The organism is Nocardia sp. SYP-A9097, from assembly GCF_009649815.1.
Lineage (GTDB): Bacteria > Actinomycetota > Actinomycetes > Mycobacteriales > Mycobacteriaceae > Nocardia.
Window position 1 is genome coordinate 113,276 of sequence record NZ_WJIC01000012.1, and the last position, 56,286, is coordinate 169,561.

The window sequence follows — 56,286 nt, forward strand, 5'->3', positions numbered from 1 at the left end:
CCCCACCTCACCGAGCACCACCATGCCCGGGCGCAGCGCGTGATCCTGGCTCGCACTCGCAATGGCAAGGGCGACAGCCAGATCCGCTGCGGGCTCTGTGAGCCGCATTCCGCCTACGGTGGCCGCGTAGACGTCCTGCTTACCCACATAGACCCCGCAGCGGCTCTGCAGGACAGCCAGGACCATGGAAACGCGGTTGTAGTCCAGCCCGCTCACCGCGCGACGCGGGGCGGGCACCTGGGTGTCGACGGTGAGGCCCTGCACCTCGCCGAGCATGGGCCGCTTCCCGTCCATGGCCACCGTGACCGCGGTACCCGGCACCGCCGTACCCCGGTGATGCAGGAACAGCCCGGAAGGATCATCCACACAGGCGATTCCGGACTCACGCATTTCGAAGCAGCCCACCTCGTCGGTGCTGCCGAAACGATTCTTGATCCCACGCACCATGCGCAGCGTCGAATGCTTGTCCCCCTCGAACTGCAGCACCACATCCACCAGATGCTCGAGCGTGCGCGGCCCCGCCACCGAACCGTCCTTGGTGACATGCCCGACCAGCAGCACCGCGATACCCGTGGCCTTGGCCAGCGAGGTGAGCGCCGCCGTCACCGAGCGCACCTGGGTGACACCGCCGATCACACCGTCCACATCGGCGGCCAGCATGGTCTGCACCGAATCGACCACCAGCAGCGAGGGCCGCACCTGTTCGACATGCCCGAGAATCGTCGCCAGATCGGATTCGGCCGCGAGATAGACCTTCTCGTGCACCGCCCCCGTGCGGTCCGCCCGCAACCGCACCTGCCCCGCCGACTCCTCCGCGGTCACGTACAGCGCGATCTCATCGCGCGCCCGCGCCCACCGATGCGACACCTCGAGCAGCAGCGTCGACTTCCCGACCCCCGGCTCCCCCGACAACAGCACCACCGACCCGGGCACGATGCCCCCGCCCAGCACCCGATCCAACTCCGACACACCGGTGGTGCGCGCGAAAGTCGTCTTCGAATCGATACTCGAAATAGGCGTGGCCGCCGTACTCGGCAGCATGGCCCGCCGCCCCACCGCCACCGTGGCCGACGACGCCACCACCTCCTCGACCGTGCCCCACGCCTCGCACGCCGGACACCGCCCCACCCATTTGGCGACCTCATTCGCGCAATCAGCGCACCGATACAGCGATTTCACCTTGGCCACGCGCGCAGCCTAATTACCGCCCCCGACAGAAACTCGCGCCGCACTCGGCGATTCCACCGCCACGCACTCCGACACGCCCGGCAAACACCGTGCCGAATATTTTCTGTCGAAAACGACCGCACCCGCCTCGGTAATCCGAAGCGGGTGCGGTAGAAGCGAATTCGAGCCGAGCGCATTGCCCGGAACGATTTCAGGCTCAGTGGCCGGACTTGGTTTCTTCCTTGGCCGGTTCCGGGCGCGGGTTGTTCGATCCGGCGTCGACCGGAACGTTCACCACGACGGTGCCCGCTTCCTTGAAGATGAAGGTGACCGGGTAGGTCAGTCCGGGGGTGACGTCCTTGGTCAGCCCGGTGACCTCGACCAGCAGCGGCTTCTCGTTCGGGTCGCTGACCTTGTCGGAAGCGGGCTCGGTCGCGTGCTGGTCGTGCGTGGGAGCCGCGCCGTGCTCTTCCTTATCGGCCGTCGACAGATCCGACACCAGGACGGTCTGCGGCTTGATCTCGGCCTTGCCGTTGATCTTCACCTGGCCCAGCTCGGTGGTGATGCCGACGAGTTCGTCGTTCTTCGCCTCGCCGAGGTTGGCGGCGCTGAACGCCAGCACGGCCTTACCGCCCTTGGCGTTGTCGTACTCCTCGGTCTGCGGCAGCAGGAAGCGCACGTCCCGCAGCGCGACCTTGCCGACGTTCGCGGAATTGCCGTTCACGGCCGCGACCTGGTGCGCGGTCTGCGAGATCTGACCGGCGCCGCAACCCGTCAACGCGAGCACCGCGCCCGCAGCGAGTGCAGCAACCGTCATGGCACGCCGGCGCGTCTTGGACGCGGTGGTGGCTTTCAGGGCAGTCACGGGTTGTTCCTCCATGTCGACCGGTCTCACTCCACTATGCAGAGTAGTAGTCAAGAAGAGTAATGCGTGTGTTCCCACGCCTCTCGCGGGGGCGGCTATACGGAATGTCGTGTATGCCTGGAGGGCTCGCGCATATGTCTTCGAACGCAACTGAGCGGTATCCCGTTATGCCACAACAAGATGCACACACTTCGGCGGTTGTCAACCCCCACCGCTGGCTCGTTGTGGCCCTGACCTGCACCGTTGATCGCGCCGTTACCGAGTCGCATGTTAAACTGTGAACATCGAAAGGGGCACGGGACACATGATTTTTAAGGTCGGAGACACCGTCGTTTACCCCCACCACGGAGCGGCGCTGATCGAAGCAATCGAAACCCGCACCATCAAGGGTGTACAAAAGGAGTATCTGGTCCTGAAGGTCGCTCAAGGCGACCTGACCGTTCGGGTTCCCGCAGAGAACGCAGAGTATGTCGGCGTCCGCGACGTCGTCGGCCAGGAGGGCCTGGACAAGGTCTTCCAGGTGCTCCGCGCACCGCACACCGAAGAGCCCACCAACTGGTCTCGCCGTTACAAGGCCAACCTCGAGAAGCTCGCCTCCGGCGATGTGAACAAGGTGGCCGAGGTCGTTCGCGACCTGTGGCGTCGGGAGCAGGACCGCGGCCTGTCCGCCGGTGAGAAGCGCATGCTGGCCAAGGCCCGGCAGATTCTCGTCGGTGAACTCGCACTCGCGGAGGGCACCGATGATGTTCGTGCCGAGACCCTGCTCGACGAGGTTCTCGCCGCGGCTTCCTGATCGTGAACGCATTACACGGTGAAAGCCGTGTCGTAGCGCTGGTCCCTGCCGCCGGTATGGGCGTGCGCCTGGGTGAGAACAAGCCCAAGGCGTTCGTTCCAGTCGGCGGCAGTCCCATGCTCGCACTGGCAGTGGCCGGCCTGATCGCCTCCGGGTCCGTCGATGAAGTTGTGGTTATGGTGCCCGCCGAACTCCTCGACCAGACCCGCGCACTGCTGCCCGTGAGCTCCACCCCCGTGCACGTGGTGCCCGGGGGCAGTGAGCGCACCGATTCCGTCCGGGCCGGGCTCGACGCCGCCCCCGACGCCACTTTCGTACTCGTGCACGATGCCGCCCGCGCCCTCACACCGCCCGCGCTGATCGCCCGCGTGGTGGCCGAGCTGCGCGCGGGCGCACAGGCCGTGATTCCGGCGCTGCCCGTCACCGACACCATCAAATCCGTGGATGCCACGGGTGCGGTGACCGGGACGCCGGATCGTGCCGGATTGCGTGCCATTCAAACTCCGCAGGGCTTCGAGGCGCGGCTGCTGCGCGCGGCCTATGCCACCGGTACCCAGGCGACCGATGACGCGGGCCTGGTCGAGTTGCTCGGCGCGACCGTGCGCACGGTGCCCGGCGATGTCCTGGCCTTCAAGATCACTACGCCGCTCGACCTGGTACTCGCCAATACACTGGTGGCACAGGGCAGTTCGAATGGCACGCGGGAGGCGGTGACAACGCGATGATCGACCCCACCTCCATGCGTGTGGGCATCGGCAGCGATGTGCACCCGATCCAGCCCGGCCGGGACTGCTGGATGGCCGGCCTGCTCTTCGACAGTGACAGCGGCTGCGAAGGCCACTCCGACGGGGATGTCGCCGCGCACGCACTCTGCGACGCGCTGCTCTCCGCCGCAGGTCTCGGCGATGTCGGCGCGATCTTCGGCACCGGCCGTCCCGAATGGGAGGGCGTATCCGGCGCGGCCATGTTGAAGGAAGTGCGGCGGCTGCTGGATGAGTCCGGCTTCACAATTGTCAATGCGGCTGTACAAGTAATTGGTAATCGTCCCAAGATCGGTCCGCGCCGCGCCGAAGCACAAAAGGTACTCGGCGAAATTCTGGGCGCACCGGTTTCGGTCTCCGGCACCACTACCGACGGGCTGGGACTCACCGGTCGCGGCGAAGGCGTGGCATCGGTGGCCACCGCACTGCTGTGTTGTCGGTCCTCCTGTGTTGTCGGCACTGAATAGCCGCAATCGGTTCGGCCTCGAACCCCCTGATTCGGAAATCCCCGGTCGCGGCGAACCTCGAGCCGTATCCGCCCGTATTCCGCCATATCTCACCAACTAGGATGCTCTGTCGTGACTCTGCGCCTTTTCGACACCGAGACGCGGACCCTGCGTGAATTCACGCCGCTGGTCCCCGGCCACGCTTCGGTGTACCTGTGTGGCGCGACCGTGCAGGGTGAACCCCACATCGGACATGTGCGCAGTGGCGTCGCCTTCGACGTGCTGCGACGGTGGTTGTCCGCCAATGGTTTCGATGTAGCCTTCATCCGCAATGTCACCGATATCGACGACAAGATTCTGAACAAGGCGGCCGAGCACGGGCGGCCGTGGTGGGAGTGGGCGGCCACGCACGAGCGGGCCTTCGACCGCGCCTACGAGACGCTCGGGGTGCTGCCGCCCTCGGCCGAGCCGCGCGCCACCGGGCACATCACGCAGATGGTGCAGATGATGGAGCGGCTCATCGAGCGTGGGCACGCGTACCCGTCCGAGGGCAATGTCTACTTCGATGTGCTGAGTTTTCCCGACTACGGCAAGCTCTCCGGGCACAAGCTCGACGACGTGCATCAGGGTGAGAGCCTGGGAACCGGCAAGAAGGACACGCGCGACTTCACGCTCTGGAAGGCCGCCAAACCCGGTGAGCCGAGCTGGCCTTCGCCGTGGGGTCCGGGACGACCCGGCTGGCATTTGGAATGCTCCGCGATGGCCGAGTTCTATCTCGGAGCGGAATTCGATATTCATTGCGGCGGAATGGATTTGATTTTCCCGCACCACGAGAACGAAATCGCGCAGTCGCAGGCCGCCGGGGACGGGTTCGCCCGCTACTGGCTGCACAACGGCTGGGTGACGCTCTCGGGCGAGAAGATGTCGAAATCGCTCGGCAATACGCTCTCCATTCCGGCGGTGCTGGAGCGGGTCGGTGTGCGCGCGGTCGAATTGCGGTTCTATCTGGGCAGTGCGGGCTACCGGTCCATGCTGGAGTACTCCGATCAGGCGCTGTCCGAGGCCGCGGCCTCCTATCAGCGCATCGAGGCGTTCGTGCAGCGGGTGGTCGAGCGAGCGGGGGCGGTTCCGGTCGGAGCCTGGACCCCGGGCTTCGCCGACGCGCTGAACGACGATCTCGGAGTTCCCAAGGCGCTGGCCGAGATTCACGGTGCCGTGAACGAGGGCAATAAGGCGCTGGACGCCAACGACCTCGATGCCGCGCGCGGGATCGCCGGTCAGGTGCGGGCAATGCTGGGCGTCCTCGGCGTGGATCCCCTCGATCCGCACTGGGCAGCGCCCGCCGATAATTCTTCCGCTATCGCCGCCCTCGATGTGCTCATCGGGGCGGAATTGGAACGGCGGCAGCAGGCCCGCGCCGATAAGGACTGGCCCGCCGCCGACGCGGTGCGTGATCGGCTCAAGAAAGCGGGGGTGGAGGTCACCGACACTCCCCGCGGGCCGGAATGGGCATTGACCAAGGAAGAACGCTGAATTCGGCCGGGTTTCCCGGCTGGAAAGGTCTCGGGCAACCTCGAGGCGAGACGCGACGCGGCGCACGGCCGCGTTGGAATATTGGGGCGCAGCCGTTCGCTGCGCCGACCGGATGCAGGTATCCCGCATGATCGACGTGGCGCGGGTTCTCCCGTGACCGGCCGACCGCGGGATTCCCGCGTAATACGGAAGGCGAAGTAATGGCAGGCAATTCAGCGCGCCGCGGTGCGATTCGGAAGACCGGCACCAAGAAGGGGCAGGTCGTCGGCTCCGGCGGTAAGCGCCGCCGGGGACTCGAGGGCAAGGGCGCGACCCCGCCCGCCGTGGAGCGCACCAAGCATCCCGCCGCCAAGCGTGCCAAGGCCGCGTCCAAGGCGCAGACGGCGGCCGCGAACGCGCGCACCCGCAATGCGGGCCGGCCGATCGCCGGGCGTAAGGACAACGAGGGTCCGGAGCTCGTGCTCGGCCGCAACCCGGTGGTGGAGTGCCTGCGCGCCGGCGTGCCCGCGACCGCGCTGTACGTCGCGGTCGGCACCGAGAACGACGACCGGCTCACCGAGGCCGTGAAGATCGCCGCCGATACCGGCATCTCGATCCTGGAACTGCCGCGCACCGACCTCGACAAGATGAGCCATAACGCGATGCACCAGGGCCTGGCCCTGCAGGTGCCGCCGTACCGGTACGCGCATCCGGACGATCTGGTGGAGCGGGTGCGCGCCTCGGGCGAACCGGCGATGCTGGTGGCCCTGGACAATATCTCCGATCCGCGCAACCTCGGCGCGGTCATCCGTTCGGTGGCGGCGTTCGGCGGTCACGGCGTGGTGATTCCGCAGCGCCGCAGTGCCAGTGTCACCGCCGTCGCCTGGCGCACCAGTGCGGGCGCGGCGGCCCGGCTGCCCGTCGCCCGGGCCACCAATCTCACTCGCACGCTGAAGGATTGGGCCAGCCAGGGCTACCAGATCGTCGGCCTGGACGCGGGCGGCGATACCGAACTGGACAGCTTCGACGGCACCGCGCCGACGGTCATCGTGGTCGGGTCCGAGGGCAAGGGCCTGTCCCGCCTGGTTCGCGAGACCTGCGACGCCATCATCAGCATTCCGATGGCCGGTCCGGTGGAGTCCCTCAATGCCTCCGTCGCGGCGGGTGTGGTGCTCGCGGATGTGGCACGACAGCGCCGGATCTAGCCGGTAACCACCGCGGCGACCCGAAACCCGCTGCGGGAAAATAGTATTCGCGAAACGCCCCGCTCCCGTCCGGAGCGGGGCGTTCGCGTCGTCCTGACCTGCGACGGGTGAAGTGGCGCGGGGCAAGACCGCGCGTCAGCATGCCGTGGAACGGGTGCGGAACGTAAAATCACGCTGTGGTGATCCCTCAGCAGCCCATCGGCGCGCCTACCGAGCACGAGAACGCGACGGCGGTGTTGCTATTGGGAGCGCTCAGCGTGTTCTGCTGTGGCGCACTGGGACCGCTCGCCTGGGCCATGGGGCGGCGGGCCCTCAATGACATCGAGGCGTCCGGCGGCGCGTACGGCGGACGCATCCAGGTGATGGTCGGCTACGTGCTGGGGATTGTCGGCACCATCCTGATGGTGGTCATCGGGATCATCTTCTTCATGATGGCCATCAGCGGAAAGGCTTGAGCCGCAAGCTCAGTCGAGACCCGGGCGGGGTTCGCCACCGGTCACCGCGTCCCAGGCGGGCCATTCAGCGCTGACGCTGCCGGTCCACTTGGGCGGACGCCGGTCCTTGAGCGCGGCTACACCCTCACCGCCGTCGGCACTCTGGGCCACATAGTCGTTGAGCTCGGTCTCCAAGCGCCCCACCGTCTCCGGGGTCATGGTGGGGGCCTCCCACAGCAGCCGCTTGGACAGCGCGACGGGCAGCGGGGCCGAGCCGTGCGCGATATCGTGCGCCACCGCCAGCGCGGTCGGCAGTACCTCGGTGGCCGGGAGACAGGAGTTGGCGACGCCGAGCGCACGCGCCTCGTCACCGTCGAAGGTGCGACCGGTGAGCAGCAGATCGGCGGCATTGGCGCTGCCGACCAACCGGGGCAGCGTCCAATGCGCGTACCCGTCCGCGAGCGCGCCGCGCCGAACCTGGTTGAGCCCGTACACCGCATCGCGTGCCACATAGCGCAGATCGCACTGCAGCGCGATCTCCAGGCCGATGCCGACCGCGTGCCCGTTCACCGCCGCGATGACGGGCTTGCGAATCCGGAACGGCGGCGGATCGATGAGCCCGTTCACCTCACCGACCTTCAACGACAGATCCGCGCCCGCGCAGAAGGCGGGCGGGGTGCCGGTGATCACGACCGCGCCGATGGCGTCCTCGGTATCGCAGCGCCGCAGCGCCACGCCCAGCGCCGACGCCATCGCGGGGGTGAGCGCGTTCTGCTGAGAGGGGCGATTGAGCGTGAGCACAGCGACCCCGTCGGACACGTCCACATGCAGTTCCGAACTCATGCAGTGCAGTCTAAAGGCGAGCCGATTCAACCACGCAGGATCTGACGGCCGATCGCGTACTTGTGCACCTCGGTGGGGCCGTCGTACAGGCGGAACGCGCGCATATCGCGGAAGATCATCTCCACCACCGTCTCATCGCTGATGCCGATGCCGCCGAGCACCTGCACGCAGCGGTCGGTGACCTTGAAGAGTTCCTCGGAGACATAGGACTTCGCGATGGAGCTCTCATGGCGCGCCTTCTCGCCCTGATCCATCAGCCAGCAGGCGTGCCAGATGGTGAGCCGGCACTGGTGCAGCGCGATCTCGTTGTCCGCCAACATGAATGACACACCCTCATGCTCACCGATGGTCTTGCCGAAGGCGGTGCGGGTCTTGGCGTAGTCGATCGCGATGGACTGTGCGCGCTCGGCCGCGCCCAGCCAGCGCATGCAGTGTGTGAGCCGTGCGGGCGCGAGCCGCAACTGGGCGTAGCGCAGCGCCTGACCGGTCTCGCCGAGCACGGATTCCCTGGGCAGCACCAGGTTCTCGAAGTTCACCACCGCGTGGCCGCCGACGTAATTGCGGTCCATGGTGTTCATGATGCGTTCGATGACAATGCCGGGTGAGTCGCCGTCGCAGAGGAACAGGGTCGGGCCCGCGGGCAGGTGCGGGTTATCGGCCAAGCGCGCCATGATGATCCAGGTCTTCGCGCCGTCGGCTCCGGTGATCAACCATTTGCGGCCGTTGACGGTGAAGTTCTCGCCGTCGAAGACGGCCTCGGTGGTCAGCTGGTTCGGATCCGAGCCCGCGCCGTTCGGTTCGGTCATGGCGAAGACCGAGCGCTGGTGCCCGTCGATGACCGGCCGCAGAAAGCGTTCTGTCTGTTCGGGATTCGCGACTTTGGCAAGCAGGAACATATTGCCCTCGTCGGGGGCCGCGCAGTTCATGGCGACCGGGCCGAGGGTAGACCAACCGGCCGCCTCGTAGATGACGGCCTGCTCGATATGGCTGAGCCCGCGCCCGCCGAGCGCGACGGGGGCCTGCACGGTGAGCAGCTTCTCCGCGCGCGCCAATTCGACCAATTCCTGGCGTAATTCGTCATTGGGGCCGTGCGCGGTCAGCCTCGGGTCACGCTCGTAGGGGACGATCTTGTCGATGACGAACTGCCGCACCCGATCGCGTTCGGCGGCGAGTTCGGCGGGAATCGTGAAATCGATCATCGTTGGTCACCATTCATTCCGGGTTGCGTCGGAGCCGAGCATACGACGCAGTCACCGGCAGACTGAAGGCACCCGCCATCAAACCAGGACGCGGCGCAGGAAATCCTCGACTTCGGCCCGGTAGGCGGCGGGTTGATCATCGTGCACGAGATGCCCCGCGTCGGCGATCACCACATGCCGGGCAGCGGGATGCACCGCCGCCATCTCACCCATCTGCCCGGGCGGGGTGATGGTGTACTCGCCCTCGATGAGCAGGGTCGGGACGGTGATCGATTTCCACTGACTCCAGAAATCGCGGGTCCCCCACTCCTCGGAGATATCGCGGAAGGTTTCGACCGCACCGTGCAGCCGGTACCCGTCCGGACCGGGCGTGAACGAGTCCAGGAAGTACTGTCCGGCAACCGGACCGAAGAACTCCAGCACCGCCCGCTCGGTCGGGAAAGGCACCGGCCAGGCGCCGACCATGGCCGCCCAATCCGCGGCGGTCCGGCCCTGGAAATCCGGGGCCATATCCTCCACCACCAGCGCGCGCACCCGCTCCGGATACGCCGCGGTGAACATCCAGCCGTGCAGGCCGCCCATCGAATGCCCGATCACCACCATCGGTTCGGCGATCCCCGCGGTGGCGGCGGCGAGATCCGCCACGAACGCCTCGGTGCTGAGCTCCGCCGGTACGGGCCGCCCGTGCCCCGCCGCGTCGAAGGTGTAGACATGCCCGAAGCCGCGCAGCCACGCCAACTGCCGGTTCCAGGTGCGCGCACTGCCCATCAGGCCGTGCAGCAACAGGATTGGGGCCCCGCTCCCGCCCGCGTCGCGCAGCGGGCCGTCTTCGTCAACCAACACGCCACCAATCTAGGACGCGCGCACCATTCGGTGGTGCGCTGCCCCATCGGGCGGCGGGCGTAGCCTCGGATCCATGGCAGTCGTCAAGATCAACGCTATCGAGGTCCCCGAGGGTTCCGGCCCCGAGTTGGAGAAGCGCTTCGCCCATCGCGCGCACGCCGTCGAGGGCTCCCCCGGTTTCCTGGGCTTCCAGCTGCTCCGCCCAGTCTCCGGGGACAACCGGTATTTCGTTGTCACGCACTGGGATTCGAACGACTCGTTCGAGGCGTGGCGGGACGGCCCGGCGCGCGAGGCGCACGCGGGCGGCGAGAACCGTAAGCCCGTCTCCACCGGCGCCTCGCTGCTGGAGTTCGAGGTCGTGCTGGACGTGCCCGCCAAGAACGCCTGAGGGCCACCTGAGAATGCCTGCTCAGCCCGTGTGTTGACGCAGGGCCGACGGGGATGTCACAGTTCGGGGTGAAGTAAAGCGACGGTGACGCGTAACCCGGTGGGAATCCGGGGCGGTCGCGCCACTGTATCCAAGCATCGACTCGGGGTCCTCGGATCGCGGACAGGTGCCGGGAGAGCCAGACACCGGCACCGTCGCACCCAACTCGCGGGGACGCGAAATCCCCTAGGAGGACTCGATGGCAATAATCCATACCCCGGCTCGATCCGGCGACGCGCTCACCGCGTTGCTCATCTCGGCCGGTGTCGTTCTACTGGCATTGCTCACGCTGTACCTGGTCGGCTTCGATCAGGGTGCGATCTCGCGCAGCGGCATGTACATGCACGAGCTCATGCACGATGGACGGCACCTGCTGGGTGTTCCGTGCCACTGAACGAATCCCAGGCTCTGACTGGTTCGCTCAAAACGCTGTTGCTCCGCGGTCTGCTGGCCGGCCTCATCGCAGGTCTGCTGGCAGCCTCCGTGGGTTTCTTCATCGGAGAACCCAAGGTGGACGCGGCAATCGCCATCGAGGAATCACACTCTCAGACTGTTGAAACGCATTCGCATGACGCCACTCCCGCCGAGCAGGTGAACGGGCACGCGCACGGCGACGAGGCGGAACCCCTCGTGAGCCGCACCGGTCAGAAGGCCGGACAATTCCTGGCGCTGGGCCTGTTCGGTCTGGCCGTGGGCGCACTGCTCGCGGTGGTCGCCAATGTGGCGCGCCGGTACACCACGATCGCCGGACCGCGCCTCGTACTGCTGCTCGCGGGTGGCGGCTGGCTCGCCATTGTCGCGGTGCCGTTCTTCAAATACCCGGCCAATCCCCCGGCCGTCGGCGAACCGGACACCATCGATCAGCGCACCTGGTTGTGGGTGGCCGTGGTGCTGCTCGGTTTCGCGGCCGTCGGCGGGGCCGTCTACGTATTCAAGGCGCTGCGAAACCAGTTGGGCACGGTGCGATTGATCGGTTCGGTGCTGACATTCATCGCGGTGACCGCGATCGGATACATCGTGCTGCCGGGTATCAACGAGGTGAAATCCGATTTCCCGGCGACGCTGCTGTGGCAGTTCCGCGCGGCCTCGCTGGCGGAGACCGGCACGCTGTGGCTGACGCTCGGACTCGGCTTCGCGGCGCTGACCGAATTCGCGAGCCGTAAGACAAGCGAGATCGGCGCGGCGGCACGGTAATTCCGGGCCGAAGAACGAACGAAACGGGCAGTGCCATTGCGGCACTGCCCGTTTTGTATTTCGAAGCTCAGGATTCGAAGGTCGCGTCCAGCTCGATCTCGTCCACGCCCGCGAGCGCCTTGGAGACGGGGCAGCCCGCCTTGGCGGCAGCGGCGGCGGCCAGGAAGCCGTCGGCGTCGATGCCGGAGGCGCGGCCGACCACGGTCAGCTTGATCTTGGAGATGCGGAAACCACCGGCCGGGTCCGGGCTCAGGGTGACATCGGCGGTCACATCCAGGCTCTCCGGAGTGCCACCGGCGGCGGCGATCTGACCCGACAGGGCCATGGAGTAGCAGGAGGAGTGCGCGGCGGCGATCAGCTCTTCCGGGCTGGTGGTGCCGTCGGCATTGTCGGCCGCGCGCTTGGGGAAGCTGACGTCGTACTTGCCGACGCCGGAACTGACCAGTTCGACCTGGCCGGAGCCTTCTTGCAGACTGCCGGTCCAGGCGGTGCGAGCGGAACGTGTAGGCATCGCTGTCCTTTCGAGAGGGGAGGGGAAACTCGGGGATCTCAGGGGCGGCGCCCCCGAACCCCCCGCAAAGTCTTTCGCGTCCGAACCTACCCCGCCGGTTTCAGCTGACCGCGAGGGTTCGCTGATCCCACCGATCCAGGACTTGCGGCCAGGACTTCTCGTGCCGGTCGCGGGCGGCGGCGCTGGGGAATCCGGCGTGCGTGAGCAGCAGCGCGCTACCCGCGCCGAGCGCCGAGAGTTCCAGGGTGAGAACGGTTTCCGCGCCCTCGGTGCCACCGGGACCGGTCACCCAGGTCAATTCGACCAGGCGGTCCGGGATCAGGCGCAGGAAACGCCCGTAGTGCGGGTGCCCGCCGCCCGCGGTGAAGAAGAACGGTTCGTTCACCGCGGGGCGCATGCGCACCGAACCCGGGTCGGCGAACCAGAGACCCAATTGCCGAGTGGCCATGCGATACAGCTCATCGGGCGAAGCGGACATAATGTGTTCCACGGCAAGGGAGAAGGGGCGCGCGGAGAGGTCGGGAGGCCGGATCGGCGCAGCGTCCATGGCCGAGCACGATACCGGCCGGCGCGCGGTTCACTCGGGATTGGTCACCCGTGCCAGCACTATGCCGCCGATGATCAACGAAAGCGCCAGCACCCGGCCCACACTCAGTGGATCGCGCTGCACGATCACACCCAGGCCGATGGCTCCGACCGCGCCGATTCCGGTGAAGATCGCATACGCGGTACCGACCGGCAGGGTCTGCATGGCATAGGAGAGCAGGTACACCGCGATCGCCATGAGCACGAAGCAGATCAGGGTGGCCAGCGGTTTCGTGAAATTCTGTGTCGGCTTGATGGATTGGGACCAGGCGATCTCCACCAGACCGGCGATGCCCAGCACGAGCCAGTTCATCTCAGTACTCCTTGCCGAGTCGGCGGGCGGCCGCCAGCGCCGCGGCGTAGGACGCGTCATGCGTTTCCCGCAGGTGCGCCAGCAGCGGGTCCTGCCGGGAATTGACCAGCTCCGCATTGACGAAAACGGTGTCCTGGACGGCGAAATGGCCCGCGAAGAAGTCCCGCAGGAACCGCTCCTGATAGTCGTACGCGGCCTTGGGCGCACCCGGTGAGTACATGCCGCCGCGCGCGGTGGTGACCACGAAACGGGTGGGGGCCAAGGACATTCGCGGGAAGGTGATCTGATCCAGCCAGGCTTTGAGACTCGCGGGAATCGAGTAGTTGTACATGGGGGTGCCGATCAGCACCACATCGGCGGCACGCACCTCGGCGAGCAGGGGTTCCACGATCGCCCAGGCGGCGGTGGTGGCGGGGGTGTCCGCGAGTTCGGCCAGGCGGTCCAGATCGGTACTCCCGGCGGCGAGGACGCGATCGCAGAGTTCGGTCCAGCCCGCGCCGATGAACGGGATCGGATCGGCCGCGAGATCGCGGTACACGTAGGCGCCGCCGGGGTGTTCGGCACGCCAGGCAGCGGCGAAGACGCCGCCGAGTTCGCGGCTGAGGGAGTCGCGGCGGGCGCTGGAATCCAGGTGCAGCAGGCTGGTCATGCTCTTCATCTCCTCAAGTGGACAGTGTGTCCGTTTGCTTTATTCGAACAGTAACCACCAAATGGACATGTTGTCCACTTAAACTTTCGGGATTACAGTGACCGCATGGACCCGATCGCGTTACCGCTGCTCAACGACGAATCACCACCACCCGAGCGGGCGGACGCGGCACGCAATCGGGTCAAAATCCTTGACGCCGCGGCGAACCTCTTCACCGAGCGGAATCCGCGCACGGTCACCATGGACGACATCGCCAAGGCCGCCGGAGTCGGGCGCGGGACGCTGTACCGCCGCTATCCGGATGTCGGTTCCATCGCCGTCGCGCTGCTCGATCAGCACGAGCGCGAACTCCAGGAGCGGCTGCTGCGCGGGGAACCGCCACTGGGCCCCGGAGCGCCGCCTGCCCAACGGCTCGGAGCGTTCTACACGGCCATGCTCGAACTACTCGAAACGCACGCCAATCTGGTGCTCGGTGCGGAGACCGGGGGCGCGCGCTTCCGGACCGGCGCGTACCAGTTCTGGCGGGTGCACGTGCGCGCGCTGCTCACCGAATCCGGTGTGGCGTACCCGGAACCACTGGTGGACGCGCTGCTGGCACCGCTCGCGGCCGAGGTCTATCAATATCAGCGCGAACGCGGGCTCACCCCGGCACAGATCAACGCCGCCCTCCAACATCTGGCGGGCGGCGTGATCGATTGTGCCGCAGATTCTTCCAGCTGATCAGATCATGTCCCGGCGGCGGATCAGCCAGATCGTGCCCGCCGCGAAGAGAGCGACGTAGGCGGACAGGACGATCAGCGATTCACCTCGGGTGAGGATATCCAGCACACCCGGGGTGGCGGGGCCGGTGGTGGTGCGCAGCGAACCCGCCAGCGAACCGGCGGCCGTACCCGGCAGGTGATCGGTGAGAGCCCTTATGGGAGAGAGGATTCCGGCAACCCCGCGCAGCAGGTTCTCCACCACCAGCACCCACACCAGGCCCAGGCCCACCGCCAGCGACGGACCCCGGGCGACAGCTCCGATCAGCGCTCCGGCGAGCGTCCACATGCCCAGAATCGCCGCGCCCGAGCCGATTCCGAGCAGTATCCGGCTCGCCGAGGGCAGCGCCAGGGATTGGCCCTGTGTCGAGGCGATGACCGCGGCCACACCGGTATCGATCACAAACGCGACCAGTACCAGCGCGACCACCGTCACCGCCAGACCGACCACCACGCCACCGATCGCCGCCGCCCGCGAAGGGCCTTGGGTGAGAACGGTTTTCCACGTCCCCCAGCCGTAACCGCTGCCCACCGCGAGGGCGCCCAGCACCAGCATGAGCGCGCCGCCGAACATGGCCATGCCCTGCGTGAAGACCTCCGGAACGGCCGCCGGGAGCATCTGCTCGAGCAGGACCTCACGCGGCTGGCCATTGGACATCCGGCTGGAGTCGCCGGTCGTATAGGCCAGGTAGTTGAACAGGTAGGCGAAGGTGAGATTCAACAGAATCCACGTCCCGAGCACGATCCAGAAGGCCGGCCACTTGCGCAGGCGCAGCAGTTCGGCCCGGGTGCTTGCCGTCAGGGCTCTCATTTCACAGTCTCCGTCATCTCGAAAAATACTTCTTCCAAAGACTTTTCGTCACTGCGCAATTCGAGGAGGTCCGCGCCCGCCTCGATCACCGCACGGGCCACCGCGGACGCCTTTGCCACACCGGCATCGACTCTGATGCCGTTCGCGGTGAGTAGTGCCGAGCGCTCCCCGACCACCCGGCGCACCGCCGGGAAGGCCAGCTCCAGGGGTTCGGCGCGCAGGAAAAGCGATGCCGCGCCGCGTAATTCGCGCACCGTCGATTCGGTGAGCAGCCGGCCGCCGGAGATGACGCCGACGCGATCACAGATCTCCTGCACTTCGGCGAGCAGGTGACTGGAGAGCACGACGGTGTGCCCGTCGGCGGCGAGTCCGGTGATGAGCTCCCGCATCTCGGCCATTCCGGCCGGATCCAAGCCATTGGTGGGCTCATCGAGAATCAGCAGGTCGGGGCGGCCGAGCAGGGCCGCGGCCACTCCCAGGCGCTGCTTCATACCGAGTGAGTAGGTACGGAACTTGTCATTGCCGCGAGCGGCGAGGGCGACCCGGTCGAGCACCTGCTCCACCTCGTCCCGATCCACGCCGCGATATCGGGCCAGTACGCGCAGGTTGTCCCGACCGGACAGGTACGGATAGAAACCCGGGCCCTCGATGAGAACACCTGTGCGACGCATGGTTTCGGGATCACCCGGATGCCGGCCGAGCACCGTCGCGGTGCCGCCGGTGGGCCGGATGAGCCCCACCAGCATGCGCAGCGTGGTGGTCTTGCCGGCCCCGTTCGGGCCCAGGAAACCGTAGATCTCACCGCTGTGGACGCTCATGCTCACGGCATCCACGGCGGTGTGGGAGCCGTAGCGTTTGGTCAACCGATCGGTGCTGACAATCGCTTCGTTCATGCCTCCAAGAATCCGCCGGGACCTGCGCGGGAACATCCGCCGCACAGCGCGATCCGGCGTACGTATCTCGACGTATTCCGCCCGTTGCCGGTGCCGAACCGGCGCGCACGGCACTACCGTGCAGCTATGGAGACGAGTGCGGCACGACGGTGGGATGTGCTGCTCGCAGTGGTGGTCGGGGCTGTCCAGCTCGGCGCGGGCACCCTGGCCAACGAGCATCAGACGGGTATGCGCGCGCTCGACCTGCTCGGATACGCGTTATTGGCGGCCGGGCCGCTGCTACTCGTGGTGCGCCGGCGGTATCCGGATCCGGTGTTCTACGCGGTGCTGGCGATCACCAGCGCCTACCTGTTGATCGGATACGGGTACGGGCCGGTGTTCCTGGCGCTCGTGGTGGCCTTCCTCACCGCCGGGGTGCGCGGGTCACGCTGGCGCACATACTCTTTCGTACCGCTCGGCTATCTGCTCATGGTGTGGCCGGTGCCGTCCTGGCGCGGTTACGACACCAATACCTGGCAGGAGTTCGGGCTGCTGGCCTGGCTGGTCGTGCTGGTGGCCATTGCCGAGGGGCTGCGCCAGCGCATGTCCGCGGTGGCGGCGCGGCACGGGCGAGCCGAGGAGGCGCGGCGCAATGAGCAGGCGCAGCGCGAACGCGAGGCCGCCGAACGCGCGCGCGAGGCGGCGGAACGGGAGCAGCGGGTCAGCGAGGAGCGGCTCACCATCGCCCGTGAGCTGCACGATGTGCTCGCGCACAGCCTCTCGCTCATAAATGTGCAGTCCTCGGTGGCCCTGGAACTCATCGACCGCCGGCCCGAACAGGCCGCGACCGCGCTGGCCGCCATCAAGACCGCCAGCAAGGACGCGCTCGGGGAGGTGCACGCGCTGCTGCGCTCGATTCGCGGCGGCACCGGTACCGTGCCCGCGCCCATCTCCCCCACGGTCGGGATCGGCGATCTGGAGAGTCTGCTGCAACCGGCCCGCGCCGCCGGACTCGAGGTGCGCGCGATTGTGACCGGGGTGCCCAAACGGCTGCCGTCGGTGGTCGATGTGGCCGCCGCGCGCATTGTGCAGGAGTCGCTGACCAATGCGATCCGGCACGCACCCGGCGCGAGTGTCCTTCTCACCGTGCGCTATTCGGCGGATCGACTGCACCTGGCCGTGGACAACACCCGCCCCACCCGCGGTCCCGCCACCGTCTCGACCGGCGGGCACGGCATCACCGGTATGACCGAACGCGCCAAGGCCCTGGGCGGGCGACTGCTCGCCGAACCCAAGCCGGACGGCGGCTTCCGCGTGGAGGCCCGCCTACCCGTCCACCTGGGACACCCCGAACCCGCCAGCTAGGGTCACCGTGTCCGATTGCGCAAGAGGAGGTTTCGTGAGCATCCGGGTTGTGATCGCCGACGATCAGGCGCTGGTCCGCGCCGGATTCGTGGCACTGTTGGACGCGCAGGACGATATCGAGGTGGTCGGCGAGGCCGACAATGGTGCGCAGGCGGTGCGGCTGGCCCGCGAACTCACCCCCGATGTGGTGCTCATGGATATCCGCATGCCGATCCTGGACGGCCTGGCCGCCACCCGCGAAATCGCCTCCGCACCAGAGCTTTCCGACGTGAAGGTGGTCGTACTGACCACCTTCGAACTGGACGAATACGTCTTCGAGGCCATGCGGGCAGGTGCGACCGGCTTCCTGGTCAAACACACCGAACCCGCCGACCTGGTCAAAGCCGTCCACGTGGTGGCGGGCGGCGATGCCCTGCTCTCCCCCAGCGTCACCAAACGCCTGGTCGCGGAATTCGCCACGCACGCCAAACCCGCACCGGCCCAGCAATTCTCCGAACTCACCGACCGCGAACGCGAGGTGATGGCCCTGGTCGCCGAGGGCCTCACCAATGCCGAGATCGCCGAACGGCTCTTCATGAGCCCCGCCACCGCCCGCACCCACGTCAGCCGAATCCTGTTGAAACTCAATGCCCGCGACCGGACTCAACTCGTGGTCATGGCGTACGAATCCGGAATGGTCCGGCCCGGCTGGCAGTAGGTGGTTAGCCGAATTCGGCTACCACGGGGATGATTTCACGGCCGATGACCTCCAGCGGAGCCACCTCGTCGACGCCCTCCACCCGGCCGATGACCATATCGATGCCATTGTCCGCCAGCATCTTCAACGCGCCCAGCAGCTGATCGACCTTCTCACCGCGCTGCCCGACATCGAAGACGAAGACGCAGGTCTTGCGGATCTCGGCCGGATCGCGGCCGATATCCGCGCAGAGCCGGTGCAGCAGTTCGATCTTGCGCGGCAGCTCGGGTCCGGGCCGCAGGCTGCACACGTCCGCATACCGGGCCACCAGCGGCAGGGTGCGCTTCTCACCGTCACCGCCGATGAGGATGGGCGGATGCGGTCGCCGCACGCTCTGCGGGGCATTGAGCGGCCGATTCACTCGGAAGTGCTTGCCCGCGAACGGGTCTTCCGTCTCCCCCCACATGCGCAGGCAGACCTCCAGGGCCTCCTCCAGCATCTCGAACCGCTCCCCCAGTGGCGGGAAAGGCAGTCCGTACCCTTCGACATCACCGGTGGAGGTGCCCGCGCCGATACCCAGCCAGGCTCGCCCACCGGAGAGCACATCCACGGTGGTGACCAGCTTGGCCAGCATGGCCGGATGCCGATAGTGCACACCCGAGACAATCGCCGTCAGTGCGACTTTCGACGTGTGCGCGGCAATGAACGACAGCGTGCTGTACGCCTCCAGCACATTCTGCTCGACCCGTCCCAGCCACGGGCTCTGCCACAGATGATCCCCGACCGCGATGGCCGCGAACCCACTGTCCTCGGCCGTGCGCACCACCTCGGCCAACCCGGGCCCGATCCGATCCGCGGGGGCGTTCATCGCGTAATTGGTGAGATGCAATCCAAGTTCCATGCGATAAGCCTCCGCCGCGAAATCGCGCCGATCATCCGTCTCCCGACGGCATCTCAGCTACGCACCGAGACGTACCCGATCTACTCGACCGCCACCGCCGAGTGCCCGAGGCCGAGCCGGATCGCCTGCTCCACAGGCGAATACACACCGTCCAGGCGGTCGAGCACGCAGGGTTCGCGGAGCTCCAGGGGCGGTTGGGCGAGGAACCGGGGAGTACGGCCCCGATGCGGCTGGGCGGCATGCACCAGGAACGGGTGGCAGAGGTAGACATCGCCCGCGCGGCCGATGGCCAAAGCCTGGGGTAGGTCGGCGGTCGCCGCGTAGGTTTCCAGCAGACCGGGCATGGCGACCCCGGATTCCCCGAACGGGGACAACGCTTTCGGGAGACGCAGATGGGAGCCGACCCGGATACGGGTGGGCGCGTCCTCGGCGGTGATATCGGAGAACAGGAAGAGCATCAGCAGCGCTCTCCCCTTGGAATGGATATTGATTCGCCAGTTGAAGTAGTCGGTGGGGTCGTCCCCAGGGAAGCTGGCATCGATATGCCAGCCGTCGTCACCGGGCGATTCGCTGCTGGGGAACCGAATGGGGAAGGTACCCAGCCCCTTTCGCGGCACCCAGCGGTCCTGGCCGACCAGCTGGTCGAACGCCTCGTGCAGTGCGGGGGCGCCGGCGGCCGCCCGGAAGGGCTCATCGCCGTAACCGTTCAGTCGAATCACCGGCTGTGTCCAGGTGGCGGGATCCTCCGGATCGCAACCGGTTTCGCGCCACAGGAAGGCTCGGCCCGCATCGGCCACCTCGCGTGGGAAGGCCTGCTCGACCTTGACGAAACCATCGGTGATGAACGCGTCGACCTGACTGTCGGTGAGCATGCCGTCCCTTCGATATGCGAAAGCCCCCTCCCACCATTGGTGAGAGGGGGCTTTCGGATCAAACGGTTTTTCTACTCGCCGACTGCGGCGGCTTCACCGGCGACAACCACCGGCTCCCCCGCGGGCGCATCCTTCTTGGTGAGCTTCGCCCTGGACACGAAGGTGAACTTCGCCTTGTCGCCCTGGCCTTCGCCGTCCCAGTCTTCGACATCCACGGCAACGATCTGACCGGCGCCCAGCTCGCCGAAGAGGATCTTCTCCGACAGCTGGTCCTCGATCTCACGCTGGATGGTGCGACGCAGCGGACGGGCACCGAGCACCGGATCGAAGCCGCGCTTGGCGAGCAGGCTCTTGGCCTGTTCGGAGAGCTCGATCTCCATATCCTTGTTCTTGAGCTGCTTGGCGACGCGGCCGATCATCAGGTCCACCATCTGGATGATCTGATCCTGGGTCAGCTGGTGGAAGACGATGACATCGTCGATACGGTTCAGGAACTCGGGGCGGAAGTGCTTCTTCAGCTCGTCGTTGACCTTGAGCTTCATCCGCTCGTAGTTCGAGCCCTCGACATTGCTCTGGGCGAAGCCGAGGCCGACCGCCTTCGAGATATCGGAGGTACCGAGGTTCGAGGTGAAGATCAGGACGGTGTTCTTGAAGTCCACCGTGCGACCCTGACCGTCGGTCAGGCGACCATCCTCGAGGACCTGCAACAGGGTGTTGTAGATCTCCTGGTGGGCCTTCTCGATCTCGTCGAACAGCACCACCGAGAACGGCTTGCGCCGCACCTTCTCGGTCAGCTGGCCGCCCTCTTCGTAGCCGACGTAGCCCGGAGGGGCACCGAAGAGCCGCGAAGCGGTGAAGCGGTCGTGGAACTCGCCCATATCGATCTGGATGAGCGCGTCGTCATCGCCGAACAGGAAGTTCGCCAGCGACTTGGCCAGCTCGGTCTTACCGACACCGGACGGACCGGCGAAGATGAACGAGCCCGACGGGCGCTTCGGGTCCTTCAGGCCGGCGCGAGTGCGGCGAATCGCCTTCGACACGGCCCGGACCGCATCTTCTTGTCCGATGATCCGCTTGTGCAGCTCGTCCTCCATACGGAGCAGACGGGTGGTCTCCTCCTCGGTGAGCTTGAAGACGGGGATACCGGTCCAGTTGGCCAGCACCTCCGCGATCTGCTCATCGTCGACCTCGGCCACGACATCCAAATCGCCCGAGCGCCACTGCTTTTCGCGCTCGGCCCGCTTGGCGACGAGCTGCTTCTCCTTGTCACGCAGGCGCGCTGCCTTCTCGAAGTCCTGCGCGTCGATGGCGCTTTCCTTCTCGCGGCGGGCGTCGGCGATCTTGTCGTCGAATTCGCGCAGGTCCGGCGGTGCGGTCATCCGGCGGATGCGCATGCGCGCGCCCGCCTCGTCGATGAGGTCGATCGCCTTGTCCGGCAGGAACCGATCGTTGATGTAGCGATCCGCGAGCGTCGCGGCTGCGACGAGAGCGCCATCGGTGATCGAAACCCGGTGGTGCGCCTCGTAGCGGTCCCGCAGACCCTTGAGGATATTGATGGTGTGCTCGACCGTCGGCTCGCCGACCTGCACCGGCTGGAAACGACGCTCCAGCGCGGCATCCTTCTCGATGTACTTGCGGTACTCGTCGAGGGTGGTCGCACCGATGGTCTGCAGCTCACCGCGGGCCAGCTTGGGCTTGAGGATCGAGGCCGCGTCGATAGCGCCCTCGGCCGCGCCCGCACCCACCAGGGTGTGCAGCTCGTCGATGAACAGAATGATGTCGCCGCGGGTATTGATCTCCTTGAGCACCTTCTTCAGGCGCTCCTCGAAATCACCGCGGTAGCGGCTGCCCGCGACCAGGGAACCCAGGTCGAGGGTGTACAGCTGCTTGTCCTTGAGTGTCTCCGGCACCTCGCCATTGACGATGGCCTGAGCCAGGCCCTCGACCACGGCGGTCTTACCGACACCGGGCTCGCCGATCAGCACCGGGTTGTTCTTGGTGCGGCGAGACAGCACCTGCATGACCCGCTCGATCTCCTTCGAGCGGCCGATGACCGGGTCGAGCTTGCCTTCGAGCGCGGCCTGGGTCAGGTTGCGGCCGAACTGATCGAGCACCAGCGAAGTGGACGGCGTACCCGACTCACTGCGCGCACCCGAACCCTCGACCGGCTCCTTGCCCTGGTAGCCCGAGAGCAGCTGAATGACCTGCTGGCGCACCCGATTCAGATCCGCGCCCAGCTTGACCAGCACCTGCGCCGCAACGCCCTCACCCTCGCGGATGAGGCCGAGCAGAATGTGCTCGGTGCCGATGTAGTTGTGGCCGAGCTGCAACGCTTCGCGCAGTGACAGCTCGAGAACCTTCTTGGCACGCGGGGTGAAGGGGATGTGACCGGACGGCGCCTGCTGGCCCTGCCCGATGATCTCCTCGACCTGCGAACGCACACCCTCCAGCGAAATGCCCAGCGACTCCAGCGACTTCGCTGCGACGCCCTCACCCTCGTGGATCAGGCCCAGCAGGATGTGCTCGGTGCCGATGTAGTTGTGGTTGAGCATCCGGGCCTCTTCTTGGGCCAGGACAACGACCCGCCGCGCGCGGTCGGTGAACCTCTCGAACATCGCTCCCTCACTTCCTGCTCCGCTTACTACGGCATCCGGCGCTTCAGACCCTGTGCTGCCCTTCTGGTCGCCAGCCTGCCATGAAGCCCTGGGGTTGCATCCCCCGCCTCCACTCTAGTTGGCAGGGGTCACGCACGTCGTCCGTCCACCCTATTGCGAACCGGCGACAGTACGACTCATTCCCTCATAACGGGGCTGTAGCCGGGAACGTTTCCGTCCCGGCTACGCCCACAGCGAACAGCTGTATTTTTTGCCCTCCGCTTCGCTGCGGGCAAGTTCGCGGCCCTGGGAGTCCCACTTCTTCCCTCCCTCCGCTCCCCCGCTTCGCTCCTCCGCTCCACTCAGTCCAGAAGTGAGACGGGCCGCGAACTTGCAGGTTGTGGTTACCCGGTGAAGGGCGGGATGAACTCGCATGAGACGGTGCGCGGATGTGCGGGGTCCAGGGCATTCAGGGCCCACATGGCCACGCGATGACTGCCCGCGATGGCCAGGTGATCGGAGAAATCGGTCGAGCAACCGTCCTGCACCAGAATGTTCGTCGCGTTCGGCGCGGGCACCAGGCCGATCGAGACCGGAACGATCAACTCGTCGTAAATCGTGTCGATATTGGTGTACGAGACGGTCGGGTCGTAGACGCCGTCGGAGTTCAGCGCGGCGATGAAGGCGCTGCCGCCCACCATTTCCGAACAGGCCGGGCAGATGCCCGTACCGACCGCCAGCGCATCGACATCACCGGCACCGAGCTCCTTCGCGAACCTGCGGATGATGTTCATCTGATCGCCGTAGGTGCCCAGCCAGGGTGCGGAGATGGCGACGAACTTGTTCACCTGGCCAGAGCCGCCCGCGCGCTTGATGTAGTAGTTGCCGACGATAGTGCCCTGCGAATGCGCGATCAGGTCGACCATGGCGGCCCCGGTGGCGGCCCGCACCCGGGTCACGAAGTTCGCCAGTTCGGCGCCCTCTGCCTCGATCGTCTTCATACCGCCCATGGCCGAGAGCGGCCACGGCACGTCGAGCTGACCGTAGGTGAGGGTGTAGACGCAGTAGCCCGCATTGGCGAGCATCGGGATGTACGCACCCCAATTGGTCTGTGCGCCACCGGCGGTGCCGTGGACGAGCACCACGGGGTCCGGATGCTCCCGGGTGGGCTTGCAGGACCAGTCGTTGGAACCGGGCATGTCGCCGCCCGGATTGGCGAGCTCGAACGGGATGCCCGCGAAGAAGTTGAAGTTCTCGGGGTATTCGGCGTGGGCGGTGCCGCTCACCCCCAGTGTCAGTACCGCCAGAACCGCCGTAACCAGCAGTGATCTCGGTGAACGGCGCAAGCGCGGAACACGCATGTTCCCTCCCAAACTAGAACGTGTTTCGACAACCTAATCGAGAAACAAGCACCGGAGATGGGAAATGGGCGAGAAAATTATGAAACCTGTTCCATTCTCTCACGCAGAAAAACCGGGACCCCTGCGGATCCCGGTTTTCCTGCGGATTCTGCGACCGGCGCTCACCACTGGCGAGGCGCGAAACCCGGCTGCGGGGCCGGAGCGAACCGCTGCGGCTGCTGGATCGCCACCGGAGCGACAAAGCCACCGCGCCCCTGCTGAACCGCCGGACCACTCGCCACCGCGGTATTCGCCGGAGCCGCAACCGCATTCGCCTTGCTGTGCTGCACACCGGCCATGAACAGCGCGCCCATCAGCGCCACGAAGGCCAGGGTGTGCAGGATGGCGCGAACGATATTCCAACGCACCCAGGAGGTTTCGAACTGCGCCCGCACCGCCGCCAGATCACCGATCTGTGCCGGATCACCCGCGGCGGCCAACTGGTTGTTGAGCGGGACGTTCAGCCCCGAGGTCACCGCGAAGGCAATCACATTGAGCACCACGGCGATTCCGATCCACAGCAGCGTGGTGCGCGCATCCTTGCCCAGGTGCAGCGCCGCCGCCAGCACCGTGAAACCGACGGTGCCCATGAAGAGCAGCATGAACAGCGGATTGACGATGATGACATTGATGCGCTGCATAACGTCGATCATGGTGCGATCGTCGGTCTGGCCCAGGGCGGGCATCACCGAGTTCACATAGCCGTAAAAGAGACCGGCGATCAGGCCGGTCGACAGGGTCGCCGCCGCCAGCGCGGTCATACGAAGAGCGAACATCGGAGTCTCCTGACTGGGTCGTTTCCCGGAATTCCCGGGCTTTCCAACGACTTCCAGTCAACCGGCTGACGACTCGCCGCAACATCGTTCAGAAGCTCGCGGACATCAGCGCGAGTCTCACAGATCGCGTTCGGAAACCACACCGCTCTGCATGGCCAGATTCGCGAGCTTTACCCGCTTCTGATTCTGCGGCAGATCCTCCACACCGAACTTGGCGAAGAGCGCGCGCAGATGCGTCTTGATGGCATCCACACTCAGGAACAGCTCGGCGGCGATCTGCTGATTCGACGACGGCGAGGCGAAACCGTCATTGCCGCGCAGCGGACGGCACAGCGCGATGAGTACGGCCCGCTGGGTTTCGGTGAGCGAGCGCAGCGTCGGCAGCCCACCGGTGGAGGTCTGCGTGACATCGCCTGCGGCACCGGAGAAATCGTGGAAGGTGACCCGCGAGGTGCCCATCCGGATCACATCGCCCGGCTGCAGCCGATGCCGCCCGACCAGGCGATCCCCATTCACGAAAGTGCCGTTACGGGAGAGCCCGTCATCCACGATGGTCCAGTGCGCGCCCAGATATTCGGCGGTCGCGTGCAGGCGGGACACCTCGACGTCCCAGAAGAGTGAGAGATCGGCCTGGGGTGAGCGGCCGATGGTGATACGCGGCTGATCCGGGGTCAGCATCAGCTCGTGCTGACGACCCTCTTGATCCTTGACCCGCAGGAATGAACCGTTGAATGCGGTCACTGCGCCGATACCTCGTCTCTACACCCAGCCAGTGACATCGTTCGCACAGTTCAATGGTGCCGTGCCGTCTCGGCGCGAGCAAGATCGTGCCATGGATATGGGTAGCGCGCACCCACAATAGTTATACGCAAAGCGTATGAATAAACCACTGCCGCCCGGGCTCGCACGAAACACCCGGACGGCAGTCGCAAAGACGACTAGTTCTTCGCAGCGGCCTTGTTGTAGGCCTCCGTGATGTCCGCGGAGATACGCCCACGGGCAGAAACCTTGTGCCCATTACGGCGCGCCCATTCACGAATCGCCGCACTTTGTTCGCGATCGATCGAAACCCGGCTCTTCGGACCGGCGGTGGCGGCGGCCGTGGCCTTGGTACGACGGCGACCACTCACTCGACGCGCGTTGGAAACCCAAACCTCCAGACCGTCCCGCAGCTTGGACGCATTAGCCGTCGACAAGTCGATCTCGTACGAGACGCCATCGATTGCGAACTCGATGGTCTCGTCCGCGATGGACTCACCGTCGACATCGTCGATCAGGCTAACGGTGACCTTCTTTGCCATGAGATGAACGTCCTCTCGAAATCGTGCGACCCGCATAGTTAGGCCGATTACCCTAAACCAGAATACCGCTTAATTCGATAGTCCCAGAACGGGCACCGACAATGCAATCCAGCGAACTCAACGAGATGCTGGACGCACAATTGGAAAGAGTATCGTTTCCCGGATTCCCAAGCCAGTCAGGGCCATCAGCAACCGATCGATTCCCATACCCGTTCCGGTCGTCGGAGGCATACCGTGCTCCATCGCGGCAAGGAAGTCCTCGTCCAGCCGCATGGCCTCATCGTCGCCCGCGGCGGCCAAACGCGCCTGATCCTCGAAACGTTCACGCTGGATGACCGGATCAACTAGTTCGGAATATCCGGTGGCGAGTTCGAAGCCGCGCACGTACAGGTCCCACTTCTCGGTAACCCCGGGCTTGCTCCGATGCTGACGCGTCAAGGGAGAGGTCTCCACCGGGAAGTCACGAACGAAAGTCGGCGCGTACAGCTTGTCGCCGTACACGTGCTCCCACAGTTCCTCGACCAGTTTGCCGTGACCGTAGCCCTTGTCCTGCGGAATTTCCAGACCTACTCGATCAGCGAGTGCCAGCAATTCCTGAACCGAAGTTTCCGGCGTGACCTCCACACCGATCGACTCCGACAGCGACGGGTACATCTCAACGGTCGTCCACTCGCCCGACAGATCGTATTCGGTACCGTCCGCGAGTGTGACCACCTGCGTGCCGTAGACCGACTGCGCCACTTCCTGGATCAATTCGCGCATCATCTTCGCGGAATCGTCGTAGGTGCCGTACGCCTCGTAGGTTTCCAACATTGCGAACTCGGGCGAATGCGTCGAGTCCGCACCCTCGTTGCGGAAGTTCCGGTTGATCTCGAAAACCTTCTCGATTCCACCCACCACACACCGCTTCAGGAACAACTCCGGAGCGATACGCAGGAACAACTCCATGTCCAGCGCATTGGAGTGGGTCTCGAACGGACGCGCCGTCGCACCACCGTGGATGGTCTGCAGCATGGGGGTCTCGACCTCCAGAAAACCCCTGTGCTCCAACGCATCTCGCAGCGCGCGCACCGCGGCGATGCGGGTGCGGGCCATCTCGCGGGCCTCCGGGCGGATGATCAGATCCACATACCGCTGGCGGACCCGGGACTCCTCGTTCATCTCCTTGTGCGCCACCGGCAGCGGGCGCAGCGACTTGGCCGCCATCTCCCACGCATCGGCCATCACACTCAATTCACCCGTGCGCGAAGAGATCACCTCACCGTGCACGAAGACGAAATCGCCCAGATCCACATCGGACTTCCACGCGGCCAGGGACTCCGGACCCACGCCATTGAGGCTGATCATGGCCTGCAGCTTGGTGCCGTCACCCTCCTGCAGGGTGGCAAAACACAGTTTGCCGGTATTACGCATGAAAATGACGCGGCCGGCGACACCGGCGATCAGACCGGTCTGCGTATCGGATTCGAGTTCCGGGTAGGCGGCGCGAATTTCGGCGAGACTGTGCGTTCGGCCGACAACCACCGGATAAGCCTCACGGCCCTCCGCCAGCAACCGCTCCCGCTTCTCGCGGCGAATCCGCATCTGCTCCGGGACATCGAGCTCCACGGCCGGGGCCGCGGCGCGCTTTTGACCTGCGGATGACGTGGTGCCTGCGGGAGAAGAGGGGGTGGGGGTGCTCACGGGGCTTTAGCTTATCCTGCGGTGGAAACCTATTTTTCCACCGCCCGGGCAAACCAATTCAGAGCCAGGCGAGCGTCGCCACCTCGCGCTCGAAGTGCGGAGCGGTGGCGGCCACCGTGAGAAGTCCGGCGGCTTTCAACGCCTGATATCCGCCCACCAGATCGGTGGCGCGGCGCAGGCCCAGCTGCTGCAGCGACGAGGCCGCCAAAGAGGACGTATAGCCCTCCGAGCAGACGATGATCCATTCGCGGTCATGGTCGTCCGCGAGCGCCAGGCGCGCCTCGCTGGTCGGATCCAAACGCCATTCCAGCACATTGCGCTCGATCACCAGCGCACCCGGCAGGGTGCCTTCGCGCAGCCGCTGCGCCTGCGGGCGAATATCAACCAGCAGCGCACCGCGGGCAATGGCCTGCGGAATTTCCACCGGGTACAGGCGCCGCAACCGCTCGCGCGCCTGGGCGAGCATGCCGTCGATCGTCAAGTGGGTCATTCGAGTTCGCCTTCGGGCTGGTCGGTGAGGACGGAACGAGTGCGCCGCAGTGTGCCGTGGCCGGTGACCTCGTAATAGGACATGGCGGTCAGCGGCGGGGAATAGGCGTGCACGCTCAAAGTCGGATCGAGCGGGCCGGAAATACCGGCCGCCGCGGCGGGAGCACGCACCACGTCATGCACCCAGCCCAGCGGGAAAGAGGCCTGATCACCGGCCGCGAGGGTACGGCGGCGCAATTCCCGCCCGTTCCAGCGGAATTCGGAGAGGGCGCCCGAGAGTACGGTCAGCGCGCCGAGCGAACCGGCGTGATCATGTAATTCGGTGGCGATATCGGCGACCCAGCTGATCAGCCAGAGGTCCACCTCGTCGTCGGCGAGAAGCCTTACCGCCCAACGCTTTTCGGTGGGCCACAGGCCGTCGGACGGCAGCAGATGATCGTAGCGGCCGGCCAATACGTCCTCCGCGCCTTCGTCGGTGAGACGCAAAAGATCGGCGGGACGCAGCCGGGTGGGGGAAGCGGAAAGAACAGAAGATCGCATGAGGCGAAACTCCAAGAAGTGTGTTTACGGTCGAGGGCGAAAAACGATGCCTCGACGAAGCCGAGGCTGATCAGCCTCGACAACACTCCTGGGTGCTCACGCGGGAATACACGTCGGCGAGCTTAGCAGCCGTTCCCGGAGAAGCAACAGGGCCTCCAGGGAACGACTGCGTCACAAACCGATGGGTTCGCATTACGGCTGACGCAGCCGTCGCTGCTGGTTGCGCTCGTACACCAGGCGCAGACCGTCCAGGGTCAGATGCGGTTCGTGATGCTCGATGGTCTCCGACTCCGGGACGATCAGCGGCGCGGTCGCACCCGTCGCCACGATCGCCACATCGTCGCCGGAGAAGGCATCGAATTCATCGCGAATTCGATCGATGAGGCCATCCACCATGCCGGCGAAACCGAAGACGGCACCGGACTGCATGCACTCCATGCTGTTCTTACCGACGACCGAACGCGGGCGGGTCAGCTCGGCCCGGCGCAGCGCACTGCGCTCCACCAGCGCCTCGGTGGAGATCTCCACACCGGGCGCGATGATGCCACCCAGGAATTCCCCCTTGGCGGACACCAGATCCACACAGATAGCGGTACCGAAATCGACCACAATGGCCGGGGATTGATAGCGGTGATAGGCGGCCAGACAGTTCACGATACGGTCCGCGCCCACCTCCTTGGGATTGTCCACCAGCAACGGAATACCCGTTCGCACACCGGGTTCCACCAAAATATTCGACACATGCCCCCAGTAACGGCCGAGCATTTCACGCAGCTCGCGCAACACCGGCGGCACCGTAGACAGCGCGGAGACACCCACCACCTGCTCGGCGTCCGAGCCGATCAAACCCCGCACCTGCAACGCGAATTCGTCCGCGGTGATCAGTGGATTGGTGTGGGTTCGCCACTGCCGCACCAGCTTCGCGTGCTCCCCACTACCGGAGAACAAGCCCAGTTCGATACTGGTATTGCGGACATCGATGGTCAGCAGCATGGGTGTCCCCGACGCTCCGTTCTCAGTTGGCGAAGGTGAGCGAGCGCGGCGAGACGAGATCCGAACCCGCCGGCGCGTGCGCCGGATCCGAACCCAGCTCCACCTGCCGATTGCGATCGTCCACGAAGACCACGCGCGGCGCGTACTCCTTCAGCTCGGCCTCGTCCATCATGGCGTAGGCGATCAGGATCACCAGATCGCCCGGATTCACCAGATGCGCTGCGGCGCCGTTGATTCCGATCACACCGGAGCCGCGCTCGCCCGCGATGATGTAGGTCTCCAAGCGGGCGCCATTGGTGATGTCGACAATGCAGACCTGCTCGCCTTCGAGCAGATCGGCGGCATCGAGGAGATCCTGGTCGACGGTCACCGAACCGACATAGTGCAGGTCGGCATGGGTCACCGTGGCGCGGTGGATCTTGGACTTCATCATGGTGCGCAACATCGGCGTTGCCTCCTAACGAGTTGCCGCGGCGGGCTGGTCGGGGGTGGTCGGATTGCCGTCGATCGGGGTGCCGAGGGTGACGGGCAGATTGTCGATGAGCCGGGTGCCGCCGACCTTCGCCGCGATCAGCAGGCGGGCATTACCGCTGAGCTGCACCGCGCCGAGGTCGGAGCCGCGCAGCTCCAGATACTGGATCTCGATCTCCGGCGTACTCGCCAGCACCGAATTCGCCGCTGTCAGTACGGCTTCCGGGCCCAGACCGGCGGCATGACGACCGGCCGCCAGGGCCGCGGAGAGGGTGGTGGCGAGCTGGCGGGCGGCCGGATCCAGGAAGCGATTACGTGAGGACAGGGCCAGGCCGTCCTGCTCGCGCACGGTCGGAATGGCGACGATCTTCAGATCGAAATTCAGGTCCCGCACCATCTGCCGGATCAAAGCCAGCTGCTGATAATCCTTCTCACCGAAGAACGCCTCGCTGGGACGGCAGATCTGGAACAGCTTGGCCACCACGGTCAGCATCCCCGCGAAATGACCTGGGCGGACAGCACCTTCGAGCTCATCGCCGATCGGACCGGGGTGCACGGTGGTACGCGGACCGTCCGGGTACATCTCGGCGGCACTGGGCGCGAACACCAGCTCCACGCCCTCTGCGCGCAGCAGCTCCACATCGGCGTCCAGGGTGCGCGGGTATTTGTCCAGATCCTCGCCCGCACCGAATTGCAGGGGATTCACGAAGATGGACACGATGACAACCTGATTGGTGCGCTTGGCCCGCCGCACCAACTCCAGATGCCCCTCGTGCAGGGCACCCATGGTCGGAACCAGTGCGACCGTACGACCCGTCGACCGCAATGCCTTGGCAACCGAGGTGACCACCGCCGGATCGTGCAGCACGGTCAGTTCGCCGCGCTTGTACGTGCCACGCAGTTTCGGGTCCATCAGTTTCCTTCCAGCAGATCGATCAGGTCGGGATTGCTCCTGGCGCGCTCGGCCGAACGCAGTGAGAGCGCGCGATATCCGGCCTCGAGGCGCGGATCGAGCGACTCCAGCGCGGTCAGGTGCGCGGCCACCGCGGGCACATCGCCGCGCGCCACCGGACCGGTGAGCGCGGCCGGGCCGCGCCGCAGCGCATTGTCCAGAGCGGCCGAGGCCAACGGTGCCAGCATGCGCTCGGCAAGTCCATTGGGCTCGGCCTCGACCAGCTGCTGACCGAGCAGCCCGGGGCCGGCGAGAGCGGCGCGCAGAGCCTCCACGGCATCCACGATCAGGGTCACCAGATGATTGCTGCCATGCGCGAGAGCCGCGTGATAGAGCGTGCGGTTCTCCTCCGAGACCCGCACCGGCTCACCGCCCATCTCGATCACCAGCGACTGCGCGATGGCGAAACCGATGTCATCGGCGGCGGTCACACCGAAGCAGGCATTGGCCAGCCGGGCGATGTCCTCGTCATGACCGGTGAAGGTCATGGCCGGATGAATCGCCAGCGGCAACGCGCCCAACTCGGTGAGCGGGGCCAGTATTCCGATGCCATTCGCACCGGAGGTGTGCACCACGATGGTGCCCGGACGCACCGCCTTCGCCGCCGCCAAACCCGCTACCAGCCCGGCCAATTCGCTGTCCGGCACGGCCAGCACCAGCAGTTCGCTACGGCTCGCCACCTCTTCGGCGGGCAGAATCCGGGAATCCGGCAGCCGCGTCTCGGCCCGCCGAATGGACGCGTCCGAAATCGCGGAAACACCGAAGACCACATGCCCGGCACGCTCGAGTGCCGCACCCAAGGCGGAGCCGACGCGTCCCGCCGAGACGATTCCCACCGTCAGTCGTGCAGGCGCAAGATCGGTTCCGCAGACATCCTTGTCCGAGGTCACCCTTGTCCTCTCGAAGTTCGTTCCAGTCCCGCTCTGCGGGTACCAGACGTTACGGCCCGAGAATATCGGCCTCGATGCGAGGCGGCCACCGACTGTGGGATGTCTTACAGGGTGCTAGCGACCACCCTCGGAACGCAGATTCGCCATGATCTCGGCCACCGACAGGCGCCGGCCCGAATCGTCGCCGGCATCCTCGTCGGAGCGGCGGCGACGCCGTGAGCTGGCGGTACCCATCGGCGCGGCAGGCGCGGCGGGTTCGGCCAGCAGGCGCGGATTGCTCTCCGGCGCGGGCTGGGGAACATTGCCCGTCGCGGGCTTGGGTGCGCTACCCGTGGCGGGGTTGTGCGCACCACCGGCCTCGGAGAGATCGGTCTCGAACCACGGAACCTGCTGCAGCTCTTCACGTTCCGGACTGGTGAGCTGGTCCGGCGACGCCGCGGCCGGGTCACCCAGGCGCGGGATCGGCTGCGCCGAGGCGGTCGAACCGGAGCGCAGGGCATCGGCGGCCGCGCGCGCGACATCCACATCGTCGCGGGAATCATCCCGCGGCGCACCGGGTTTCGTGGCGAACTCGTCCTCGAACGGGCGCAGGTGCTCGAAATCGTGCGGCGGCTCGTATTCCCGGGAACGGTCCGCCGGGTGATGCGGGACACGCAGCCGGTCGAAGCTCTCGGTGACGATGGAGGTCTCCGCGGTCACCGGATCGTCGAAGGGGCTGGCGAAGGCCGGCGGCTCGGGATGATCGGCATCGAAGACCGGCGTGATGCGGCTGCCCAGATCCTGTTCGATCGGTTCGACCGGCGCGGACCACGGATCCCAGGTATCGGTGTCCTCCCAGCTACCGTTCGCCGAACCATTCGCGGAATTACCGTTGCTGGCCGGCAATTCCTGCACTCGCACCGCATCGGCGCGCAGCGCGGGGCGCTCACCGGGCAGATCGCCGTCGAACAGACGCTGCAGGCTCTCCCGCAACACGGTGAGTTCGGCGCGCAGGGCGGCCATTTCCTCGGCGTCCGCGCCGACCTCTTTACGCACCCGCGTCTCGACGCCGAGTTCGTATTCGCGGCGGGCAGCAACCTCACGCTCGAGCTGCAGTTGGTAGACCTTCTGCAGGTCGCCCACTTTCGCCTTGTCCGTAGCCGACTCCCTGCGATAACGGGTCGCGGCGAGGGCACCGATGGCGGCCGCCCAGAGGGCCGCGACCAGGCCCACACGGATCATATGGACGTTATCGCTGAAGACCAGGAAAACGCTGGCAACCAGACCGAGGAGAAGCAGCAGACCGGTGAAGAATTTTCCCGCGTCTTCTCGTCGTCGACGGGAAGCACTGCTCCGGGAGGGTGAAACCATGTCCACCAACATAGCTTGAACCGGACACTCAGGCTTCAACCTTGCCGATCATTGTCTTCTTCATGTTTGCTATGAGGTAGCCGCTTCATCGGGTGGATCGATCGGCGCGCGACAGCAATATTCCAGCCACAATGCCGCCGCCACCAGCATCAGCCCGGCCACCAGACCCACCACCGCACCCGGGGTATCGGCGGCGGCCGCCCGCATATCCCCGCGCTGCGGCAGCAGCCAGATCAGGAACCCCAGCCAGATACCACCCACCAGCGAACCCACCTGCGTCGACGCCTTGGCCAGCGCCACCGCCCGCGCCGCGGTGATCGGATGCAATTGCCGCGGACCGTCGCCGATCCCCCGGTTCTCCACCCGCGCGCGAATCACGAACGCCAGCACCACCTCCAGCACCGCCACCGGCAACAGCGAGGCCCCGGAGAAGACCGTGATGGGCGGAAAACTCGAATAGGCGACATTGGTGGCAATCCAGGCGACCAGCGCCGCCAGGGCCACATTCGCGCACAGATCGAGCACACGAGTCGGCCTCACACCGGCCATCCCAGCGCCAGTTCGGTACGGCGCACACCCTGTACCTCGTCCACGTCCAAGGCCTCGATCAGCTCCCGAAGCGATTGCGGTACACCGGCATTCACCTCCAGCTCGGCCTCGGGCTCCACCTCCAGCCACGGCACCAGCACGAACGCCCGATCCTGCGCCCGCGGATGCGGCAGCGTCAGCGTCGGATCGGTACTGCGACACGGCATCTCGACGTCCCGGCGGCGCTGCCCGGCCCAGACGATATCCACATCGAGAGTCCTCGCGCCCCAGCGCACCTCGCGCACGCGACCGGCGGCCTGCTCCAGCTCCTGACCCACCCGCAGCCAATCCGACGGCTCCAGATTCGGATCCTGCGCCACCAGTACCGCATTGAGGTAATCCTGTTGCGGCACACCACCCCACGGCGGCGTGGAGTACACCGACGACACCGCGAGCAGGCGCGGGCGCAGCGCCTCGATCACGCCGCGCAGATGCGCCAGCCGATCACCCAGGTTCGAACCGATCGACAGCACTACCCGGCTCACCGCTACGCCTCCTCCGGTTCGCGACGACGGGACGTGACCACCCGAACATCGGAGAAGGTATGCGGAATCGGCGCGGAAGGCTTGTGCAGCACCACCTCGACCGCACGAATTCGCGTATCGGCCATTACGGCGTCGGCCAGTTCGGAGACCACCGTCTCGACCAGATCACGCGGTTCGCCCGCCACGATGCGCACCGCCAGATCGGCCAGCTCACCGTAGTGGATGGTGTCGGCGATATCGTCGGACTTCGCGGCGGCCGCGAAGTCGGTCCACACCGTCAGATCCACCACGAAATCCTGGCCGTCCCGCTTCTCGTAGTCGAAGACGCCGTGATGGCCGAAGACCCGCAGGCCGCGCAGTTCGATGCGGTCGGTGCTCAAAGCTGTTCTCCCTGCGTCCAAGTCCACCTGTCGACAACATCGCCACCGCGCGCCCGCCGGGCATTGCGCCAGGCATCGGTGACCGCGATGGCGTCCAGCGAAGCACGCACGTCGTGCACCCGCACACCCCAGCCGCCGTGCTCGGCGGTCAGGGCCGAAATGGTGGCGGTCGCGGTCTCGCGGCCGTCGGGCGGGCGCGGAATATCGGCATCGGCCAGCAGTGAACCGAGGAACCGCTTACGGGACGCGCCGATCAGAATCGGCAGCCCGGTCGCCACGAATTCCGGTAGCGCACCGAGCAATTCCCAATTGTGGCCGGCGTTCTTGGCGAACCCCAAGCCCGGATCGAGCACCAGTTTGGCGGGATCGACACCGGCCGCGACGGCCACATCGACCTGATCGCGCAGCTCCGAAAGCACCTCCGCGACCACATCGTCGTAATGATCGGCAGCCCCGGTGTGGTGATAGTTCGCACCGGCGCGCCAATGCATGAGAATCCACGGAACACCGGCCGCCGCAACGACTTTCGCCATATCGACATCGGCACGCCCACCGGACACGTCATTGACCACCGACACCCCGGCCTCGATGGCGGCCTCGGCCACCCGGGCCCGCATGGTGTCGACACTGGTCGGCACACCCAGCGAAACCAACTCCCGAATCACGGGAGCGACCCGGGCAGCCTCGGTTTCGGGATCGACCCGGCTGGCCCCCGGCCGAGTGGATTCACCGCCGACATCGATGATGTCCGCGCCCATCTCATACAGCCGCCACCCGTGCCCGACGGCCGCACCCACATCCAGATACCGACCGCCATCGGAGAACGAATCCGCGGTGACGTTCACTACGCCCATCACGACGCATGAGCGGCCGCCGCGAGGAACCATCAGTTGTGCCCCCCGCGAACCGCTTTCGGTCATGGTCGGCGTACTCACTTCCGGAGGATGAGGTCCAGGGCCTCGGAGCGCGAGGCCGCGTTGGTCTGCAATAGGCCGCGCACCGCCGAAGTCGTGGTGCTGGCGCCGGGCTTGCGGATACCGCGCATCGCCATGCAGAGATGCTCGGCCTCCACCACTACGATCGCGCCGCGCGGCTCCAGCTTGCGCATGATCGCGTCGGCGATCTGACTGGTGAGGCGCTCCTGCACCTGCGGGCGCTTGGCGTACAGATCCACCAGGCGGGCCAGTTTCGACAGGCCGGTCACCCGGCCGTGCTGGCCCGGAATGTAGCCGACATGCGCGACACCGTGGAACGCCACCAGATGATGCTCGCAGGTGGAGTACAGAGGAATGTCGCGAACCAGCACCAGTTCCTGATGCCCCTCGTCGAAGGTGGTGTTGAGCACGTCCTCCGGTTCGGTGTACAGCCCGGCGAACATCTCCTTGTAGGCCCGCGCGACGCGTGCCGGGGTATCGGCGAGACCGGGACGATCCGGATTCTCACCGACCGCGAGCAGCAATTCCCGCACGGCGGCCTCGGCGCGCTCCTGATCGAACGGCCGACCGGTGTCGAGCGCGATCGGGCCGGAGACGACACGGTTGTTGGCCGACAATCGACACCTCCTGTATTGAAATGCCGTGCCCGCGAGGGACGGCAGGTTCGCGACCGCCCCTGATGGGACGGCTCGCCTCCGGGTCGTCCACCCCTCTCATCGAGTGATGTCCGCCCTCCGGTCGAGCCGACCCGAGCAGATCGCGAACCGTGTGCTGGCGCGCCGTCTGTGACGACGCTCGTCCGCGGCCCGTCAGGACGGGACCGCGAACCTCATGAGCGTATCCGGGCCCCGGTCAGCGACGACCGTTCGGTCCGTCCCAACCACCGTTGTCCTCGTCCTCATTCCCGGCGGGCCGGCTGCCCGGGGTCTGCGGATCCGGCTGGGGGTATCCGGGCTGCGGGTATCCCGGCTGGCCCTGACCCGGCTGGTACCGCTGCCCACCCGCGGGAGCCCAGCCCCCGTAGGCCTGACGCGGCTGCTGCGGCGACGGCTGCTCGTCCTCCTGCGGCGGCCAGCCCGGTGCGGACCAACCGGCGGGAGCGCCGTAATCCGGACGCGAACCGTGCGTACCACCGTGCCGGGGATAACTGCCGGTATTCGGCAGCGGATAACCGGCCGGTGTGGGCGCGGGGTAACCGCCGTACTGCGGCTGCCCACCCGGGTAGGCCGGATCCGCCGCCGGATAGCCACCGCCATTGGCGGGCTGACCGACCGGAACCACCGGGCGCACCGGCTCCTCCGGCCACGGCTCGCCGCGCTCGGTGGCCAGCTCGCGCGGGGTCTTCACCGGCGGGCGATCAGACGGAGTGCGACCACCGAAATCATTGAAAGCGGTAATGCGCGGCCGCTTTTCGATGGTGGCGAGCACGATCTCGAGATCCTTGCGGTGCAGCGTCTCCCGCTCCAGCAGCGCGGTCGCCAGGGCGTCCAGCTCGTCGCGGTAGTCGTTGAGCACGGCCCACGCCTCGGTGTGCGCGGCCTCGATGAGATTGCGCACCTCCTCGTCGATTTCGCGGGCGACCTCGTGCGAGTAGTCCGGCGCGGTGCCCATCGACCGGCCCAGGAACGGGTCGCCCTGCTCCTGGCCGTAGCGGACCGCGCCCAGGCGGGCACTCATGCCGTACTCGGTGACCATGGCGCGCGCGATCTTGGTGGCCTGGTCGATATCGGAGGAGGCACCGGTGGTCGGCTCGTGGAACACCAGTTCCTCGGCCGCGCGACCACCCATGGCCATCACCAGGCGGGCGATCATCTCCGAGCGGGTCATCAGACCCTTGTCGTCCTCGGGCACCGTCATGGCGTGACCGCCGGTGCGACCGCGGGCCAGGATGGTGACCTTGTAGACGGGCTCGATATCGGGCATCGCCCACGCGGCCAGGGTGTGCCCGGCCTCGTGGTAGGCGGTGATCTTCTTCTCGTGCTCGCTGATGATGCGGGACTTGCGGCGCGGGCCGCCGATCACGCGATCGACCGACTCCTCGAGGGACGCACCGGTAATCACGGTCCCGTTCTCACGGGCGGTGAGCAGTGCGGCCTCGTTGATCACATTGGCCAGGTCCGCGCCGGACATGCCGACGGTGCGCTTGGCCAGACCCTCCAGATCGGCCTCGGTGGAGATCGGCTTGCCCTGCGAATGCACGCGCAGGATCTCGCGGCGACCCGCCAGGTCCGGATTGCTGACCGGGATCTGCCGGTCGAACCGGCCCGGGCGCAGCAGCGCCGGATCCAGGATGTCGGGGCGGTTGGTGGCGGCGATGATGATGACGCCGGTGCGCTCACCGAAACCGTCCATCTCGACCAGCAACTGATTCAGCGTCTGCTCACGCTCGTCGTGGCCACCGCCGAGGCCCGCACCGCGCTGGCGGCCGACCGCGTCGATCTCGTCGACGAAGATAATGCAGGGGCTGTTCTGCTTGGCCTGATCGAACAGGTCACGCACCCGCGAAGCACCGACACCGACGAACATTTCGACGAAGTCCGAACCCGAGATGGTGAAGAACGGGACGCCCGCCTCACCCGCGACCGCGCGGGCCAGCAGGGTCTTACCGGTACCGGGCGGGCCGTACAGCAGTACGCCCTTGGGGATTTTCGCGCCCAGGGCCTGGTATCGGGCCGGGTGCTGCAGGAAATCCTTGATCTCGTACAGCTCTTCGACGGCCTCGTCCGCGCCCGCCACATCGGCGAAGGTGGTCTTGGGCATATCCTTCGACAGCTGTTTGGCCTTGGATTTACCGAAGCCCATCATGCCGCCGCGGCCGCCGCCCTGCATGCGGGACATCACGAAGATGAACAGGCCCAGCAGAATCACCATGGGCAGCATGAAGAGCAGGATCTGACTCAGCCAGGAATCCTGTTTCACCGAGGTGTTGACCTTCGCGCCGGAATTCTGCGCGGCCTGGAACACCTGCTGGGAGATCTCACCGCCGCCCGGGTACTTGGCGATGATCTTCTTCTCGCCGCTGGTCGCATCATTGCCGTTCTTCAGCGTGATGCGCAGCTGCTGTTCTTTGTCGTCGATCTGAACGTTGTCGACATTGTCTTTGTTGTTCTGCAGCTGGGAGAGCGCCACCGACGTGTCGACCTTCTGCCAGCCGCGCGTGTCATCACTGAAGATGCTGACCAGATAGATCACGAGCAGGAAGCCCGCGACTATGGCCAGGTTGCGGAACACATTCTTGCGGGTCATAGAGCGTCGGCCGGCGGCCAGTCCTTTCCGGGGGGTGTATCCGGTTTGCCTGCGATGCTTGTGGCGCGTCCGTTCCAGCGAACGGATGCGGACATGCCACGTTACCCCGTAGGGTCGAGTCGTTACATCGCGCAGTTCGGCAGCTAATCCGATTTCAACGAGTAAACGGTTGAAGAACGCAGGTGGTTCCCCGACTGTCTGCGGCAACACGTCGGGTCGATCACCCCCTGGTGTCGGACCGGTTGGTCACAATGATGGCATGGTCGTCCTATCGTGAGTGGCGACACAACAGAGCGCAGGGGGTATGGACATAGTCGAGCTACGGACACCCACAGCGATTGTGCGGCACGGCAACGGGCGACTGACGGTGCTGCGGCCGGGAACGGACGGCGAGCGCGTGCTCGACGTACCGGTTGCCGAACTCCTCAAGGTGCGGTTGAACCGGCGCGCGGATGACGCCGTTGTGATCGAGATCTACCTGCGCTATCCCACCCCCGTGCTGACCGGCGTACCCGCCGATCGCACTCCCCTGCCGGTGCTCATCGCCGAACACGATGTGCCCGCGGCCACCGTCATCGTCGAGCGGATCAACAATCAGATCCTGGCCACCCAGCGCCTGGATGTGGCCGCACCCGACCTGACTCCGCCCGCGCCCTCCTGGGGCCGGTCCGGGCCCACCCGCGCCGATGTGGATCGCGCGGTGCGGCGGATGGCCCCCCAGCGCGATGCCAAACCGGCCATTGCCGCCCTGCATCGCTATGTCACCGCGGACGAGTACGTGCTCGAGTCGGCACTGGTCAACGCGCAGCCGCCCGCAGCGAAAGGCGCTGGGCTGCTTGCGGTCAGCACCACCCGGCTGATCTTCGTCTCGCTCGGCGCGACCAAGCGTTTCGCGCATGAGTTACCGATCGCCGCCCTGTTGTGGGCGCGCACCACGGACGATTCCGCGGCCGGTGGCGCCGCGCCGGGCGAGTACGGCGTGGAGGTGAACGACGGGAATCTGTCCTGGCATTTCACCGGGACCGATCGCGCCGATACCGAAAGGGTCACCGGCGCATTGAATTTCGCGATTCAACGCGAATCCGCCGACGGCGCGGCCGGTTCCGCGGATCCGGGCGTGCACAAGCTCTACTCGGAGTGGGAATTGCTGGTGGAGCGGCACTCCCTGGCAATGGTGGACGACGTCCAATTCCAGCGCTATGGGCGTGGAATTCTGCGGTCACTGCCCGACTGACGGGCAAAGCGGGAATTCGAGGAACTGACCCGCCGGATGGCGGGTCAGTGCTGATTCCTATTCGTCCGATTGTTCGGGTTGTTCCTCCGGCTGGAGTTCGATGCGCCGCCACGGACTGGTCGGGCGCATCCACAGGCGCAGCAGTTCCATCCGCCGGTCCACCCCGCCGGATTTGAGTTCGGCGAGATCCTCGCAGGCCTGCCAGTAGGTCCAGCCCGCCAGATAGGCATCGCCGAATTGCCGCCAATTGCGGTATTTGCGCTGAGCCAGCGGCAGCGCGCGCATCAGGTAGTCCCAGGCGACATCGGCCTCGAGATATCCGGCCGTATAGGCCATGCGGCTGACCGCGACCACGCGCGCCAGATCCCAGGCCTGGATATCGGTGGGCAACGGGCGCACCAGGTGTTCGGTGAGGCCGAGTTTGATCGCCTGCGACCAGATGTCGTAATCGCGAACGAGCGCTTCGGGATTGTCCATGCCGCGGAAGGAACCGACCTGCCGCAGGAAGGCGCGGTGCCGGTCGGCGCGCTCGCCGAAGCGGTCGCGTTCGGGCGAGTTGATGCCCGCCATGACCAGTGGATGCACGAGCGCGTACAGCGGTGAGTGCATGCCCTCCAGCAGTTGCTCCATGGATGCCATGGCCTCGGTGCCGTCGGTGATTCCCCAGGCTCCGGTGAGCGTGTCGATGGCGAGTTCGCGGCGGTCGCCGAGCGGATGCTCGCGTTCGGGGCCGAGCAGCAGGGCGTCGTGGAAGGCATCCCAGCGTGCGGAGTAGAAGCCACCGAGCGCGAGGGCGCGCAGTTCGTTCTCCGTGACCTGCGCTCCGGACCAGTGGTCGTCCTCACGTTGGTCGAGCTCCGGGTAGGGGAAGGTCGTCAGCGTGGGCACGTCGCGGGCTGGCATACCTCGATTCTGTCTCATGGCGGTTTTATTTGCCGCCGCTTCGCCCCGGCGGGTTCGACGTGCCCCGGAGCGAGCTCGCGATTCTTCACCTGTCATGCGAGTAATTCCGGCACTACTCTCACGGGCATGTGTAGAAATATCACCATCCTGCGCGGGCTGGAGCCACCCGCGACGGACCAGGAAATCTACGCGGCCGCGCAGCAATTCGTACGCAAGGTCAGCGGCGTCTCGGGCTTGACCACGGCCACCAAAGCGGCCGTGGACAAAGCGGTGGAGGCCATTGCGGCCGCCACCACCGAACTGCTGGCGGAGCTGCCCGATCGCCGGGTACCGCCGCAGAGTGAACCGCCCCTGCGTCGTATCGCCGCCCGCGAGGCCGCCGCGCCGGCCGAGGACGCGAGCTAAGCGCGCACGCCGTATACCGCGACGCAGTCCAGCGCTATTTCCAGGCGCGGGCCGCGTTGGTCGATGGAGTGCCCGAGTAGTTCCTCTATGCGCTGAATTCGATATCGCACGGTGTTCTTGTGCACGCCAAGTGTTTTCGCGGCGGCGTCCGGACTGCGGCGGGCGCGCAGATAGGCGTGCAGGGTTTCTCGCAGGCGCGCGGATTGTGCGTCGGGCGCTGCCAGTGTGCCCAATTCCCGGTCGATGAGTGCCCGCATGGCGGTTTCGTCGGCTCCGGTCAGATAGGCCACTTCGACGTCGGGGTAGTGCACCACGGCCGGCAGGCCGGGCCGCGCGCGTTCAGTGACCTGCCGGGCGGCGATGGCCTCGCGGTGACCGCCGCGGAATCCGGCGACCTGGGAGGCGGGGATTCCGGCCGCCACCCGGACGGTCGCCTCGACGGGCCAGACGGATTGTGCGGGGTCCGGGAGGTCGTCGTCCAGGCCGATCCAGGCCCAGAGCGCGGATGCGCCGGAGGGGATAGTAAGGACGCTGCCATTACCGAGTGCGCTCGCGCAGCGGGCGGCGACACGATCGAGTAGTCCGGTGCTGTCGTCCGCGCCGTCGGGGCGAACCGGGGTGGTGTCGGTGTCGGTCCAGAGCACGAGGGCGAGATGGCGCTGGGCGAGCTGGTAGCCGAGTCGGGCGGAGGCGTGTTCGATATCGAGGTCGCCGCCGTCGAGCAGGGCGCGCACGATTCCGGCGCGCTGATTGAGGGCGGCGCGCAGTCCGCTCTCACGCTCCTGCATATAGGTTTCGGTGAGGGTCTCGACCGAGGTGCTGATCCAGCGGGTGGAGCGGTCGAAAAGCCTCAGCAGTACGTCTCTTTCGATCTCCCGCGGCAGTTGCCCCTGACCGACGATCTCGGTCATGAAATCCAGCAGTGCCTCCTGGCCGACGTGGTAGACACGCAGCAGCAGCCGGATGTCGTGGCCGCGGCGGGCGATGGTGCGGGCGAAGGCGTGCGCCTGTTCGGGGACCGGATAGTCGAAGCGGTCCTGGGTCAGCCCGCTGAGTACCTCGAAGGCGTGCGCGCGGGTGCTGGCGGCGAGGTCACGGCGCACATCCCGATCGCGGAGTTCGGGAATGCGGGTGATGATCGCGGTGTCGAGGCGGCTGAGCACCTGTTCGAGGTTCTCGGTGCGCAGGTTCTCGGCGACGAAGTCGGCGATCCACTGCCGGGTGCCGGGGCTGGTCTCGATATTCGCCACGCACCGACCTCCGAATTTGGATCCAAAGTACAAAATCGGACTGATTTCTTGACCCGATGAGCCAAGAATGTCCGCGAAGAGTTGTGTCACGATCATAGTTCAGTGAGCTGTCACACACAGCTCACGGAGCCGAGCCGGTTCGCAATGCAGCGCACGTGGGAGAGCACATCGTGACCAATACCGAACCCCGCAAGACCGCACCTCGTAAGGCCGCCGCCAATGGCAGCGCCGAGCTCGAGGTGCGCAATCCCGCCACCGGTGCGCTAGCGGGCACGGTGCCGATCGATTCGGCCGAGACGGTGGCGGCCAAGGTGGCCGCATTGCGCCTGCATCAGCCCGAGTGGGAGGCCATCGGTCCCGACGGCCGCAAGGAGTGGCTGCTCAAACTCCAGGACTGGCTGGTCGACAATACCGACGAGCTCGCCGACATCCTGCAGTCAGAGACCGGTAAGGCGCGCATCGACGCGCTCATCGATCCGGCCTTCTCCATCGATCTGACCGGGTACTACGCGCGCCGGGCCGGGAAATTCCTTGCGGACGAACATCCTTCACCGCACAGCCCGCTGGCCCGGGTGAAGTCGCTGACCCGGGTGTTCCGGCCGTATCCGGTGGTCGGTGTCATCACGCCGTGGAACTTCCCGCTCGCCATGCCCGTCATCGATCTGATTCCGGCGCTGGCCGCGGGTGCCGCCGTCATCCTGAAACCCTCCGAGGTGACCCCACTTTCGGCGGTCGCGCTGGCGCGCGGCTGGCGTGAGATCGGCGCGCCGCCGGTCTTCGATATCGTCACCGGCGCGGGTGCGACAGGTGCGGCCGTGGTCGGCAATGTCGACTATGTGCAGTTCACCGGCTCCACGCCGACCGGCCGCAAGATCGCCGCCGCCTGCACCGAGCGCATGATTCCGTACAGCCTGGAGTTGGGCGGAAAGGATCCGGCCATCGTACTCGCCGACGCTGATCTGGATCGCGCCGCGCACGGTATCGCCTTCGGTGGCCTGTTCAATGCCGGGCAGATGTGTATTTCGGTGGAGCGCGTCTATGTGGAGGCCCCCGTATACGACGAATTCCTGAAGAAGCTGACCGCCGCCGTCAAGGAGGTCCGCCAGGGCGTCGACGGCCGGGAGCCCAAGTACGACATGGGCGCTCTGGCCAATGAGGCGCAGGCGGATATCGTGCAGCGGCATGTCGAGGAGGCTGTCAAGGCGGGTGCGCGAGTGCTCACCGGCGGTAAGCGCACCGGTGTCGGCACCCTGTTCGAGCCGACCGTGCTCGCCGATGTCGACCACACCATGACCTGTATGACCGAGGAGACCTTCGGTCCGACGATTCCGGTCATGAAGGTCGCCGATGAGGCGGAGGCCGTTCGGCTGGCCAATGATTCGATCTTCGGACTCTCCGCCTCGGTGTGGAGCGGTGACAAGGATCGAGCGGAACGCGTTGCGCGCCAATTGAATGCGGGCGCGGTGAACATCAATGACGTGTTCTCCAATATGTTCAGTTTCGCGCTGCCCATGGGCGGCTGGGGGCTGTCCGGGGTGGGTGCGCGCTGGGGTGGCGCGAACGGGGTGCGCAAGTACTGCCGACAGCAGGCCATCACCAAGCCGATCCTGCCAACGCAGACCAAAGAGCTGCTGTGGTTCCCGTATTCGCCTACCAAGCTGGCATTCTCGCTGTCGGCCATGCGGGCCGCGGGTGCGCGCGGACTGCGCCGGTTCAGCGTGCAGGCGGTCTTCGATACCGTGAAGGGGATCAAGTAATGACCGACTTCGGTTCCATCGCAGGCAAAGTCGTGGTGATCACCGGTGGCGCGCGTGGTATCGGGCTGGCCACCGCGACGGCGTTGCACGCACTCGGCGCGAAGATCGCCATCGGCGATATCGACGAGGCAAGTTGTAAAGAGTCCGGTGCGGCACGGGGTTTCGAGCTTTACGGGCGACTCGATGTCACCGATCAGCAGTCGTTCGAGGCGTTCCTCGATGATGTGGAGCGGCGGCTCGGGCCGATCGATGTCCTCATCAACAATGCCGGGATCATGCCCACCGGACGACTGGTGGACGAACCGGACGCCATTACCCGGCGCATTCTGGATATCAATGTGTACGGCGTGATCCTGGGCTCCAAACTGGCGGTGGCGCGCATGCTGCCGCGCGGTCGGGGGCATGTCATCAATATCGCGTCGCTGGCCGGGGAGACCCACATTCCGGGTCTGGCCACCTACAACGCGAGCAAGCACGCGGTGCTCGGGTTCACCGATACGCTGCGCGAGGAGTACCGGGGCACCGGGGTGCGGTTCTCCTCGGTGCTGCCGACGCTCACCAAAACCGAACTGGGATCCGGGGTTACGGCTCCGAAGCTGCTGCGCCCGGCCGAGCCGGAGGAGATCGCGGACGCCATTGCCAAGCTGATCGCGGAGCCCAAGTCGAAGGTGCGGGTCACCGCGATGGCGGGCATCATCGCGCAGCTGGTGGGATTGCTGCCGGAGGCGGCCGGCGATGCCCTCGGGCGGGCGCTGGGTGCGCAGAGCGCGTTCCTGGATGACGTCGACGCGGCGGCACGCAAGGCGTACGAGTCACGGGTGCGCGGGGACAATTGATGAAATGGGTTGTGGCCGAGCACAGTTCGGCCACAACCCGTTATTCCGGTCAGTGCACGGTTGCGAGCACGAAACGCTTTCCCGGATCGATCATCTTGGAAACCGTTGCGCCGTCACCGTATTCGCCGAGCGCTGTCATATTCCAGCCGTGCGCCGCGCGAGTCAGCATGCACATGAAAAGCCCGGTACGGCGTTCGCCCCGGGACAGCTCGAATCGCACCAGTTCCGCACCGGAGTAGTCGTCGACCAGACGGCAGAAGGCGCGCGCGATCTCGTCGAATTTCTGCCCGGAGTAGGAATTCACGGTGAAGAGCAGGGCATACACGTCGGCGGGTAGTGCGGGCAGGTCGACGGTGATCACCTCGTCGTCGCCCTCGCCCGCACCGGTGAGATTGTCCCCGGAGTGCTTGATCGCGCCCTTGAACGCCGAGAGTTTCACGAACCAGACCTTGCCCAATTCCTTGGCCTGCCGGTTGTAGGCGACCACGGAGGCGTCCAGGTCGATATCCTTGCCGCGCTTGGCCGGATCCCACCCGAGCGCCATTTTCACCCGAGTCAGGGACGGCGCACCGGTTTTGGTGAGCGAGACGGTTTCGTTCTTGGACAGGGAAACCCGGCCCTTGTCCAAACTGACCGTCGCCTCGCCGAATCGAGGTTGCGGGGGTGGCGTGTAAGCCTGCGGCGGCGGAGGCGGCGGCTGCTGATACGAATTCTGCTGCGGCGGTGGGTAGTACGCGGGCGGCGGCACCGGTGGCGGGTACGTGGCAGCCGGGGGAACGGGCGGCGGGTAGTTCACCGGTGGCGGTGTATACGCCTGCTGCGGCACGGGCGCATCATCCACGCTGATCCCGAAATCCGTCGCGATCCCCGCCAGGCCATCAGCGTATCCCTGACCAACTGCACGGACCTTCCACATCCCTTGTCGCCGATAGACTTCCACGCCGATCACCGCCGTCTCGGTGCTCAGGTCCGTGGGTGTGAAGCTGGCGAGCACCGTGCCCCGATTCGGGTCGGTGACCGTAATGGTGACTCGTCCGGCGCGGCCCCAATCGGGCGGTCCGGACCCGTCCAGGCTGGCGGTGACCACGATCTTGTCGATATCGGCGGGCACCTGCCGGGTGGCGATCCGAATCCGGTTGGGTGGCTGCGCCGTGACGCCGGGACCGACCGGCTGGTTGTAGAAGATGAAATCACTGTCGGAGCGGACTTTTCCGGTGCCGGTGAGCAGTAGCGCCGCCACATCCACCTGCGTCGCGGCGGTGACCTCGACGACCACCTCGTCCGTGCCGATCGGCGCGTTCGCGCCCTTGACCAATTCCATTGCCTGCCTTACCTCCCCGTCTCCACCACGGTAGCGCCGTATCGTCGGCTGATGGACGACAACGGAGCGGTGTTCATCGGACTGTCCACCCTCGACCTGGCGTACGCGGTGGACCGATACCCGGCCGAGGACAGCAAGACCCAGGCCGACGAATTGTTCCTGGGCGCGGGCGGCCCCGCCGCCAATGCCGCGGTCACCTACGCGCACCTGTCCGGCCGGGTGCCGACGCTGGTCACCGCGCTGGGCAAACATCCGCTGGCCGAGCTGATTCGAGGCGATCTGCAACAGCACGGCGTCGGCCTCACCGATCTCACCCCCGACGGCGAGCATCAGCCGCCGGTCTCCTCGATCATCGTGGCCACCGGCGCGGCCACTCGAACCATTGTGTCGCTGGACGGTTCCCGCGTATACGCGCCGTTCGACAGCACCGCCGCCGAACATCTGGATCGCGTGGGGATTGTGCTGGTGGACGGGCACTACCCGGAACCGGCCCTGCACATTGCCGCGGCAGCCAAGGCGCAGGGCATTCCGGTGGTGCTCGATGCGGGCCGCCGCCGTCCCGTGCACACCGAACTGCTGCCACTGACCGATATCGCGATTTGTTCAGCGGCCTTCACACCGCCGGGAGTACCGCCGAATTCCGCACCGGCGGTCTTCGAGTATCTGCACGCCCTCGGGATCGGCTCCGTGGCGATCACGCGCGGCGCGGACCCCGTTCTCTGGTCGTCCGCCGGTGCCTCCGGCGAAATACCCATTACCGCAACCGCTGCCGTGGACACTCTCGGCGCGGGCGATATCCTGCACGGCGCGTTCTGCCACTTCCACACCCTCGGTGAATCGTTCCCGCGGGCCCTGACCCATGCCGCCGAGATCGCGTCCCGATCCTGCGCCTCGGTCGGTACCCGCGCCTGGATGCGCTAGACGATCCGGTAGGCGCGGCCGAATTTGCGCAGTACCAGATCGGCGCGCGTCAGGGTGCCCTCGACCAGGCGGGCATTGAGCAGATCACTCTGGGCGACTTTGGTTTTGGCGTCCGCCGGGGTGCGGCCGCCGCGAATATGCCGGCGCACCAGGCGCTGTTCGATGACCGGGCGCGGCACGTCCAGGTACCAGGTTTCGTCGAGTAGCGGCCGCACTGCGGACCATGAGCCGTGACCCTCCAGCAGCAGATAGTTTCCCTCGGTGACGACTATGCGCTGATCGCCGATGACCACTCCGCCGGGCATGGGTTCGTGGATCTCGCGATCATAGGTCGGCCACGGAATGGATTGTCCCAGTGGCGCTTCGCGCAGTTTCCGGAGCAGATCGACATAGGCGGCGGCATCGAAGGTATCGGGTTCGCCCTTGCGGGCCAGCTCGCCCAGCGCCCGCAATTGCGCATTGGTGAAATGGAATCCGTCCATCGGCGCGACCTCGGCGATGGGGCTGCCCGCCGCCAGATTGAGTTCATCGCGCACCCCGCGCGCGAGCGTGGATTTGCCCGCCCCGGGCGGTCCGGCGATACCCAGGACGAACCGGCCGGCCTGCCCGTCCGCACGCCGCCGAATACGCGCCGCCAACTCCGCCAGGGAGGTTTCGACACTGCCGCGGTTCACGCGGCCCACCCTACGGAATCGACCCCGAAATCGTTGCCGCCTCGCCAGGTAAAGTACCCCCGCCGGCTACCTGCCGGAGGGAATCGCCCGCAGCAGCGCCCGCAGATCCGCCTCCAGCAGGCGGAAGAGCCAGTAGCTGAGCACGAATGCCAGCACCCCGCCCACGCTCAGCCAGCGCACCGGAACTATCACCAAGGCCAGGTCCTCGCGGGAGACGAAGGTAGCCGTCGCGACCCCCAACAGCGGCACCGACGCCGCCACCGCGAGATACACATTGCTGCGCCGGGCCAGCGCCCACAATCCGCGCCGATCGGCGGGCCCCACCGCACCGCGCACCAGTAACTGCGGGTACAGCACCCGCACCGAATACACCGCGACGAGAAAGAACGGATAGGCGAGAGCGATTGCGGCACACACCGTCTGAGCCGCGAAGAAGTGCGCGAACACATGCGGTGGCAGTCGCGCGCCGGAGCCGTACAGCGCCAACGGCCACGCCACACCCGCGATCATCCACATGATGAACGGAATCCACACCGCCCGCTCCGCCATCAGCAGGGTGTCCGCGCGGGCGCGAGCGAGTTCGGCGGGCGGGTACCGGTGCCCGTGCGCCAGCCGGTACGAGACGGTCAGTGGCCGCCGCGCCAGCCACAAAAGCAGCAGCGCCGCCAGCGGGAAGGCGATGGCATTGTTCACCAGCGCGACCGTGCCGAACCGCTGCTGATCGGCGGCGGCGAGCCGATCCACGATGAGACTCTGATTCAGCCGGATGTTGTAAAAGCTGGCAATGGCATTCGGCACACCCACGCAGAGCGCCACGATCGGCACCGGCCAGCGGCGCGCCCGGGCGCGCCAGCTCTTGGGTGGTGGGTCGACCAGATCGCGGGCGCGCGCGTTCAGGCAGAGGTCGAGCTGTCCCGCCAGTTCCGTGCCGTTCTGCCGGCGGCGCTCCGGATCGGGATGCAGGCATTCCAGCAGTACCCGGCGCAGCGCGGCGGGCGTATCGGCGGGCAGTGCGTTCAGCGCCGCGGGCGGCACGCCCAGGCGCCGCCGTGCCAGCATGGCCGTCACCACCTCGTGCCCCGGCACACCGGTAGCCGGTGGATCGTCGAATGGTGCTGTGCCGGTGAGCATTTCCCACAGCAGTACCCCGAGCGACCAGATATCGCTGCGGGTGTCCGGCATGGGCGCGGTGGGGTCGAGCCGGGCCGCGAGGGCTTCCGGGGACCGCCAGCGCAATTCCTCGGGGGCGTCCGCCGCGGCACCGCCCGCGCCCGGAATCCCGGCGTTCCAATACAGCGCTCCCAGTGCGAAATCCGCCAGTTTGGGTACGCCCTCGGCCGTGAACAGCACATTCGCGGGACGAATATCGTGGTGCTGCACCCCGTGCCGCTCCGCGTAGTCCAGGGCCACCGCCAGCCGGCGCCCGACCCAGGCCACCGTCTCGGGCCAGCTCAGCGCCGTAATCTCCTGCCGCACACTGGACTCCGCGGGCCGTATCTCGCCCCTGGCCTCCATGGCGGCATCGACGGCCCGTAACAGCAGCGCACCGCCGGGCGGCGGAGTCGTTGTGGTGCTGTGGCTTTCGCGCAGCAGCGTCAGCACGCCCTCGGCATTGCCGCCCGGCATGTACTGCATGTACAACAGCCGCAAGGGTTTACTGTCACCGCCGTTGCCGGCGATGAGTCGCTGATCGTAGACGCGGACGATGTAATGGTGGTCGAGCTGGGCGACGGTGGGTGTATCACTGTCCGCGCCCGCTTCGACGCGGACGGCGACCAGGCGCTGCATGGAGCGCTGCCGGGCCAGGAACATGCGACTGTGTGTGGCCCCGCCCAGATCGGTGAGCAGGTCGAAATCGTCCAGGCGGCGGCCTGTTTCGATCCCGGCGGGCAGGGCCGGGGTTTCGGCGCGGACGGCGCCGTCGGCGAAGCGCCGCCGGATCTCACCGGCTACCTCCGGGTATTCGGTGCTGAAGGTGTCCACGTCCAATGCCCGGTAGCGGCTGCGCACCAGGTACTCCTCGCAGACCAGGTCGGCGAATTCGGGGCTGTCGGTGACGGCCGGGAATTCGCTGCGGTACTCCGCGATTCGCTTCTCCAGGCCCGCGCGCCGCCAGCGCTGGCGCATATCGACGCGCACCAGGGCGGTGAGCACATCCAGCTGCAGTGCTGCGCCGTCGGGTACGTAGTGGTTCAGGTGCGGCGGTTCCCGGCGATCACCGCGCAGCGTGGATTCCCAGTCGGCGGCGAAGCGCGAGACCGCCTGGGCGGGATACTCGTTCATGTTCCGGTACCCACCGGCTCCCCGGTGTCACGCGCCTGGCGGCCGGGCGAAACCACCCGTTCCAGGGCCGCCAGATCCGCCTCCAGGGCCCGGAACATGATGTACACGGCCAGGAAGGCCACGATCCCGCCGACACTGAGCACCCGTACCGCCACGATCACCCGGGGAATGTCCTCGGGTGGCAGGAAGGTCACGCCCGCGACCGCCAGCAGCGGCACCGAGGCCGCCACCGCCAGATAGGTGGTGCAGCGGTGCCCGAGGCGATGCAGCCAGACCGCGTCCTCGGCGCTGATGTCGCCGTGCCGCAGGAACATCGGATAGATACACCGCACCAGATAGAAGGTGACCAGGAAGAACGGATAGGCGACCGCGATGGCCCCGCACACCACCATCGACACCACGAAATGCACCATGCTGCTGGTGGGAATCTCACCGGTGGCCAGGCGCAGCGCGATGGGGAAGGTGATGGCCGAGACCACCCACAGGGTGAAGACGACCAGCGAAATGCGTTCCCCCGCAAGCAATATGTCGGCTCTGGCGTGGCGCAGGGTGTCCTCGTCGTAGGTTCTGCCCTTGCGTAATCCGCGTGGTACCAGGATCACCCGTCTGCACTGGTAGACGATGAGCGCGGCCCCGAATGGGAAGAACAGCACGTTCACCGTCACGGTGGTGAGAGTGAAGCTGTGCATGGAGGCTTCGGACATGCGGCTGACGATCAGCGTGTTGTTGTGCACGATGTTGTAGATCGAGGACAGCACATTGGGTATCGCGACGGCCAGCACCACGATCGGTATCAGCCACGGCCGCAACCGCATCCGCCAGCTGTGCGGCGGTGGATCGACCAGATCGCGGGCGCGCTGGTCCAGGCACAGCTCCAACTGGGCGGCCAGGATCGATCCGCTGGACCAGCGGTCGTCGCGGTCGGGTGCCAGGCAGGTGAGCAGGACCCGGCGCAGTGCGGCCGGGCAGTCGTCCGGGACGCGGTCCAGGGCCACGGTGTCGACACCGCCGCGCCGCCGGTTCAGCATGGCCTCCAGGGTGGTGCGGTCGCCTTGGCCACCGGGTCCGGCGGTGGTGTCGTCGAATGGTTTGGCGCCGGTGAGCAATTCCCACAGCACCACGCCGAGGGAGAAGATATCGGCGCGGGTGTCCAGTTCGGCGGCCGTACGCGCCCGCCCGGGATGGCAGGCTTCGAGCTGTTCGGGCGACATGTACGACAGTGAGCCGCCGAAGTAGGCGACCGGACTGGCATCGTCCAGATTGCGGCTGAAGCTGATATTGAAGTCGGCCAGTTTCGGTACGGCTTCGGCGGTGAGCAGTACATTCGCGGGCTTCACATCCCGGTGCAGCACCCCGTGCCCGTCCGCGTAGTCGAGCGCCTCGGCGAGCCGGCGGCCCAGCCACGCAACGGTTTCCGGCCAGCTGAGCCCGGCGATCTCGGCGCGCACACTGGAGTCGGTGGGCCGGATCTCGCCCTTCTCCTCCATGGCCGCGTCCACGGCGTCCAGCAGCAATTGCCCGCTGCGTTCGGCGGCCGGGGTGGCGCGCACCCAGCGCAGCACCCCGAGCAGGGTGCCGCCGGGCAGGAACTGCATGTACAGCAGCCGCATGCGCCGCCCGCTCGAGGTGCGGATACCGGAGATGAGCCGCTGGTCGAAGACGCGCACGATGTAGTCGTGATCCAGTTGCGCCAGGGTCTGCGGTTCGGTGCCGTGATCGGCGGAGACCTTCACCGCGACCAGCCGCTGCAGGGACCGCTGCCGAGCCAGGAACACGCGCGCGAACGCACCGCTGCCGAGACTGGTGAGCAGATCGAAATCGTCTATGCGCTGGCCGATTTCGAGCCGGTCCAGGAGTTCGCCGGTCTCGGGCCCGCTGAGCCCGCCGGTGCTGCCCTCCGCCGCCCGCGCGAATCGCGCCGAGGGATCCCGCTGGGTGAGCTCGCCCGCGTTCGGGATGCGCGTGGAATCGGAGTCGAGCTGTCCTTCGGCGCGGGTGGAGTCGATATCGGGTGGGCCGCCGGGCTGCGTGTCCTCCCCGAATCCGCCTCCGGCACGGGTTGATTCGTCCTGCCCGCGCAGGTACGTGGTGTCGTCGAACGATCCCGCGCTCCGGGTGAACTCGTCCAGGATGTCCACGGCCCGGGTGAACTCGCCGGAGGGAACGCGGGTGGAGTCGAGGTCCGGCGCGGGCTCGGCCCGGGTGGGCTCGTCCGGCCCCATCCGGGTGGATTCGTCCAGGACCGCGCGCCGGGTGCTCTGATCCTCGTCATCGGCATTGAGCAGTTCCCGCAGTTCGTGCGCCTGATGCGGATACTCCCGCAGGCAGTCGCGCGGATCCACCCGTTCACCACTGTGCCGGCGAATGACGAATTCCTCGTACACCAGCCCGGCGGGCAGATCACGCGCGGTGAGTTCGGCGAATTCGGCGCAATATTCGGTGAGCCGTTTACGCTCGCGCGGCGCCGCTCCCGGACCGGGCCGGCGCAGCCAGCGATGCCGTATATCGACCCGAATCAGCTCCAGCAGCGCGTCCCGGCGCAGTGTGCTGGCGTCGGGCAGGAAATCCGCGATCAGCGGTGGTGTGGAGCCGGAACTCCACGCCGCGGTGAAGGCCGCGACCACGCTGAATTCAGGTCCGGCCGAGTAGCGGCCGGAGCGATGCTCGGAGCTTGAAGACATGTCCGCACGCTTTCGAAAAAATCCGCCACACCCGACACCATCATCCCTGAGCAATAGCCGGAATGATAACTTGCGGCTGAACACCGGATCACCCGATTTCGAACTCGAGGCGACGGGGGAACACCAGTATGTATGACGAGGGCGCCGCGTTAGCGGTCGACAGCGCGGTGAACGAGGTAGTGGTGAACACTGACAAATCAGCCGACGAGAACCTCCCACGGGAGCCACGCCCAGACGACGCGGACTCCCTCGAAGCAGACTCCCCCGAAATCCTCCCGCCGCTGGATCTGACCACGGCCGCGGGTATCGCCTCCGCCGTGCAGAACGGGTCGGTGACGGCCGAGCAGATGGTGGACGAGGCGCTCGCCCGGATTCGGGCCCGGGATCGAAAAGTGAACGCGTTCAGTGAAGTTCGTGTCGATGCCGCCCGTGCCGAGGCGCGTGCGCTGGCCGAGCGCCCGGATCTGGATGTGCTACCGCTGGCCGGGGTGCCGGTCGCGGTGAAGAACAATATCGATGTCACCGGTGAGGTCACCCGCGGTGGATCCCTGGCCGGCCTCGAGCGCGCCGCGGCCGCCGATCACGCGGTGGTGCGGCGACTACGCTCGGCCGGCGCGGTTATCGTCGGCCTGACCACTCTTCCCGAGTTCGGACTCTGGGGCGTCACCGATACCCCGGACCGTATTACCCGCAGTCCCTGGAATGCCCGCTACAGCGCCGGTGGTTCGTCCGGTGGTTCGGGTGCGGCGGTCGGCTCCGGCATGGTGACCATCGCGCACGGCAATGACGGACTCGGTTCGGTGCGCATTCCCGCCGCCTGCTCCGGTGTGGTCGGGATGAAGCCGGGCCGCGGTCTGGTGCCCGCCGAGGTGGGCGTGGATTCCTGGGGCGGCATGACAGAAAACGGTGTGCTGGCAACGACTGTCGCGGATGCGGCGCTCATGCTGTCGGTGCTCGCGGATCGACCGGCCCTGGCCGAGCTGGAGTCACCCAAGGCGCTGCGTATCGGCCTGGCCACCGCCGCGCCCAGCCCGCTGACCCGGGTGGATCGGGCCTGGATCGCCGCCGCCGACAGGGCCGCGGCCGCCGCCTCGGCCGCCGGACACACCATCGGTGTGGCCGAATTGCCTTATCAGGGTGCGACTTTCGCGCTGGCGCTGCGCTGGGTGGCCAATGCGGCCCGCGAGGCCGGCACGGTTCCGCATCCGGAGTTGCTGCAGCGTCGCACCCGTACGCATATCGCACTGGGCCGGATGGCGCTGAAGTCCGGCCTGCTGCGCGCCTCCCAGGTCGATCGCATCGAGGCCCGGCTGCTGGATTACTTCGAGCGCTACGACGTCGCCATCACCCCGACGCTGGCGACCCCGCCACCGCGCGCCCGGCGCTGGCATTCGCGGCCGTGGCTCGCGAATGTGGTTGCGAGCGCCCGCTTCTCACCGTTCACGCCGCTGTGGAATCTGGTCGGCTGGCCCGCTATCTCGGTGCCGATGGGCGTGCATCCCAAGACCGGCACCCCGGTCGCGGCGCAGCTGATCGGCCCGCCCGGCAGTGAGGCCACGCTGCTGAAACTCGCCGCCCAACTGGAAGCCGCTTGCCCTTGGGAGCGCACCGCGCCGGGCAAGGACTGACACGAAAAAGGCAGTCCCGTCGAGACGGGACTGCCTTTTCGATGATCGTGCCGTTGCGCTTTCGAGCTACTGCGCGGCGACCGGCTCGCGGTCGGCGAATCCGCCTTCGAGTACGCGGGCGGCGAACTCGAGGATGGTCGGCCGATCGTCATCGGCGCGCCAGGCTACGGCCAGCTCGCACGGAGCCAGTCCGGCGACCGGACGCGCGGTCAGACCGGGCCAGCGGTACATGGGCACATTGTTCTCGGCGAGCAGGCAGAGGCCGAGTCCGAGGGAGACCGCCTCCAGGCGCTCCTCCGCGGTGGCCGCCTCCGCGCCGACCTTGGCCTGCCGGCCGCCGCGGGCGTCCGCGCCGAGCCAGAAGTCGCGGGCCGCACCGGCTTCGGCGGGCATGGCGATGAAGGGCTCATCGGCCAGGGCCGCGAATTCGATGGTTTCCTGCCCGGCGAGCGGGTGGTTCTCCGGCAGCAGTACCCAGCGCGGCTCGGTACGCAGCACCTGCCATCGATACCGACCGGTATCGGGTACGGGCAGCCACATGAGCGCCAGGTCCGCCTGTCGCCCGGCCAGGCCGCTGGACGGGTCGGTCCAGGATGCGGAGTGCAGGGCGAGCCGGTGGCCGCTGGCGCTCTCCAGATCGGTGATCAGGCCGCGGCCGATGGAGGATTGGATGCCGACGCGCAGCACCTCACCCGCCTCCTGCAGCGCGACATTGGTGACTTCCCAGAGCTCGAGAATGCGGCGCGCACCCTCCAGCAGTTCCTTGCCCGCGACAGTCAGGGCGACGCTGCGCTGATTGCGGTCGAACAGGACCACGTCGAGCTGACGCTCCAGCTGCCGAATCTGCCGGGACAGCGTCGGCTGCGCGATGTGCAGCCGCTGGGCGGCGTTGGTGAAATGCAGTTCCTCAGCGACGGCGACGAAATACCGCAGGTCGCGCAAATGCGGGTCCATAGCCCCTTGCTATCAGAATCGGTCTTGAATATCTAGCTGTATCCGACCCGAAAGTTTGAACTCCGAGCGAAAAACAGCCGTCAGGTTTGTTACTGACAGCATAGGGCGAGCCCGAAACATTCCGGTAACCGGCACCGCGAATTCCTGGCCATTCACCCGGATGGGCGCCCCGAAATTCATGCGGTCATGTGACCAGCAGTAACCCGCACCACGCTACACACCCCCGCCGACCGGCGCGACTCGATGGCCGACAGCCAGCAAAGGGGCCCGGCAACCACGCTCACAAACCCGATTCCGCTAACGTGAGTTTCATCACAAAAGGCCGAAGACCGCCCACCGAATCCGGTGCGCGGTCCTCTTTTGA

At 66.5% G+C, this 56,286-nt stretch carries 57 protein-coding genes (1 of these 57 running past the window's edge); 18 read left to right on the forward strand and 39 right to left on the reverse strand.

Annotated elements, in window-relative coordinates:
- Positions 1-1,188, reverse strand: the 5' portion of a protein-coding gene (gene radA / locus GFY24_RS23665) for a DNA repair protein RadA (protein ID WP_309231245.1). It extends 216 nt beyond the left edge of the window; only the first 1,188 of its 1,404 coding nucleotides appear in the window; it begins with the start codon at positions 1,186-1,188; the stop codon falls past the left edge of the window.
- A 196-nt stretch (positions 1,189-1,384) separates the two neighbouring features.
- A complete protein-coding gene (locus GFY24_RS23670) occupies positions 1,385-2,032 on the reverse strand; it encodes a hypothetical protein (RefSeq protein ID WP_309231246.1) in 648 nt (215 codons plus the stop codon).
- Positions 2,033-2,336: 304 nt separating this feature from the next.
- On the opposite strand from GFY24_RS23670, the gene carD reads away from it, so the two are divergent.
- The 6 genes from carD (at position 2,337) to GFY24_RS23700 (ending at position 7,204) form a co-directional block, all read left to right on the forward strand.
- Complete coding sequence (carD, locus tag GFY24_RS23675) at positions 2,337-2,825, forward strand: RNA polymerase-binding transcription factor CarD (protein WP_067569016.1); 489 nt, start codon at positions 2,337-2,339, stop codon at positions 2,823-2,825.
- 2 nt (positions 2,826-2,827) lie between these two features.
- Positions 2,828-3,550 carry a 2-C-methyl-D-erythritol 4-phosphate cytidylyltransferase gene (ispD, locus tag GFY24_RS23680; protein WP_309231247.1) on the forward strand — a complete coding sequence of 241 codons (723 nt, stop codon included), beginning with the start codon at positions 2,828-2,830 and terminating at the stop codon, positions 3,548-3,550.
- Positions 3,551-3,564: 14 nt separating this feature from the next.
- Positions 3,565-4,053 (forward strand): 2-C-methyl-D-erythritol 2,4-cyclodiphosphate synthase, encoded by a 489-nt coding sequence (ispF, locus tag GFY24_RS23685; RefSeq protein WP_153807367.1) that lies wholly within the window; start codon positions 3,565-3,567, stop codon positions 4,051-4,053.
- Between the two features lie 111 nt (positions 4,054-4,164).
- A complete protein-coding gene (cysS, locus tag GFY24_RS23690) occupies positions 4,165-5,565 on the forward strand; it encodes a cysteine--tRNA ligase (protein ID WP_309231248.1) in 1,401 nt (466 codons plus the stop codon).
- 200 nt (positions 5,566-5,765) lie between these two features.
- Positions 5,766-6,749: a 23S rRNA (guanosine(2251)-2'-O)-methyltransferase RlmB gene (rlmB, locus tag GFY24_RS23695; RefSeq protein WP_153807272.1), complete on the forward strand. Its 984-nt coding sequence runs from the start codon at positions 5,766-5,768 to the stop codon at positions 6,747-6,749.
- A gap of 176 nt (positions 6,750-6,925) precedes the next feature.
- Complete coding sequence (locus GFY24_RS23700; protein ID WP_309231249.1) at positions 6,926-7,204, forward strand: DUF4190 domain-containing protein; 279 nt, start codon at positions 6,926-6,928, stop codon at positions 7,202-7,204.
- A 9-nt stretch (positions 7,205-7,213) separates the two neighbouring features.
- Here GFY24_RS23700 and GFY24_RS23705 read toward each other — a convergent pair whose 3' ends face one another.
- From GFY24_RS23705 to GFY24_RS23715, 3 genes are all read right to left on the reverse strand, one after another.
- Positions 7,214-8,026 carry an enoyl-CoA hydratase/isomerase family protein gene (locus tag GFY24_RS23705; protein WP_153807273.1) on the reverse strand — a complete coding sequence of 271 codons (813 nt, stop codon included), beginning with the start codon at positions 8,024-8,026 and terminating at the stop codon, positions 7,214-7,216.
- Between the two features lie 26 nt (positions 8,027-8,052).
- Entirely contained in the window at positions 8,053-9,225 is a 1,173-nt protein-coding gene (locus GFY24_RS23710; RefSeq protein ID WP_153807274.1) for an acyl-CoA dehydrogenase family protein, read from the reverse strand.
- A gap of 78 nt (positions 9,226-9,303) precedes the next feature.
- Entirely contained in the window at positions 9,304-10,068 is a 765-nt protein-coding gene (locus tag GFY24_RS23715) for an alpha/beta hydrolase (RefSeq protein ID WP_309231250.1), read from the reverse strand.
- A 73-nt stretch (positions 10,069-10,141) separates the two neighbouring features.
- Here GFY24_RS23715 and GFY24_RS23720 point away from each other — a divergent pair, with 73 nt between their 5' ends.
- The 3 genes from GFY24_RS23720 to GFY24_RS23730 all read left to right on the forward strand — a co-directional run bounded on the left by GFY24_RS23720 (position 10,142) and on the right by GFY24_RS23730 (position 11,689).
- On the forward strand, positions 10,142-10,456 hold the full coding sequence (locus GFY24_RS23720) for an antibiotic biosynthesis monooxygenase (RefSeq protein ID WP_153807275.1): 315 nt from the start codon (positions 10,142-10,144) through the stop codon (positions 10,454-10,456).
- A 238-nt stretch (positions 10,457-10,694) separates the two neighbouring features.
- Positions 10,695-10,889: a CbtB-domain containing protein gene (locus GFY24_RS23725; RefSeq protein WP_153807276.1), complete on the forward strand. Its 195-nt coding sequence runs from the start codon at positions 10,695-10,697 to the stop codon at positions 10,887-10,889.
- The gene (locus tag GFY24_RS23730) at positions 10,880-11,689 is read left to right on the forward strand and encodes a CbtA family protein (RefSeq protein WP_309231251.1); all 810 of its coding nucleotides are present in this window, start codon (positions 10,880-10,882) and stop codon (positions 11,687-11,689) included. Before GFY24_RS23725 ends, GFY24_RS23730 begins: the two co-directional genes overlap by 10 nt.
- Before the next feature lie 67 nt (positions 11,690-11,756).
- Here the strand turns inward: GFY24_RS23730 and GFY24_RS23735 are convergent, their stop codons facing one another.
- The 4 genes from GFY24_RS23735 to GFY24_RS23750 all read right to left on the reverse strand — a co-directional run bounded on the left by GFY24_RS23735 (position 11,757) and on the right by GFY24_RS23750 (position 13,747).
- On the reverse strand, positions 11,757-12,200 hold the full coding sequence (locus GFY24_RS23735) for an OsmC family peroxiredoxin (RefSeq protein WP_153807277.1): 444 nt from the start codon (positions 12,198-12,200) through the stop codon (positions 11,757-11,759).
- A gap of 100 nt (positions 12,201-12,300) precedes the next feature.
- The gene (locus GFY24_RS23740; protein ID WP_153807278.1) at positions 12,301-12,747 is read right to left on the reverse strand and encodes an SRPBCC domain-containing protein; all 447 of its coding nucleotides are present in this window, start codon (positions 12,745-12,747) and stop codon (positions 12,301-12,303) included.
- A 30-nt stretch (positions 12,748-12,777) separates the two neighbouring features.
- Positions 12,778-13,098, reverse strand: coding sequence for a multidrug efflux SMR transporter (locus GFY24_RS23745; RefSeq protein WP_153807279.1), 321 nt, complete (start codon positions 13,096-13,098; stop codon positions 12,778-12,780).
- Position 13,099: 1 nt separating this feature from the next.
- The gene (locus GFY24_RS23750) at positions 13,100-13,747 is read right to left on the reverse strand and encodes an FMN-dependent NADH-azoreductase (protein ID WP_153807280.1); all 648 of its coding nucleotides are present in this window, start codon (positions 13,745-13,747) and stop codon (positions 13,100-13,102) included.
- A 105-nt stretch (positions 13,748-13,852) separates the two neighbouring features.
- Between GFY24_RS23750 and GFY24_RS23755 the strand changes: the two genes are divergently transcribed.
- A complete protein-coding gene (locus GFY24_RS23755; protein WP_153807281.1) occupies positions 13,853-14,467 on the forward strand; it encodes a TetR/AcrR family transcriptional regulator in 615 nt (204 codons plus the stop codon).
- Here the strand turns inward: GFY24_RS23755 and GFY24_RS23760 are convergent, their stop codons facing one another.
- Both GFY24_RS23760 and GFY24_RS23765 read right to left on the reverse strand, forming a co-directional pair.
- Positions 14,468-15,316, reverse strand: a complete 849-nt coding sequence (locus tag GFY24_RS23760) for an ABC transporter permease subunit (protein WP_153807282.1) — start codon at positions 15,314-15,316, stop codon at positions 14,468-14,470.
- Complete coding sequence (locus GFY24_RS23765; protein ID WP_153807283.1) at positions 15,313-16,209, reverse strand: ABC transporter ATP-binding protein; 897 nt, start codon at positions 16,207-16,209, stop codon at positions 15,313-15,315. Before GFY24_RS23765 ends, GFY24_RS23760 begins: the two co-directional genes overlap by 4 nt.
- A 126-nt stretch (positions 16,210-16,335) precedes the next feature.
- On the opposite strand from GFY24_RS23765, the gene GFY24_RS23770 reads away from it, so the two are divergent.
- On the forward strand, positions 16,336-17,553 hold the full coding sequence (locus GFY24_RS23770) for a sensor histidine kinase (protein WP_153807284.1): 1,218 nt from the start codon (positions 16,336-16,338) through the stop codon (positions 17,551-17,553).
- A gap of 34 nt (positions 17,554-17,587) precedes the next feature.
- Positions 17,588-18,250 carry a response regulator transcription factor gene (locus GFY24_RS23775; RefSeq protein ID WP_309231252.1) on the forward strand — a complete coding sequence of 221 codons (663 nt, stop codon included), beginning with the start codon at positions 17,588-17,590 and terminating at the stop codon, positions 18,248-18,250.
- A gap of 4 nt (positions 18,251-18,254) precedes the next feature.
- Here the strand turns inward: GFY24_RS23775 and GFY24_RS23780 are convergent, their stop codons facing one another.
- The 21 genes from GFY24_RS23780 to ftsH all read right to left on the reverse strand — a co-directional run bounded on the left by GFY24_RS23780 (position 18,255) and on the right by ftsH (position 39,075).
- Positions 18,255-19,130, reverse strand: coding sequence for an LLM class F420-dependent oxidoreductase (locus GFY24_RS23780; protein ID WP_153807285.1), 876 nt, complete (start codon positions 19,128-19,130; stop codon positions 18,255-18,257).
- Between the two features lie 80 nt (positions 19,131-19,210).
- Positions 19,211-20,002 (reverse strand): phytanoyl-CoA dioxygenase family protein, encoded by a 792-nt coding sequence (locus GFY24_RS23785; RefSeq protein WP_153807286.1) that lies wholly within the window; start codon positions 20,000-20,002, stop codon positions 19,211-19,213.
- A gap of 71 nt (positions 20,003-20,073) precedes the next feature.
- Positions 20,074-22,617: an ATP-dependent Clp protease ATP-binding subunit gene (locus tag GFY24_RS23790; protein ID WP_153807287.1), complete on the reverse strand. Its 2,544-nt coding sequence runs from the start codon at positions 22,615-22,617 to the stop codon at positions 20,074-20,076.
- A gap of 383 nt (positions 22,618-23,000) precedes the next feature.
- Positions 23,001-23,957, reverse strand: coding sequence for a triacylglycerol lipase (locus GFY24_RS23795; protein WP_153807288.1), 957 nt, complete (start codon positions 23,955-23,957; stop codon positions 23,001-23,003).
- Between the two features lie 161 nt (positions 23,958-24,118).
- On the reverse strand, positions 24,119-24,772 hold the full coding sequence (locus GFY24_RS23800; RefSeq protein ID WP_153807289.1) for a DUF1772 domain-containing protein: 654 nt from the start codon (positions 24,770-24,772) through the stop codon (positions 24,119-24,121).
- A gap of 117 nt (positions 24,773-24,889) precedes the next feature.
- A complete protein-coding gene (locus GFY24_RS23805; RefSeq protein ID WP_375336087.1) occupies positions 24,890-25,513 on the reverse strand; it encodes an FHA domain-containing protein in 624 nt (207 codons plus the stop codon).
- A 197-nt stretch (positions 25,514-25,710) separates the two neighbouring features.
- On the reverse strand, positions 25,711-26,073 hold the full coding sequence (locus GFY24_RS23810; RefSeq protein WP_153807290.1) for an Lsr2 family protein: 363 nt from the start codon (positions 26,071-26,073) through the stop codon (positions 25,711-25,713).
- Between the two features lie 117 nt (positions 26,074-26,190).
- A complete protein-coding gene (lysS, locus tag GFY24_RS23815) occupies positions 26,191-27,657 on the reverse strand; it encodes a lysine--tRNA ligase (RefSeq protein ID WP_153807374.1) in 1,467 nt (488 codons plus the stop codon).
- A 157-nt stretch (positions 27,658-27,814) separates the two neighbouring features.
- The gene (locus GFY24_RS23820) at positions 27,815-28,246 is read right to left on the reverse strand and encodes a rhodanese-like domain-containing protein (RefSeq protein WP_375336088.1); all 432 of its coding nucleotides are present in this window, start codon (positions 28,244-28,246) and stop codon (positions 27,815-27,817) included.
- On the reverse strand, positions 28,243-28,785 hold the full coding sequence (locus GFY24_RS23825; RefSeq protein ID WP_153807291.1) for a cysteine dioxygenase: 543 nt from the start codon (positions 28,783-28,785) through the stop codon (positions 28,243-28,245). Before GFY24_RS23825 ends, GFY24_RS23820 begins: the two co-directional genes overlap by 4 nt.
- Before the next feature lie 192 nt (positions 28,786-28,977).
- Complete coding sequence (locus tag GFY24_RS23830; protein WP_153807292.1) at positions 28,978-29,778, reverse strand: type III pantothenate kinase; 801 nt, start codon at positions 29,776-29,778, stop codon at positions 28,978-28,980.
- A 22-nt stretch (positions 29,779-29,800) separates the two neighbouring features.
- Positions 29,801-30,223, reverse strand: a complete 423-nt coding sequence (panD, locus tag GFY24_RS23835; protein ID WP_153807293.1) for an aspartate 1-decarboxylase — start codon at positions 30,221-30,223, stop codon at positions 29,801-29,803.
- A gap of 12 nt (positions 30,224-30,235) precedes the next feature.
- Positions 30,236-31,162, reverse strand: a complete 927-nt coding sequence (gene panC, locus GFY24_RS23840) for a pantoate--beta-alanine ligase (protein WP_153807294.1) — start codon at positions 31,160-31,162, stop codon at positions 30,236-30,238.
- Positions 31,162-32,091, reverse strand: coding sequence for a DUF2520 domain-containing protein (locus GFY24_RS23845; protein WP_309231253.1), 930 nt, complete (start codon positions 32,089-32,091; stop codon positions 31,162-31,164). The genes panC and GFY24_RS23845 overlap by 1 nt, the downstream gene beginning before the upstream one ends.
- 114 nt (positions 32,092-32,205) lie before the next feature.
- Entirely contained in the window at positions 32,206-33,441 is a 1,236-nt protein-coding gene (locus tag GFY24_RS23850; protein ID WP_153807295.1) for a DUF6779 domain-containing protein, read from the reverse strand.
- Between the two features lie 69 nt (positions 33,442-33,510).
- Positions 33,511-33,990 carry a DUF3180 domain-containing protein gene (locus GFY24_RS23855; protein WP_153807296.1) on the reverse strand — a complete coding sequence of 160 codons (480 nt, stop codon included), beginning with the start codon at positions 33,988-33,990 and terminating at the stop codon, positions 33,511-33,513.
- A complete protein-coding gene (gene folK, locus GFY24_RS23860) occupies positions 33,978-34,514 on the reverse strand; it encodes a 2-amino-4-hydroxy-6-hydroxymethyldihydropteridine diphosphokinase (protein ID WP_309231254.1) in 537 nt (178 codons plus the stop codon). Before folK ends, GFY24_RS23855 begins: the two co-directional genes overlap by 13 nt.
- A 2-nt stretch (positions 34,515-34,516) precedes the next feature.
- Positions 34,517-34,894, reverse strand: a complete 378-nt coding sequence (gene folB, locus GFY24_RS23865; protein WP_153807297.1) for a dihydroneopterin aldolase — start codon at positions 34,892-34,894, stop codon at positions 34,517-34,519.
- Positions 34,891-35,748 carry a dihydropteroate synthase gene (folP, locus tag GFY24_RS23870; RefSeq protein WP_153807378.1) on the reverse strand — a complete coding sequence of 286 codons (858 nt, stop codon included), beginning with the start codon at positions 35,746-35,748 and terminating at the stop codon, positions 34,891-34,893. The genes folB and folP overlap by 4 nt, the downstream gene beginning before the upstream one ends.
- A 77-nt stretch (positions 35,749-35,825) precedes the next feature.
- Positions 35,826-36,446, reverse strand: a complete 621-nt coding sequence (folE, locus tag GFY24_RS23875; protein WP_153807298.1) for a GTP cyclohydrolase I FolE — start codon at positions 36,444-36,446, stop codon at positions 35,826-35,828.
- A gap of 235 nt (positions 36,447-36,681) precedes the next feature.
- Positions 36,682-39,075, reverse strand: a complete 2,394-nt coding sequence (gene ftsH / locus GFY24_RS23880; RefSeq protein ID WP_153807299.1) for an ATP-dependent zinc metalloprotease FtsH — start codon at positions 39,073-39,075, stop codon at positions 36,682-36,684.
- A gap of 304 nt (positions 39,076-39,379) precedes the next feature.
- Between ftsH and GFY24_RS23885 the strand changes: the two genes are divergently transcribed.
- Positions 39,380-40,309, forward strand: coding sequence for a hypothetical protein (locus tag GFY24_RS23885; protein WP_153807300.1), 930 nt, complete (start codon positions 39,380-39,382; stop codon positions 40,307-40,309).
- A 57-nt stretch (positions 40,310-40,366) separates the two neighbouring features.
- On the opposite strand, the gene GFY24_RS23890 is transcribed toward GFY24_RS23885, so the two are convergent.
- Positions 40,367-41,212, reverse strand: a complete 846-nt coding sequence (locus tag GFY24_RS23890; RefSeq protein ID WP_153807301.1) for a DUF1266 domain-containing protein — start codon at positions 41,210-41,212, stop codon at positions 40,367-40,369.
- A 126-nt stretch (positions 41,213-41,338) separates the two neighbouring features.
- Here GFY24_RS23890 and GFY24_RS23895 point away from each other — a divergent pair, with 126 nt between their 5' ends.
- Positions 41,339-41,617 (forward strand): DUF2277 domain-containing protein, encoded by a 279-nt coding sequence (locus GFY24_RS23895; RefSeq protein ID WP_153807302.1) that lies wholly within the window; start codon positions 41,339-41,341, stop codon positions 41,615-41,617.
- Here GFY24_RS23895 and GFY24_RS23900 read toward each other — a convergent pair.
- Positions 41,614-42,867 carry a helix-turn-helix domain-containing protein gene (locus GFY24_RS23900; protein WP_309231255.1) on the reverse strand — a complete coding sequence of 418 codons (1,254 nt, stop codon included), beginning with the start codon at positions 42,865-42,867 and terminating at the stop codon, positions 41,614-41,616. The genes GFY24_RS23895 and GFY24_RS23900 overlap by 4 nt on opposite strands.
- Before the next feature lie 170 nt (positions 42,868-43,037).
- Between GFY24_RS23900 and GFY24_RS23905 the strand changes: the two genes are divergently transcribed.
- Positions 43,038-44,624 carry an aldehyde dehydrogenase family protein gene (locus GFY24_RS23905; protein WP_375336089.1) on the forward strand — a complete coding sequence of 529 codons (1,587 nt, stop codon included), beginning with the start codon at positions 43,038-43,040 and terminating at the stop codon, positions 44,622-44,624.
- Complete coding sequence (locus GFY24_RS23910; RefSeq protein WP_153807305.1) at positions 44,624-45,460, forward strand: SDR family oxidoreductase; 837 nt, start codon at positions 44,624-44,626, stop codon at positions 45,458-45,460. The genes GFY24_RS23905 and GFY24_RS23910 overlap by 1 nt, the downstream gene beginning before the upstream one ends.
- Before the next feature lie 49 nt (positions 45,461-45,509).
- Here GFY24_RS23910 and GFY24_RS23915 read toward each other — a convergent pair whose 3' ends face one another.
- On the reverse strand, positions 45,510-46,781 hold the full coding sequence (locus tag GFY24_RS23915; RefSeq protein WP_194852997.1) for a TerD family protein: 1,272 nt from the start codon (positions 46,779-46,781) through the stop codon (positions 45,510-45,512).
- 51 nt (positions 46,782-46,832) lie between these two features.
- On the opposite strand from GFY24_RS23915, the gene GFY24_RS23920 reads away from it, so the two are divergent.
- Positions 46,833-47,702, forward strand: a complete 870-nt coding sequence (locus GFY24_RS23920; protein ID WP_153807306.1) for a PfkB family carbohydrate kinase — start codon at positions 46,833-46,835, stop codon at positions 47,700-47,702.
- Here the strand turns inward: GFY24_RS23920 and GFY24_RS23925 are convergent.
- From GFY24_RS23925 to GFY24_RS23935, 3 genes are all read right to left on the reverse strand, one after another.
- Positions 47,699-48,376 (reverse strand): nucleoside/nucleotide kinase family protein, encoded by a 678-nt coding sequence (locus GFY24_RS23925; protein ID WP_309231256.1) that lies wholly within the window; start codon positions 48,374-48,376, stop codon positions 47,699-47,701. The two genes, GFY24_RS23920 and GFY24_RS23925, sit on opposite strands and share 4 nt — an antisense overlap.
- Before the next feature lie 66 nt (positions 48,377-48,442).
- Positions 48,443-50,659, reverse strand: coding sequence for a protein kinase (locus GFY24_RS23930; protein ID WP_153807308.1), 2,217 nt, complete (start codon positions 50,657-50,659; stop codon positions 48,443-48,445).
- Positions 50,656-53,340 carry a serine/threonine-protein kinase gene (locus GFY24_RS23935; protein WP_153807309.1) on the reverse strand — a complete coding sequence of 895 codons (2,685 nt, stop codon included), beginning with the start codon at positions 53,338-53,340 and terminating at the stop codon, positions 50,656-50,658. The genes GFY24_RS23930 and GFY24_RS23935 overlap by 4 nt, the downstream gene beginning before the upstream one ends.
- Positions 53,341-53,468: 128 nt before the next feature.
- Between GFY24_RS23935 and GFY24_RS23940 the strand changes: the two genes are divergently transcribed.
- Entirely contained in the window at positions 53,469-54,968 is a 1,500-nt protein-coding gene (locus GFY24_RS23940; RefSeq protein ID WP_153807310.1) for an amidase, read from the forward strand.
- Positions 54,969-55,034: 66 nt separating this feature from the next.
- Here the strand turns inward: GFY24_RS23940 and GFY24_RS23945 are convergent, their stop codons facing one another.
- A complete protein-coding gene (locus GFY24_RS23945; RefSeq protein ID WP_153807311.1) occupies positions 55,035-55,922 on the reverse strand; it encodes a LysR substrate-binding domain-containing protein in 888 nt (295 codons plus the stop codon).
- Between the last annotated feature and the right edge of the window lie 364 nt (positions 55,923-56,286).

Excerpts from the sequence above, each read along its gene's own strand:
- carD (WP_067569016.1), top strand. The coding sequence starts at position 2,337 with ATGATTTTTAAGGTCGGAGACACCGTCGTTTACCCCCACCACGGAGCG.
- ispF (WP_153807367.1), top strand. The coding sequence starts at position 3,565 with ATGCGTGTGGGCATCGGCAGCGATGTGCACCCGATCCAGCCCGGCCGG.
- rlmB (WP_153807272.1), top strand. The coding sequence starts at position 5,766 with ATGGCAGGCAATTCAGCGCGCCGCGGTGCGATTCGGAAGACCGGCACC.
- GFY24_RS23705 (WP_153807273.1), bottom strand. The coding sequence starts at position 8,026 with ATGAGTTCGGAACTGCATGTGGACGTGTCCGACGGGGTCGCTGTGCTC.
- GFY24_RS23710 (WP_153807274.1), bottom strand. The coding sequence starts at position 9,225 with ATGATCGATTTCACGATTCCCGCCGAACTCGCCGCCGAACGCGATCGG.
- GFY24_RS23720 (WP_153807275.1), top strand. The coding sequence starts at position 10,142 with ATGGCAGTCGTCAAGATCAACGCTATCGAGGTCCCCGAGGGTTCCGGC.
- GFY24_RS23725 (WP_153807276.1), top strand. The coding sequence starts at position 10,695 with ATGGCAATAATCCATACCCCGGCTCGATCCGGCGACGCGCTCACCGCG.
- GFY24_RS23735 (WP_153807277.1), bottom strand. The coding sequence starts at position 12,200 with ATGCCTACACGTTCCGCTCGCACCGCCTGGACCGGCAGTCTGCAAGAA.
- GFY24_RS23740 (WP_153807278.1), bottom strand. The coding sequence starts at position 12,747 with ATGGACGCTGCGCCGATCCGGCCTCCCGACCTCTCCGCGCGCCCCTTC.
- GFY24_RS23745 (WP_153807279.1), bottom strand. The coding sequence starts at position 13,098 with ATGAACTGGCTCGTGCTGGGCATCGCCGGTCTGGTGGAGATCGCCTGG.
- GFY24_RS23750 (WP_153807280.1), bottom strand. The coding sequence starts at position 13,747 with ATGACCAGCCTGCTGCACCTGGATTCCAGCGCCCGCCGCGACTCCCTC.
- GFY24_RS23755 (WP_153807281.1), top strand. The coding sequence starts at position 13,853 with ATGGACCCGATCGCGTTACCGCTGCTCAACGACGAATCACCACCACCC.
- GFY24_RS23760 (WP_153807282.1), bottom strand. The coding sequence starts at position 15,316 with ATGAGAGCCCTGACGGCAAGCACCCGGGCCGAACTGCTGCGCCTGCGC.
- GFY24_RS23765 (WP_153807283.1), bottom strand. The coding sequence starts at position 16,209 with ATGAACGAAGCGATTGTCAGCACCGATCGGTTGACCAAACGCTACGGC.
- GFY24_RS23770 (WP_153807284.1), top strand. The coding sequence starts at position 16,336 with ATGGAGACGAGTGCGGCACGACGGTGGGATGTGCTGCTCGCAGTGGTG.
- GFY24_RS23780 (WP_153807285.1), bottom strand. The coding sequence starts at position 19,130 with ATGGAACTTGGATTGCATCTCACCAATTACGCGATGAACGCCCCCGCG.
- GFY24_RS23785 (WP_153807286.1), bottom strand. The coding sequence starts at position 20,002 with ATGCTCACCGACAGTCAGGTCGACGCGTTCATCACCGATGGTTTCGTC.
- GFY24_RS23790 (WP_153807287.1), bottom strand. The coding sequence starts at position 22,617 with ATGTTCGAGAGGTTCACCGACCGCGCGCGGCGGGTCGTTGTCCTGGCC.
- GFY24_RS23795 (WP_153807288.1), bottom strand. The coding sequence starts at position 23,957 with ATGCGTGTTCCGCGCTTGCGCCGTTCACCGAGATCACTGCTGGTTACG.
- GFY24_RS23800 (WP_153807289.1), bottom strand. The coding sequence starts at position 24,772 with ATGTTCGCTCTTCGTATGACCGCGCTGGCGGCGGCGACCCTGTCGACC.
- GFY24_RS23810 (WP_153807290.1), bottom strand. The coding sequence starts at position 26,073 with ATGGCAAAGAAGGTCACCGTTAGCCTGATCGACGATGTCGACGGTGAG.
- lysS (WP_153807374.1), bottom strand. The coding sequence starts at position 27,657 with ATGCGGATTCGCCGCGAGAAGCGGGAGCGGTTGCTGGCGGAGGGCCGT.
- GFY24_RS23820 (WP_375336088.1), bottom strand. The coding sequence starts at position 28,246 with ATGACCCACTTGACGATCGACGGCATGCTCGCCCAGGCGCGCGAGCGG.
- GFY24_RS23825 (WP_153807291.1), bottom strand. The coding sequence starts at position 28,785 with ATGCGATCTTCTGTTCTTTCCGCTTCCCCCACCCGGCTGCGTCCCGCC.
- GFY24_RS23830 (WP_153807292.1), bottom strand. The coding sequence starts at position 29,778 with ATGCTGCTGACCATCGATGTCCGCAATACCAGTATCGAACTGGGCTTG.
- panD (WP_153807293.1), bottom strand. The coding sequence starts at position 30,223 with ATGTTGCGCACCATGATGAAGTCCAAGATCCACCGCGCCACGGTGACC.
- panC (WP_153807294.1), bottom strand. The coding sequence starts at position 31,162 with ATGGACCCGAAACTGCGTGGCACGTACAAGCGCGGCGAACTGACCGTG.
- GFY24_RS23850 (WP_153807295.1), bottom strand. The coding sequence starts at position 33,441 with ATGGTTTCACCCTCCCGGAGCAGTGCTTCCCGTCGACGACGAGAAGAC.
- GFY24_RS23855 (WP_153807296.1), bottom strand. The coding sequence starts at position 33,990 with ATGGCCGGTGTGAGGCCGACTCGTGTGCTCGATCTGTGCGCGAATGTG.
- folP (WP_153807378.1), bottom strand. The coding sequence starts at position 35,748 with ATGGGCGTAGTGAACGTCACCGCGGATTCGTTCTCCGATGGCGGTCGG.
- ftsH (WP_153807299.1), bottom strand. The coding sequence starts at position 39,075 with ATGACCCGCAAGAATGTGTTCCGCAACCTGGCCATAGTCGCGGGCTTC.
- GFY24_RS23885 (WP_153807300.1), top strand. The coding sequence starts at position 39,380 with ATGGACATAGTCGAGCTACGGACACCCACAGCGATTGTGCGGCACGGC.
- GFY24_RS23890 (WP_153807301.1), bottom strand. The coding sequence starts at position 41,212 with ATGCCAGCCCGCGACGTGCCCACGCTGACGACCTTCCCCTACCCGGAG.
- GFY24_RS23895 (WP_153807302.1), top strand. The coding sequence starts at position 41,339 with ATGTGTAGAAATATCACCATCCTGCGCGGGCTGGAGCCACCCGCGACG.
- GFY24_RS23910 (WP_153807305.1), top strand. The coding sequence starts at position 44,624 with ATGACCGACTTCGGTTCCATCGCAGGCAAAGTCGTGGTGATCACCGGT.
- GFY24_RS23915 (WP_194852997.1), bottom strand. The coding sequence starts at position 46,781 with ATGGAATTGGTCAAGGGCGCGAACGCGCCGATCGGCACGGACGAGGTG.
- GFY24_RS23920 (WP_153807306.1), top strand. The coding sequence starts at position 46,833 with ATGGACGACAACGGAGCGGTGTTCATCGGACTGTCCACCCTCGACCTG.
- GFY24_RS23930 (WP_153807308.1), bottom strand. The coding sequence starts at position 50,659 with ATGAACGAGTATCCCGCCCAGGCGGTCTCGCGCTTCGCCGCCGACTGG.
- GFY24_RS23935 (WP_153807309.1), bottom strand. The coding sequence starts at position 53,340 with ATGTCTTCAAGCTCCGAGCATCGCTCCGGCCGCTACTCGGCCGGACCT.
- GFY24_RS23940 (WP_153807310.1), top strand. The coding sequence starts at position 53,469 with ATGTATGACGAGGGCGCCGCGTTAGCGGTCGACAGCGCGGTGAACGAG.
- GFY24_RS23945 (WP_153807311.1), bottom strand. The coding sequence starts at position 55,922 with ATGGACCCGCATTTGCGCGACCTGCGGTATTTCGTCGCCGTCGCTGAG.